The organism is Streptomyces sp. NPDC041191 (assembly GCF_055591945.1).
In genome coordinates this window covers 277,227-334,130 of record NZ_JBVIZC010000003.1, presented here as the reverse complement: position 1 = coordinate 334,130, position 56,904 = coordinate 277,227, and the positions used below count along the sequence as shown (strand labels likewise).

Annotated in this window: 48 protein-coding genes (2 of these 48 running past the window's edge); 17 read left to right on the top strand and 31 right to left on the bottom strand. The window is 73.4% G+C overall.

Going from position 1 to position 56,904, the window contains the following annotated elements:
- Positions 1-46 carry the beginning of an aconitate hydratase gene (locus tag ACZ6AQ_RS07595; RefSeq protein ID WP_468758244.1) on the bottom strand. The gene continues 2,750 nt to the left of window position 1, outside the view, so the window shows 46 of its 2,796 coding nt (coding positions 1-46); it begins with the start codon at positions 44-46; its stop codon lies off the left edge, out of view.
- A gap of 349 nt (positions 47-395) precedes the next feature.
- Here ACZ6AQ_RS07595 and ACZ6AQ_RS07590 point away from each other — a divergent pair, with 349 nt between their 5' ends.
- The gene (locus ACZ6AQ_RS07590; protein WP_388696633.1) at positions 396-752 is read left to right on the top strand and encodes a VOC family protein; all 357 of its coding nucleotides are present in this window, start codon (positions 396-398) and stop codon (positions 750-752) included.
- A 51-nt stretch (positions 753-803) separates the two neighbouring features.
- Positions 804-2,333, top strand: coding sequence for a helix-turn-helix domain-containing protein (locus tag ACZ6AQ_RS07585; RefSeq protein WP_468758242.1), 1,530 nt, complete (start codon positions 804-806; stop codon positions 2,331-2,333).
- Between the two features lie 135 nt (positions 2,334-2,468).
- Here the strand turns inward: ACZ6AQ_RS07585 and ACZ6AQ_RS07580 are convergent, their stop codons facing one another.
- The 3 genes from ACZ6AQ_RS07580 to ACZ6AQ_RS07570 form a co-directional block, all read right to left on the bottom strand.
- Positions 2,469-3,116, bottom strand: a complete 648-nt coding sequence (locus ACZ6AQ_RS07580; protein WP_468758241.1) for a DUF6518 family protein — start codon at positions 3,114-3,116, stop codon at positions 2,469-2,471.
- A 206-nt stretch (positions 3,117-3,322) separates the two neighbouring features.
- On the bottom strand, positions 3,323-4,285 hold the full coding sequence (locus ACZ6AQ_RS07575) for a trypsin-like serine protease (protein ID WP_468758240.1): 963 nt from the start codon (positions 4,283-4,285) through the stop codon (positions 3,323-3,325).
- 204 nt (positions 4,286-4,489) lie between these two features.
- A complete protein-coding gene (locus ACZ6AQ_RS07570) occupies positions 4,490-5,845 on the bottom strand; it encodes an erythromycin esterase family protein (protein WP_468758238.1) in 1,356 nt (451 codons plus the stop codon).
- 281 nt (positions 5,846-6,126) lie between these two features.
- Here ACZ6AQ_RS07570 and ACZ6AQ_RS07565 point away from each other — a divergent pair, with 281 nt between their 5' ends.
- The 4 genes from ACZ6AQ_RS07565 to ACZ6AQ_RS07550 all read left to right on the top strand — a co-directional run bounded on the left by ACZ6AQ_RS07565 (position 6,127) and on the right by ACZ6AQ_RS07550 (position 10,425).
- Positions 6,127-7,320, top strand: a complete 1,194-nt coding sequence (locus tag ACZ6AQ_RS07565) for an alpha/beta hydrolase (RefSeq protein WP_468758236.1) — start codon at positions 6,127-6,129, stop codon at positions 7,318-7,320.
- Between the two features lie 194 nt (positions 7,321-7,514).
- Positions 7,515-9,389, top strand: coding sequence for a DNA/RNA helicase domain-containing protein (locus ACZ6AQ_RS07560; protein WP_468758235.1), 1,875 nt, complete (start codon positions 7,515-7,517; stop codon positions 9,387-9,389).
- A gap of 248 nt (positions 9,390-9,637) precedes the next feature.
- Positions 9,638-9,871: a hypothetical protein gene (locus ACZ6AQ_RS07555; protein ID WP_468758233.1), complete on the top strand. Its 234-nt coding sequence runs from the start codon at positions 9,638-9,640 to the stop codon at positions 9,869-9,871.
- Positions 9,872-10,296: 425 nt separating this feature from the next.
- Entirely contained in the window at positions 10,297-10,425 is a 129-nt protein-coding gene (locus ACZ6AQ_RS07550) for a DUF6408 family protein (protein ID WP_468758232.1), read from the top strand.
- 61 nt (positions 10,426-10,486) lie between these two features.
- On the opposite strand, the gene ACZ6AQ_RS07545 is transcribed toward ACZ6AQ_RS07550, so the two are convergent.
- Entirely contained in the window at positions 10,487-12,601 is a 2,115-nt protein-coding gene (locus ACZ6AQ_RS07545) for a DUF2075 domain-containing protein (protein ID WP_468758569.1), read from the bottom strand.
- Between the two features lie 217 nt (positions 12,602-12,818).
- On the opposite strand from ACZ6AQ_RS07545, the gene ACZ6AQ_RS07540 reads away from it, so the two are divergent.
- Positions 12,819-13,802 (top strand): restriction endonuclease, encoded by a 984-nt coding sequence (locus ACZ6AQ_RS07540; protein WP_468758231.1) that lies wholly within the window; start codon positions 12,819-12,821, stop codon positions 13,800-13,802.
- A gap of 10 nt (positions 13,803-13,812) precedes the next feature.
- Here ACZ6AQ_RS07540 and ACZ6AQ_RS07535 read toward each other — a convergent pair whose 3' ends face one another.
- A complete protein-coding gene (locus tag ACZ6AQ_RS07535) occupies positions 13,813-15,369 on the bottom strand; it encodes an MFS transporter (RefSeq protein WP_468758229.1) in 1,557 nt (518 codons plus the stop codon).
- 411 nt (positions 15,370-15,780) lie between these two features.
- Here ACZ6AQ_RS07535 and ACZ6AQ_RS07530 point away from each other — a divergent pair, with 411 nt between their 5' ends.
- Positions 15,781-17,433: an AMP-binding protein gene (locus ACZ6AQ_RS07530; RefSeq protein ID WP_468758227.1), complete on the top strand. Its 1,653-nt coding sequence runs from the start codon at positions 15,781-15,783 to the stop codon at positions 17,431-17,433.
- A 52-nt stretch (positions 17,434-17,485) separates the two neighbouring features.
- Here the strand turns inward: ACZ6AQ_RS07530 and ACZ6AQ_RS07525 are convergent, their stop codons facing one another.
- The 10 genes from ACZ6AQ_RS07525 to ACZ6AQ_RS07480 form a co-directional block, all read right to left on the bottom strand.
- Positions 17,486-18,964, bottom strand: a complete 1,479-nt coding sequence (locus ACZ6AQ_RS07525) for an amino acid permease (RefSeq protein ID WP_468758226.1) — start codon at positions 18,962-18,964, stop codon at positions 17,486-17,488.
- A gap of 120 nt (positions 18,965-19,084) precedes the next feature.
- Positions 19,085-20,116, bottom strand: coding sequence for an ornithine carbamoyltransferase (gene argF, locus ACZ6AQ_RS07520; protein ID WP_468758224.1), 1,032 nt, complete (start codon positions 20,114-20,116; stop codon positions 19,085-19,087).
- 123 nt (positions 20,117-20,239) lie between these two features.
- Positions 20,240-21,472: an arginine deiminase gene (locus ACZ6AQ_RS07515; protein WP_388694030.1), complete on the bottom strand. Its 1,233-nt coding sequence runs from the start codon at positions 21,470-21,472 to the stop codon at positions 20,240-20,242.
- A gap of 366 nt (positions 21,473-21,838) precedes the next feature.
- Positions 21,839-22,753 (bottom strand): homocysteine S-methyltransferase, encoded by a 915-nt coding sequence (gene mmuM / locus ACZ6AQ_RS07510; RefSeq protein WP_468758223.1) that lies wholly within the window; start codon positions 22,751-22,753, stop codon positions 21,839-21,841.
- 14 nt (positions 22,754-22,767) lie between these two features.
- The gene (locus ACZ6AQ_RS07505) at positions 22,768-23,691 is read right to left on the bottom strand and encodes an LLM class F420-dependent oxidoreductase (RefSeq protein WP_468758222.1); all 924 of its coding nucleotides are present in this window, start codon (positions 23,689-23,691) and stop codon (positions 22,768-22,770) included.
- Positions 23,692-23,997: 306 nt separating this feature from the next.
- Complete coding sequence (locus ACZ6AQ_RS07500; RefSeq protein ID WP_468758568.1) at positions 23,998-24,489, bottom strand: DUF6099 family protein; 492 nt, start codon at positions 24,487-24,489, stop codon at positions 23,998-24,000.
- A 125-nt stretch (positions 24,490-24,614) separates the two neighbouring features.
- Complete coding sequence (locus ACZ6AQ_RS07495) at positions 24,615-24,980, bottom strand: nucleotide pyrophosphohydrolase (protein ID WP_468758567.1); 366 nt, start codon at positions 24,978-24,980, stop codon at positions 24,615-24,617.
- Between the two features lie 233 nt (positions 24,981-25,213).
- The gene (locus tag ACZ6AQ_RS07490) at positions 25,214-26,368 is read right to left on the bottom strand and encodes an AAA family ATPase (protein ID WP_468758220.1); all 1,155 of its coding nucleotides are present in this window, start codon (positions 26,366-26,368) and stop codon (positions 25,214-25,216) included.
- Positions 26,369-26,753: 385 nt separating this feature from the next.
- Positions 26,754-27,188, bottom strand: coding sequence for a cell division protein SepF (locus tag ACZ6AQ_RS07485; protein WP_468758219.1), 435 nt, complete (start codon positions 27,186-27,188; stop codon positions 26,754-26,756).
- A gap of 138 nt (positions 27,189-27,326) precedes the next feature.
- Positions 27,327-28,553, bottom strand: a complete 1,227-nt coding sequence (locus tag ACZ6AQ_RS07480) for an aminotransferase-like domain-containing protein (RefSeq protein WP_468758217.1) — start codon at positions 28,551-28,553, stop codon at positions 27,327-27,329.
- Between the two features lie 127 nt (positions 28,554-28,680).
- On the opposite strand from ACZ6AQ_RS07480, the gene ACZ6AQ_RS07475 reads away from it, so the two are divergent.
- Together ACZ6AQ_RS07475 and ACZ6AQ_RS07470 are read left to right on the top strand one after the other, a co-directional pair.
- The gene (locus tag ACZ6AQ_RS07475; RefSeq protein WP_468758215.1) at positions 28,681-29,928 is read left to right on the top strand and encodes an SLC13 family permease; all 1,248 of its coding nucleotides are present in this window, start codon (positions 28,681-28,683) and stop codon (positions 29,926-29,928) included.
- 123 nt (positions 29,929-30,051) lie between these two features.
- Positions 30,052-30,507, top strand: coding sequence for a tellurite resistance TerB family protein (locus tag ACZ6AQ_RS07470; protein WP_388694047.1), 456 nt, complete (start codon positions 30,052-30,054; stop codon positions 30,505-30,507).
- Between the two features lie 36 nt (positions 30,508-30,543).
- Here the strand turns inward: ACZ6AQ_RS07470 and ACZ6AQ_RS07465 are convergent, their stop codons facing one another.
- Both ACZ6AQ_RS07465 and ACZ6AQ_RS07460 read right to left on the bottom strand, forming a co-directional pair.
- Positions 30,544-31,476 carry a M56 family metallopeptidase gene (locus tag ACZ6AQ_RS07465; protein ID WP_468758213.1) on the bottom strand — a complete coding sequence of 311 codons (933 nt, stop codon included), beginning with the start codon at positions 31,474-31,476 and terminating at the stop codon, positions 30,544-30,546.
- A gap of 5 nt (positions 31,477-31,481) precedes the next feature.
- Positions 31,482-31,886 carry a BlaI/MecI/CopY family transcriptional regulator gene (locus tag ACZ6AQ_RS07460; protein WP_388694051.1) on the bottom strand — a complete coding sequence of 135 codons (405 nt, stop codon included), beginning with the start codon at positions 31,884-31,886 and terminating at the stop codon, positions 31,482-31,484.
- 292 nt (positions 31,887-32,178) lie between these two features.
- Between ACZ6AQ_RS07460 and ACZ6AQ_RS07455 the strand changes: the two genes are divergently transcribed.
- Both ACZ6AQ_RS07455 and ACZ6AQ_RS07450 read left to right on the top strand, forming a co-directional pair.
- The gene (locus tag ACZ6AQ_RS07455) at positions 32,179-32,673 is read left to right on the top strand and encodes a hypothetical protein (protein ID WP_388694054.1); all 495 of its coding nucleotides are present in this window, start codon (positions 32,179-32,181) and stop codon (positions 32,671-32,673) included.
- Between the two features lie 61 nt (positions 32,674-32,734).
- Positions 32,735-34,213 (top strand): flotillin family protein, encoded by a 1,479-nt coding sequence (locus ACZ6AQ_RS07450; RefSeq protein WP_468758211.1) that lies wholly within the window; start codon positions 32,735-32,737, stop codon positions 34,211-34,213.
- 167 nt (positions 34,214-34,380) lie between these two features.
- Here ACZ6AQ_RS07450 and ACZ6AQ_RS07445 read toward each other — a convergent pair whose 3' ends face one another.
- The 3 genes from ACZ6AQ_RS07445 to ACZ6AQ_RS07435 all read right to left on the bottom strand — a co-directional run bounded on the left by ACZ6AQ_RS07445 (position 34,381) and on the right by ACZ6AQ_RS07435 (position 37,905).
- The gene (locus ACZ6AQ_RS07445) at positions 34,381-35,679 is read right to left on the bottom strand and encodes a cation:proton antiporter (RefSeq protein ID WP_468758209.1); all 1,299 of its coding nucleotides are present in this window, start codon (positions 35,677-35,679) and stop codon (positions 34,381-34,383) included.
- 7 nt (positions 35,680-35,686) lie between these two features.
- Entirely contained in the window at positions 35,687-36,157 is a 471-nt protein-coding gene (locus ACZ6AQ_RS07440) for a cation:proton antiporter regulatory subunit (protein WP_388694061.1), read from the bottom strand.
- A 377-nt stretch (positions 36,158-36,534) separates the two neighbouring features.
- Positions 36,535-37,905, bottom strand: coding sequence for a preATP grasp domain-containing protein (locus ACZ6AQ_RS07435; RefSeq protein ID WP_468758207.1), 1,371 nt, complete (start codon positions 37,903-37,905; stop codon positions 36,535-36,537).
- Positions 37,906-38,291: 386 nt separating this feature from the next.
- On the opposite strand from ACZ6AQ_RS07435, the gene ACZ6AQ_RS07430 reads away from it, so the two are divergent.
- A complete protein-coding gene (locus ACZ6AQ_RS07430; RefSeq protein ID WP_468758206.1) occupies positions 38,292-38,975 on the top strand; it encodes a phosphodiesterase in 684 nt (227 codons plus the stop codon).
- Positions 38,976-39,045: 70 nt separating this feature from the next.
- Here the strand turns inward: ACZ6AQ_RS07430 and ACZ6AQ_RS07425 are convergent, their stop codons facing one another.
- The 7 genes from ACZ6AQ_RS07425 to ACZ6AQ_RS07395 form a co-directional block, all read right to left on the bottom strand.
- Positions 39,046-40,719 (bottom strand): PP2C family protein-serine/threonine phosphatase, encoded by a 1,674-nt coding sequence (locus ACZ6AQ_RS07425; RefSeq protein ID WP_468758204.1) that lies wholly within the window; start codon positions 40,717-40,719, stop codon positions 39,046-39,048.
- A gap of 184 nt (positions 40,720-40,903) precedes the next feature.
- Positions 40,904-42,955, bottom strand: coding sequence for an aKG-HExxH-type peptide beta-hydroxylase (locus ACZ6AQ_RS07420; RefSeq protein WP_468758202.1), 2,052 nt, complete (start codon positions 42,953-42,955; stop codon positions 40,904-40,906).
- Positions 42,952-44,172, bottom strand: coding sequence for a tetratricopeptide repeat protein (locus ACZ6AQ_RS07415; RefSeq protein WP_468758201.1), 1,221 nt, complete (start codon positions 44,170-44,172; stop codon positions 42,952-42,954). Before ACZ6AQ_RS07415 ends, ACZ6AQ_RS07420 begins: the two co-directional genes overlap by 4 nt.
- Complete coding sequence (locus ACZ6AQ_RS07410; protein WP_468758200.1) at positions 44,169-44,933, bottom strand: hypothetical protein; 765 nt, start codon at positions 44,931-44,933, stop codon at positions 44,169-44,171. The genes ACZ6AQ_RS07415 and ACZ6AQ_RS07410 overlap by 4 nt, the downstream gene beginning before the upstream one ends.
- Entirely contained in the window at positions 44,915-45,883 is a 969-nt protein-coding gene (locus tag ACZ6AQ_RS07405) for a multinuclear nonheme iron-dependent oxidase (protein ID WP_468758198.1), read from the bottom strand. The genes ACZ6AQ_RS07410 and ACZ6AQ_RS07405 overlap by 19 nt, the downstream gene beginning before the upstream one ends.
- Positions 45,870-47,732 carry a B12-binding domain-containing radical SAM protein gene (locus ACZ6AQ_RS07400; protein WP_468758197.1) on the bottom strand — a complete coding sequence of 621 codons (1,863 nt, stop codon included), beginning with the start codon at positions 47,730-47,732 and terminating at the stop codon, positions 45,870-45,872. Before ACZ6AQ_RS07400 ends, ACZ6AQ_RS07405 begins: the two co-directional genes overlap by 14 nt.
- A gap of 96 nt (positions 47,733-47,828) precedes the next feature.
- A complete protein-coding gene (locus ACZ6AQ_RS07395; protein WP_360737009.1) occupies positions 47,829-47,957 on the bottom strand; it encodes a hypothetical protein in 129 nt (42 codons plus the stop codon).
- Between the two features lie 650 nt (positions 47,958-48,607).
- On the opposite strand from ACZ6AQ_RS07395, the gene ACZ6AQ_RS07390 reads away from it, so the two are divergent.
- Genes ACZ6AQ_RS07390 through ACZ6AQ_RS07380 form a run of 3 tightly spaced genes read left to right on the top strand, consistent with a single transcriptional unit; the run spans position 48,608 to position 52,901 of the window.
- Positions 48,608-49,906 carry an MFS transporter gene (locus ACZ6AQ_RS07390; protein WP_468758195.1) on the top strand — a complete coding sequence of 433 codons (1,299 nt, stop codon included), beginning with the start codon at positions 48,608-48,610 and terminating at the stop codon, positions 49,904-49,906.
- Positions 49,903-50,874, top strand: a complete 972-nt coding sequence (locus tag ACZ6AQ_RS07385) for a metallopeptidase TldD-related protein (protein WP_468758194.1) — start codon at positions 49,903-49,905, stop codon at positions 50,872-50,874. The genes ACZ6AQ_RS07390 and ACZ6AQ_RS07385 overlap by 4 nt, the downstream gene beginning before the upstream one ends.
- Positions 50,871-52,901: a JmjC domain-containing protein gene (locus tag ACZ6AQ_RS07380; RefSeq protein ID WP_468758193.1), complete on the top strand. Its 2,031-nt coding sequence runs from the start codon at positions 50,871-50,873 to the stop codon at positions 52,899-52,901. The genes ACZ6AQ_RS07385 and ACZ6AQ_RS07380 overlap by 4 nt, the downstream gene beginning before the upstream one ends.
- A 107-nt stretch (positions 52,902-53,008) precedes the next feature.
- Here ACZ6AQ_RS07380 and ACZ6AQ_RS07375 read toward each other — a convergent pair whose 3' ends face one another.
- Positions 53,009-53,551, bottom strand: a complete 543-nt coding sequence (locus ACZ6AQ_RS07375; protein ID WP_468758192.1) for a hypothetical protein — start codon at positions 53,549-53,551, stop codon at positions 53,009-53,011.
- Here ACZ6AQ_RS07375 and ACZ6AQ_RS07370 point away from each other — a divergent pair.
- Positions 53,550-53,696, top strand: coding sequence for a hypothetical protein (locus ACZ6AQ_RS07370; RefSeq protein WP_468758191.1), 147 nt, complete (start codon positions 53,550-53,552; stop codon positions 53,694-53,696). The two genes, ACZ6AQ_RS07375 and ACZ6AQ_RS07370, sit on opposite strands and share 2 nt — an antisense overlap.
- On the opposite strand, the gene ACZ6AQ_RS07365 is transcribed toward ACZ6AQ_RS07370, so the two are convergent.
- Both ACZ6AQ_RS07365 and ACZ6AQ_RS07360 read right to left on the bottom strand, forming a co-directional pair.
- On the bottom strand, positions 53,639-56,506 hold the full coding sequence (locus ACZ6AQ_RS07365; RefSeq protein ID WP_468758189.1) for a DNRLRE domain-containing protein: 2,868 nt from the start codon (positions 56,504-56,506) through the stop codon (positions 53,639-53,641). The two genes, ACZ6AQ_RS07370 and ACZ6AQ_RS07365, sit on opposite strands and share 58 nt — an antisense overlap.
- A gap of 178 nt (positions 56,507-56,684) precedes the next feature.
- Positions 56,685-56,904 carry the final stretch of a DM13 domain-containing protein gene (locus tag ACZ6AQ_RS07360; RefSeq protein ID WP_468758188.1) on the bottom strand. 341 nt of this gene lie beyond the right edge of the window, so 220 of the gene's 561 nt are visible here — the last part of the coding sequence; its start codon lies beyond the right edge, outside the window; the stop codon is at positions 56,685-56,687.

Here is a 56,904-nt window from a genome sequence, read left to right as displayed (position 1 = left end):
CGCCCACGCGCAGCGTGCTGCGGGCGTCGAAGCTGTTCGCCGACACGACAGTCTCCTTCATCAATGTGCGCGTACTACCGTCATACTGCCGCCACGACTCCTCGTGAATCCGTTGAGGTAAGACTTACTTAGGTAACCCTTACCAATCGGGCGGCCACGGTGCGCCGTAAGCAGTTATCTCGATGTCGAGATAACTCTAGTGCATCCCCGCCGCCCGGTCATGCCCGGATGCCGGGGAAGTGCGGGGTGTCGCTCCCCGGGCGCGCGGGGCGTCGCCCCTCCGGCACACGGGGTGCCGCCCCTCCGGCGCGCGGCGGGGCGCGTGCGGACGCGGTCGCGACCCGTACGGACGCGGCCCGGTGGCCGTCCCCGCGCGGGGCGCCGAGGATCGGGGCATGTTCAGCGGCGTGCATGTGACCCTCTACACCCGGGACGCGGAGGCGGACCGCGACTTCCTCCGGGACGTCCTCGGCTTCGGGCACGTGGACGCCGGGCGCGGCTGGCTCGTCTTCGGACTGCCACCCGCCGAGATCGCGGTGCTCCCCACGGAGAACGGGCCGCGGCAGGAGATGTACTTCATGTGCGACGACCTCACCCGCACCCTGACGGTCCTGGAGGACCGGGGCGCGGAGATCTCACGGCCCATCAGCGACCAGGGGTGGGGGCTGCTCGCGGCCGTCCGGCTGCCGAGCGGGACCGAACTCCCCCTCTACGAACCGCATCACCCGACCGCGCACGGCCTTTCACCCTGACGGCCCACCCCCGCTTCGATCTTCATCTCATATCTGAGATAACGTGACGCCATGGCAGACGACTACCTCGTACGCATCGGCAAGCTCATCCGTGACGCCCGGCAGCACCGTGGCTGGACCCAGACGCAGCTCGCCGAGGCGCTGGCCACGAGCCAGAGCGCCGTCAACCGCATCGAACGCGGCAACCAGAACATCAGCCTTGAGATGATCGCCCGGATCGGCGAAGCCCTGGACAGCGAGATCGTGTCCCTGGGATACGCGGGCCCCATGCACCTCCGGGTCGTCGGCCGCCGCCGCCTCTCCGGTGCCATCGACGTCAAGACGAGCAAGAACGCCTGCGTCGCGCTGCTCTGCGCCTCGCTCCTCAACAAGGGCCGCACGGTCCTGCGCCGGGTCGCCCGCATCGAGGAGGTCTTCCGGCTCCTGGAGGTCCTCCACTCCATCGGCGTGCGCACCCGCTGGATCAACGAGGGCGTGGACCTGGAGATCGTGCCGCCGGCCGAGCTGGACATGGAGTCGATCGACTCCGAGGCCGCCATCCGCACCCGCTCGATCATCATGTTCCTCGGCCCGCTGCTGCACCGCATGGACCGCTTCCGGCTGCCGTACGCCGGCGGCTGCGACCTCGGCACCCGCACGATCGAGCCGCACATGATCGCGCTGCGCCGCTTCGGCCTGGAGGTCACGGCCACCGAGGGGATCTACCACGCCCAGGTCGAGCGCTCGGTCTCTCCCGGCCGCCCGATCGTCCTGACCGAACGCGGCGACACGGTCACCGAGAACGCGCTGCTCGCCGCCGCCCGGCACAACGGCGTGACCGTCATCCGCAACGCCTCGTCCAACTACATGGTCCAGGACCTCTGCTTCTTCCTGGAGGCCCTCGGCGTCCGGGTGGACGGCATCGGCACCACCACCCTGACCGTCCACGGCGTGCCGCAGATCGACGTGGACGTCGACTACTCCCCCTCCGAGGACCCGGTCGAGGCGATGAGCCTGCTGGCCGCCGCCGTCGTCACCGAGTCGGAGCTGACGATCCGCCGGGTCCCGATCGAGTTCATGGAGATCGAGCTCGCCGTCCTGGAGGAGATGGGCCTCGACCACGACCGCTCGGCCGAGTACTCCGCCGACAACGGCCGTACGCGCCTGGTCGACCTGACGGTCCGCCCCTCCAAGCTGGAGGCGCCGATCGACAAGATCCACCCCATGCCGTTCCCCGGCCTGAACATCGACAACGTCCCCTTCTTCGCGGCCATCGCGGCCACGGCGCAGGGCAAGACCCTGATCCACGACTGGGTCTACGACAACCGCGCGATCTACCTCACCGACCTCAACCGCCTCGGCGGCCGCCTCCAGCTCCTCGACCCCCACCGCGTCCTGGTGGAGGGCCCGACCCGCTGGCGCGCCGCCGAGATGATGTGCCCGCCGGCCCTCCGCCCGGCCGTGGTCGTCCTCCTGGCGATGATGGCGGCCGAGGGCACGTCGGTCCTCCGGAACGTGTACGTCATCAACCGGGGATACGAGGACCTGGCGGAGCGGCTGAACTCGGTGGGGGCGCAGATCGAGATCTTTCGGGACATCTGAGGGTCCTCGGAGAAGACACCGCCGCACCCCTCTTGCCCCGGTCGACGCGAGGCAGGACGGGCGCGGCGGCGCCCGGGGCCGCCTCTCGCGGCTTCGGGCGCCCGCCCTGCCGCCGCCCCGCGTCGTCCCGCGCCCTCAGCCGAGGAGGGTCGTCAGGATCATTTTGTCGAAGACGAGGTAGGCGAGCAGCGAGAAGGGAACGGCGGTCAGGAGGGTCAGCGCGCGTTCCCTGTGGGTGCGGCCCATGAGCAGCGGCACGAGGACCATGACGGCGAGGCACGCCCATGCCTGGGGGGCGTAGTGCAGGATCCAGGCGTAGTGGACGGCCTCCATGCCGAAGACGCCCGAGAGCGCGGCGAGGCCGATGACGCGGCGGCGCGGGTCGGTGTCCCGCCACCAGGAGCCCGCCACCCCGAAGAGGGGGCCGGCGACGAACGCCATGCCGAGCCAGACGAGGGGGGCGAACAGGGAGCCCATGCCGTCGCGCGCGACCTCCGCGTAGCCGTAGTAGCCGACGACGAGGCCGGACTCGGCGAGCAGGCCCGCGACGGCGGCCACGGGCAGGCCGGCCCGCCGGGCCGGCAGCGCGCCCGCGGCGAACGCGGCGACAGACCAGACCGCACCGGAGTTGGGGATCTGGTTCCAGGCCCCCGGGAGCCAGCCCTGGAGCAGGTTGGTCAGGACACCGAGGAGGAGTCCTCCGACGCATGCCGACGCCGTCGCGTGGACCCAGGCTGTTCTGTTCGTTTCGGGCACCGGGGCGGTGACGGGGGACGCGTTCATGGCGGCGCTCACGGTCTCTTTCGAAGGCTGCGGGGCCTCACGCCCCCTGTTGTGGCCGTAAAGATGCACGGAGCGGGCGAGGGGTTGCCTCGGCCTGCCGGGTCCCGGGGCTCCGCCGACGCCCGACCGACTGCCCGTGCGCCCGTGCGACCGTGCGCCCGCCCGACCGCCCGACCGCCCAACCGCCCGTGCGACCGTGCGGGACGTCAGGCGGCGCGGCGGGCCTTCCGGCGGTGCAGCGCGACGGCGGTGCCGCCCGCGAGGACCAGCGCCGACGCCGTGCCGGTGAGCGCCGCGGTGCTGTCGTTCGTACCGGTCTCGGCGAGGGCGGTGCCGTCCTGCGCCGTCGTACGGGCGGCGTTGTCCTTCATGGTCGTGTGGATCCACCGCGCGTAGGCGGGCGCGCTGGTGTAGAGACCGGGGCCCTTCGAGCACGGCACGTCCGGGGCGCCGGGGCCCGAGGTGACGCCGACGAGTTCCCACCGTCCGTTCCGGCCCTTCCGGACCTGGGGGCCGCCGGAGTCCCCGGAGCACGCCATGGCCCCGGGCGCGGGGCTGATCGTGCACAGCCGGATCGGGTCCGCGAATCCGGGCGCGCACTCGGACACGGCGCCCAGGCGGGTGTTCAGCTCCTGGAGGCGGTCCGCGAACGCGAACGTGCCGTCGACGGTGGTGCCGAAGCCGATGAGCCGGGTCGGGGTGCCCGGCCGGCCCGCCTCCTTCGCGATCCCGATGGGCTGCTGGGCGACCGGGCGGTCGAGACGGACCAGCGCGATGTCGTCCTTGTTGGCGCCCTTCCCGTCACCGTTCACGTAGCCGGGGTGGACGAAGGCGCGGTCGATCTTCCGGACGGTGCCGCCGGACTTCCGGTGGTCGCTGCCGACCCGGACGACGCCCTCCAGTTCGAGCCCGTCGCCCGTCACGCAGTGCGCCGCCGTCAGCACCCACTGCCGGTCGATCAGCGACGCCCCGCAGACGCCGTCGAGCAGACCGTACTTCGGGGCCGACTCCGGGATCGTCGCCATGAAGGGGTACGCCTCGGTGGAGTCGCCGCCGTTGACGATCGCCCCGGCGCTGCCCGCCGTGAGGACGACGCAGGCGGCAGCGGCGAGGGTGCCGACGACGGCGGTGCGGACCGTACGGCGGCGGGGCGGCTTCGGGCTGGTCACAGGAGTTCCTTTGGTTCGAGAAGGTGTACGCGTTCAGCCTCGCCGCCGGAGGTCCGCCGGACCATGGCGCCGGCAGGTGGACACGCGGTGCGGGCAGCGGGGGCGAGGACGGTGGGGACATCCCCCGCCCCGCTCGCCCCGGGAGCGGACGGCCGCCCCGGAACGAGCGGGCGGGGCGGGTCCGGCGGTCGCCGCCGGGGTCGTTCAGAGCTTGTCGGCGGCCCGGACCCGGTGGAGGTGGACGAGGACGTCGTAGGCGCGCCCGAGGGCGAGGGTGGGCGGGGGGTCGGGGGTGAAGGTCGAGCCGGCGTCGTAGACCGGCCGGGCGCGGTCGAGCCAGGCGCGGGCGGCGCCGGACGCGGTCCGCAGGTCCAGGTAGAAGTCGCGGTACCCGACCCGGTCCAGGGTGTGTTCGTTCGTGCCGGGACGTGCCGCCGGGACGGTGACCGGCTTCCAGTCGCCGTCGAGGGAGGTGTCCTTGGTGAGGAAGGAGCCGCCGGCGAAGCCGAAGCCGATCGCGGCGTAGTCGCGTCCCAGGCGGTCGCGCAGGACGGCGCCCTGGGTCTTCGGGTACATGTCCGGGTGGGTGGAGAGGTACCCGACGTGGCCGTTGTGGGCGGACAGCAGCATCTTGTGGCCGGTGTGGCGCCGCCACCACAGCACGTTGTCGGCCATGGCCCGGTCGCGCAGGTGCTCGGCGGCCGTGACCGAGGCCGGGTCGGCGAGGTCGACGGCGGCGAAGGCGAAGGTCTGCGCGATGTTCCGGGCGTGCTGCACGGTCCACGCGTACGCGTCGTCGTCGGTCCCCCGGCCTCCGGCGACCAGGTCGAACGCCTCCTGGGCGCGTGCGGCGTTCTCCTTCCGCTCCGTGGCCGGCCTGCGCAGGTAGGCGAAGACGTCGTCGAAGGGGCGCAGCCCGGCGTACAGCCCGGTGAGCCGGGGCAGCGCCTCCGGCCGGGTCGCGCGCACGGACGCCAGCACGCGGTCGAAGACGTGGTCGCCGAGCTTGGGCGCCCCGAGGTCGTCGCCCATGAAGTGGACCCGGTGGCCGGGGTGGCGGCGGTTGTGCTCGCGCATCCAGCCGATCAGGCTGACGAACTCCTCGCGCTCCCACGGGGATCCGGCCAGCGTCTCCTCCGCGACCGTCCGCGGGTCACCGGGCCCGCCCTGGAGGTACTCGTCGATCCTGAGCCCCGCCGACCAGCTCATCTCCAGGGCGAAGGTGGTGAAGCCGCGCTCCTCGACGAGGTACCGGAAGACGCGTTCCTTCATGGCGAAGAACTCGTGCGAACCGTGCGTGGCCTCTCCGAGACCCACCACCTTCGCGTCCCCGGTCATGGCGCCCAGCGCCCGGAGGTCCGCGGTCCCGCCACCGGGCTCCGTGGAACGCAGCGGGTGCGCGTCCCGTTCCAGGAAGCGCACGACGGCCGCTTCCCGGCCCGCCGTGACGGAGTCCGCCGATGCCGCGGAAGCCACCGGGGCGGTCAGCGCCGTGGCGGCGAGCACGCCCGCGAGTGCGAGCGCCCCCCGTCGGCCGGTCGTCTTCCTGTGGTCACGCATGGTCGATCACTCCTCGTGTGCGGCGACTCTCCGAGCCGATGAAACGATCTTCGTCCGGCGCGGGGCGGATCGCGCTGGAGCACCCCGCCGTCTTCGCCCGGGGGACGCCCCGGCACCGGGACGGGGGTCATCCCCCCCTTGCGCCGGGGAGGGTCCGGTCGTACGGGTTTCACGGGACCCGCAACCCCGGCCCCCGTCGGACGTCTGTCGGAATGAAGCCGCCGTCCGGCCCCCCGCGGTCACCGGCCGGCGCCCGCCCTCACGATCGTGGAGACCGTCCTGTGACGTACGACGACACACACCCCGCCATCCGCCGCCGCCTGCCCCGGGCCCGCGCCCTCGCCCTCGCCGTGTCCACGGCCCTCGTCCTGCCCCAGGTCCTGGTCGGGAGCCCCGCGTCCGCCGCGCCCCTCGACGCTCCGGCCCGGGAGTCGCGGGGCGTCGCCACCGTCACGTACGACCTGGGGGACCGGGCCCACCGGGTGCCGGGGACCGGGGAGCCGGTCGAGATCGCCGCGTCCGTGCACTACCCGAAGGACCTCGGCACCACGCCGAGGCCGCTCGTGGTCCTGCTGCACGGCTGGCACGAGACCTGCGCGGACCGTTCGGCGGAGGCGGCCCGCGCCGCCGCCGAGAAGGCCGGGGACTGGGACGCGTACGCGGCCGCCGGCCAGAAGCTGTTCAGCTGGCCGTGCGCCCCGGGCACCCCTCTCCTCCCCAACGAGCGCGGTTACGACTACCTCGGCGAGGAACTGGCCGGCGACGGCTTCATCGTGGTGTCCGTCCGGGCCAACGGCATCAACGCCTCGTCGGTGTCGGGCGACGAGAACGCCTCCGCGCGGGCCGACCTGATCAACCGCCACCTCGCCCTGTGGCAGCAACTCGCCACCTCGGGCCGCGGCGGTCTCGCCGGCGCGTTCCGCGACGCGGTCACGGGCGAGCCGCGACGCGTCGACTTCCGGCACCACGTCGACCTGGACAACGTCGGCACCATGGGCCACTCGCGCGGCGGCGCGGGCGTGACGTGGCAGGCGTCGGACCGCCACCGGGCCCAGTGGCCCGCCGGGGTCAGGGTCAGGGCGGTCATGGCCCTGGCGCCCGCCTACAACGTCATGACCGAGGACATGAGCGCGTACGGGATCACGAAGGTGCCCGTGGCCGTGGTCCGCGGGACCTGCGACGGCCAGGTCGGCCGCGAGGCCCTCTCCTTCGCCGCCGACGCGACCGCCGGAAGCTCCGCCGGGTTCCACCGGTTCGAGATCCCCGGCGCGAACCACAACTACTTCAACACCCAGTGGTCGCCGTCCGGCGGACAGGTCGCGGCCCGCGACGACGCCGGCCACGACGACGCCCGCCCCGGCCAGTGCGCGGAACCCGGCGGCTCCGCCTACGAACCCCAGCTGACCGAGACCGCCCAGCGCCGGATCGGCGCGTCCCTCGCCGGCGCCTTCTTCCGGCGATACCTCACCCGGTGAGGAGCGGCCCGGGGGTCACCTCGTGGCCCGAACTTGACGGAGTCCGGACGAGCTCCCTCCACATGATGCACACACAGTCTTAAAATGGCCGGAATCATCCGAGCGGCCCGCCGGGCTTCCGTTCCGCCCCCGCGGACTTCGAGGACATGCCCCCACCCGCACGAGCGTCGTTTCGTGCTGCCTGGGGGCATTTCTTGCTGTTCCGTGAGTCCGCCGCGTCCGTGGCCGCCCGTACGCTCGAAGGATCGTTGGCGCTGCTCCTGGTCGAGAACTTCCGGCACAAGCACAGCCACCAGCCGGGCGGCTCGGAAGTCCGGTCCTGGAAGCGCAGCCTTCCCGCCCTGGCCAACACCCTCGTCGAAGCCGGGCTCGGGGAGGTCGAGGTGCTGATCGAGTACGGGCTGCCGCTCACCAGCAAACGGGCGGACGCGATACTGGCCGGTGTCCACCCCACCACCGGTGAGCCGTCGTACGTCGTCGTGGAGCTCAAGCAGTGGAGCGAGGCGCACCCCGAGGAGGACGACCCGGTCCTCTGCCGGATCGACGCCTACTCGCACCCGGTGCTGAACCCGATCGAGCAGGTGCGGGGCTACTGCGAGTACCTGCTGTCCTTCAACGGGGCCGTGGAGCGGACGCCCGAGGCCGTCGCGGGCGTGGCCTACCTTCACAACGCCACCGAGTTCGGGGTGGGGTCGCTGCGGTCCGTGCCCGAAACGCTCCATGGCCGCATGTACACCGGTGAGGAGCGCGGCGCGTTCATCGACTTCCTGCGCTCACGTCTCGCTCCCAAGTCCGGCGCCGAGGCGGCCGACGTGCTCCTCCAGGGCAAGGTGCGGCCGTCCAAGCAGCTCATGAGCGTCGCGGCGGCCGAGGTGCGGGACCGCGAGCAGTTCGTGCTGCTCGGTGAGCAGCGGATCGCCTACGAGCTGGTGATGTCGGCCGTGCGCAAGGCGCAGCGGTCGAACCACAAGGAGGTGATCGTGGTCACCGGCGGGCCCGGGTCCGGCAAGAGCGTGATCGCGATGCAGTTGCTCGGCGAGCTGTACCGGCGTGGGGTCGCCGCCCTGCACGCGACCGGGTCGCAGTCGTTCACCAAGACGATGCGCAAGGTCGCGGGGGCGCGGAAGCCCGAGGTACAGAAGCTGTTCAAGTACTTCAACAGCTTCATGGAGGCCGAGCCGAACGACCTCGACGTGCTGATCTGCGACGAGGCACACCGGCTGCGGGTGACCTCCGCCAACCGCTACACGAAGGCCGCCCTGCGGACCGGCCGGCCCCAGGTGTCCGAGCTGATCGACGCGGCCAGGGTGCCCGTCTTCCTGCTCGACCAGCACCAGGTGGTGCGTCCGGGCGAGATGGGGACGAAGGAGCAGATCCGGCAGGCCGCCGCCGAACACGGGCTCGCGTGCACGGTGGTGGAGCTGGACAGCCAGTTCCGTTGCGGTGGCAGCGACGCCTACGTGCGGTGGGTCGCCGACCTGCTCGGCCTGGAGGGTGGAGAGCCGGCGGTCTGGGAGCCGGACGGCAAGGTGCAGCTCCGGGTCGCCGACACTCCTCAGGAACTCGAGGACTTCCTCGTCGCGCGCCGCGACGAGGGCTACGGGGCCCGGATGTCGGCCGGCTACTGCTGGAAGTGGACGACGAAGATCACTCCGGGCATGCGGGAACTGCCCGCCGACGTCGTCATCGGCGACTGGGCCCGGCCATGGAACCTGTACGGCGACCGGTCGGCGCTCGGGGCTCCGCCCGCGCCCCTGTGGGCGACCGACGAGGCCGGTTTCGGACAGGTGGGCTGCGTGTACACGGCGCAGGGTTTCGAGTACGACTGGTCCGGCGTGATCATCGGGCCGGACCTGGTGTGGCGTACGGACCACTGGGAGGTGGACCGTACGGCCTCCAAGGACCCGTCGTTCACCAAGGCCACCCCGGACGACCACATCGACCGTCTCGTCCGGAACACCTACAAGGTGCTGCTGACCCGGGGCATGGTCGGCACGATCGTCTACTCGACGGATCCGGAGACCCGGGAGAAGCTGCGGTCGCTGATCCCGTCGACGTTCGATGCCTAGACCGGACCCGTTCCGGCTTGACCGCCGGTGCCCGAGAACGGTCATTCGTCGCCAGAGCGGCACCATACGATCGGGCGGACGTCAGCCATCCGTACCACCAGTGGCACGCGCCCGCCGGAGAGTGAGATCGTCAATGGGCCGGCAGCCGTTCCTGCTCCGTGACGTCATCGACGTCACGGGAAGGAGTTCCCGCTCGTCCCGTACCGCACGCCCGGGGCGAAGGCGCTGGAGCAGCGGGTCCTCGGCGGGTGCGTGAGCCACGACGCCGCAGGGCCGATGCCCGCCTTCAGGAACGGCGGGACGACGGCGCTCCCCGCACGGTCCACCCGGGCGGCAGTCTCGTGGCGCGTCAGGGCAACGACGTCCGCCGGTGGGCGCGGGCCGGCTACCGCGCCGACGCGACGCCCGGCGCGACGCTGGGGGTGATCGGCGCCCCGCGCAACGCCCCTCGGACTGCTTCGTCCGGCTGCGGGAAGACCTGACACCGGGCATGCGGAAAAGCGCTCTGGGGGATATCGGGACCGGTCCCGCTCTCGTGCTTCCGGACCTCGGCTGGCGCGCGGTGGCAGGATCGAAGTTCTCCGCCGCACTGCCCCTGCGGCCGGCCTCGGCGCCGCCGGCCGCGCGACTGGCCGACTTCGAGGGGACGAATGCAGCGCTGGCGGAGCCGACCGGTTCCGGGCCGCGCAGTCCTGCCCGACGACAGAAATACTGCTCTTCCCTCAAGTCGGCCGTGCATTAGAGTTGTTCTCGCTGCGCACCTTCCCGGAGGGTACGACGCGGTGTTCAGGTACCGGTTCTCGACAGTGGTTCACGAGTGGTTTCCCTCATGTCCTGGACGTGAGGTGAGTGCGGATGCCCGGTAGGGCTGTCCCTGCCATTCCGATCACGTCGAGGAGTGGTATCCATGAACCCTGTCGAGTACAAGCCTGCGCGTCGTCACCGGCTTCGCACGATCCTGGTCGACGTCGCCGTCGGTGTCGTCGCCAATCTTGTGGTGACGGCCTTGGCGGAGGCAGCACGCCTGCTCGTGTGAGCCGGCTGGGTGGCGGGTCCGGAGAGCCCGCCACCCCACCTCTCTGTGCACCGCACGTGCGTCAGAAGAGCCTGAGCTCACCCTTGGCGGCCCCTCCTGAACCTCGGTTCTTGCGCGTACGCCGTCCTCGCCGAGGCCGGGGCAGATGCGCTCGGCGGGCCTCTTGCGGCAGGTTCTCCCACGTGGGCCGAAGACCGTGGATCTCGACGGGTCCCACCAGTTCCTTCAGGTAGGCGCGGGTCTCCTCGTCCGTGGAGTAGAGCACCGTCGCACGGCTCCCCCGCGTCATCAGCACGTGGTAGGCGTGGCGCACCAGTCGGGCGAATTCTTCGTCGCCAACGCTGCCGGCCTTCACTTTCGGATCGAAGGAGCCTGGAACGGCCACACGTTTCACATCGCGCTCCGGATCTCTGGCTTCTTTACCCCGCCGGAACACCCACTTCCCCTCCCGGCGCACCATGTCGTCTCCCATGATCACACCGCACCAGTCCCATTCGAGGCCCTGAGCCGTGTATACGCAACCGATCTGTCCCAGTCCGTTTTCGTGCACGGCCCAGACCCTGGAGGGTGGCGCATCGTTCTCGCAGGAGCTGTCACTGTCCGCGTTCCACGGACGATGCCAATCGCCGATACGCACGTCGAGTTCCAGCCTCTTCTCGTCGCCCTGGGGCTTCGTCCACGGCCAGCAATATCCCGCGACGAGTCGGGCGGAAGCACCGGCAAGCGCTTCGGTACGAATGATCCGTTCGAGTTCCTCGGGAGTGTCGGCGACCTCGACGTGCATGAGCCCGTCGGGCGTCCACCGGTCGGCGGGCTCGGACGTGATTCCCAGAACGGCTCGCACCCATCGGACGTAGGCGTCACTGCCGCCACACCGAAACTGTTCCACCAGTCTGTACCGGACGAGCTCGGCACCGTTCCGAGCGGCCGCCTCCTCGATCAGCCGAACGGTGCCGACGTCGTTCGGCCGGACGGACTGGGCCTCGTCCAGGAAGAACACGGTCAGGCGGGACGCCGCGAGCAGCTCATCCACCTGCGGGCCGGTGCCCTGCTCCTCCGGCTTCCAGAACCGGTTCGTCGACCGGTCGCGGAGGCGATGCGCTTCATCGCAGATCAACACATCCAACGGCGGCTCCGGCGGAGTGACGAAGTTGCTGAAGTATGTGAACGTCTCCCGGAACTCGCGGTCCCCGTATCCGACATGTTCCTGCATGGCGCCGTTGAAGGCCCGGCTGCCACTGGCGTACATGACCGAGCGACCCTGCGCCTCCAGCTCGGTCTTCATCTCCAGGCCGATGGCGCTCTTCCCGGTGCCGGCGCCTCCGGTCACCAAGAACACCACGCGACGCTCATCGGGAACCAATGTCGGATTGCGAGGGTCCGGCAGAACTTTGGCGGCGGTCTCGAGGATGTGGTCGGCCACCTTCTTCTGCCTCCCGCGCAGCGTGAATACCGTATCGGCGCCTTGCGACCAGATCATGGCGTCCAGCAGGGGGGTGTTGCGCACCCCCATTCCCTGGAGCAGAATCTCGGCGGTTGATGAAGCGCCCTCCGCCGCAAAGCTCTTCCGAAGGTCCGCGAGGAGCCGCTCGCGGCGGTCGCCCGTGTAGATACGCGCATACGCGCCTGTCGGTGCGACGACGTCGAGGAGCGGCCGCACGGATTCATCCGTGGCATTGTGGAGATAGGCGAAACCGTCGCATTCGAATTCAAGATTGCGAAACGGCCCCCGGTCGCCGGTGAACGCCGTGAAGTACTCCTGCAGCTGTAGCGCCGGATGCGGCTTCGTCCCCATCCCCGGCACATGCACCAGGTCGGCAGTGGCTTGCTCCACTCTGGTCACACTCGACCAGCGCTTCAGTTCCACCAGTTGCACCGACGGCCGGTTCTCCTCCGGATGGCGCCCCACCAGGACGACGTCGATGAGCCGCGGGCCGCCGGGCCGCTCCGCCTCGTCGATGGTGGCGGCGCACTCGACGACCATCTCCACATTTCCCCGGCCCGCGGCCACGAGGTCGCCCGCCAGACTCACCAGGCTTTCCGCCCATGCCGCGCGCTCGGTGACGGATGCCTCGGCACCGCGGAAGTGCCGCCAGCGCTCGGCGAGGTGCGGAACCATGAGACGACGCTTGTTCAACGACAGCAGATCCTGTGCAGCCATTTTCAACAGGAGCATGGACACGGAGCAGTTCCCCCAGGGCACGAGTGACTCGTGCGGGTGGGGGCATGTCCTTGGCGGGAAGCCCGTCGGGCCGCAGCTTCAGGAGATCTTACGGAGTCGCACCGCATCGTTCGACCCCGAGGTTCCCCGGCACTCGACTTCGGGCCGAGCCGGGCTGAAAGATCCCCTACCCTCCTCCTGGAGTGACACGAGCAGAACAGGTGGGGGAACCGTGCATGTGCCGCAGGACATGTTTCCGGAACTGGAGCCCGGTGAGGAAGGTCTTCGGAGCCGTCTCCAGGGCCTGAAGGATCGGGTCCAAGCAGTCTCCGATCAACTCGGGAAGCACCGCCGCCCGGCCGCATCGCTCAACGAAGCACCCACCCCTGACCGAGTCGCTGCGGAGGCTGCGCTTCTGCGGAGCGTCGAGCGTCATGGGGCAGAGCTCCGTCACCTGAGGACCGATGTCACGGACTGCCTGGACGAGCTCGCAGAGATCGCCGACCTGTCGGCCCACAAACGCGGGGAGGCGCTCGGACTCGCCGAAAGGGTGCGCCGTACCCCAGTCCACTCGCCCGACTGGGAAGACGTGCCCCTGTTGAGGCAGACGCTGGAGTACGCCGCGTCCCCGTTGCTCACTGCCGAAGGCGGGCAGCTCTTTGTGCCGACCCGTGTCTTCCTCGCGCGGTACTCGGAACACACCCAGATCCTGCGGGGACTGTGGAGCGAGTTGCAGAGTCTGTGCGTCATGCTGCTCGGAACGGTGGAAGACGCGTTGTCGGGGCCGGCGCAAAAGTCCCTCACCATGCGCCTCAGCGACATCGACGCACTCTCACCGGGTGCGTTCGAAAAATTCGTGGGCGCACTCCTCGAACGGGATGGCTATCGGATCCGGAGATCAACGGGAGGCGCTGGGGACAAAGGAGTCGACGTCCTCGCCTTCGACGAGTTCGCTCGCCCCATCATTGTCCAGTGCAAGCATTTCAGGGACGGAAAGGGAAGCGTCGGGCAGCCAGTTCCACAGCACCTGTACGGGGGTTCTGTGGTGTCGTGGCCATCCTCTCTGGCCATCGTGGTCACCAACGGCCGCTTCAGTACGAAAGCAGTCGACTGGGCCGGCCCCGTCGAGCGAATGCACCTGATAGGACGCGCTGGACTCGAACGCTGGAGCGAGCGCGGTGAACCGCTGGCCGACATCCTCAAGAGCGGTAAGTAAATAGATTCGCTCAGCCACCCGGAGGCATCATCGCGCCGCCCTTGAGGCGTTCGAGGTCCGAGGGGCGGACCTGGATGACGAAGAGGGCGATCAGGACGCCGACGGCGGCGAACACGGCCGCCGTCACGAAGCCCGCCGAGACGCCGGCGGTCAGGACCTGGTCGCTCCAGGGCTTCGGGAGCACGCCGGTCTCGGCGAACCGGGCCTTCTCCAGGGGGCTCGCCTGCGCGAGGAAGGCGGGCACCTGCTTCTCCGCCTCGTTGCGGCCCGCCGTGCCGAAGACCGTGACCAGGATCGACAGGCCGAGCGAGCCGCCCACCTGCTGCATGGCGTTGAGCAGGCCGGACGCCGCGCCCGAGTCCCGCTGTTCGACGTTCGAGAGCGCCATGACGGTCAGTGAGACGAACATCAGGCCCATGCCGAGGCCGAAGACGAGGATCGGGCCGAGGACGCTCCCCAGGTAGGTCGAGCGCACGTCCGTCAGGGTCAGCCAGGAGAGGCCCGCGGCCGCGAGCACCGAGCCCGTCACCATGAAGGGCTTGGGGCCGTACCGGGGCAGCAGGTTGGAGGTGAGTCCCGCGCCGACCGCGATGATCGCGCTGACCGGCAGGAACGCGAGGCCCGCCTTCAACGGGCTGAAGCCGAGCACCTGCTGCACGAACAGGGTGAGGAAGAAGAACATCCCGAAGATCGCCGCCGCCAGGCACAACATGATGCCGTAGGTGCCCGAGCGGTTGCGGTCGGCGAACATGCGGAGCGGGGTGATGGGCTGCCGGGAGCGCCGTTCGACCAGGAGGAACAGGGCCAGGAACAGCACCGCCGCGACGAACGAACCGATCGTGTACGGATCGCGCCAGCCCTCCTGGGCGGCGCGGATGAACCCGTACACCAGCGCCACCATGCCGAGCGTCGAGGTCAGCGCGCCGGCGAGGTCGAAGTGGCCGGGCCGCGGCTCCGACTCCTTGACGTGGCGGGGCGTCAGGAAGGCGATGAGCAGGGCGATGGGCACGTTGACGAAGAAGATCCAGCGCCAGTCGAGCCACTGGACGAGCATGCCGCCGGCCACCAGGCCGATCGCCCCGCCGCCGGCCGAGACGCCGGCGAACACGCCGAAGGCGCGGTTGCGTTCGGGGCCTTCGTCGAAGGTCGTGGTGATCAGCGAGAGCGAGGTCGGCGAGGCGATGGCGCCGCCGACGCCCTGGAGGGCGCGGGCGGCCAGGAGTTGCCACTCGTTCTGGGCCAGTCCGCAGAACAGCGAGGCGAGCCCGAAGAGCAGGACGCCCACCATGAAGACCCGGCGGCGGCCGAGGATGTCCCCGAAGCGCCCGCCGAGGAGGAGCAGTCCGCCGAAGGTGAGCGTGTAGGCGTTGACGACCCAGGCCAGGCTGGTGGTGGAGAAGCCGAGCGCGCTCTGGATGTGCGGGAGCGCGATGTTCACGATCGTGATGTCGAGGACGACCATCAGCTGGCAGGAGGCGATCACGAACAGGGCGATGCCCTTGCCGTCCTCGCCGCCTCCGTGGGAGGTCGTCGCCGCGGGAGCCGTCGGCTTCGGAGTGCTAGACATGAGCGTTCATGGCGTTGAGCCCTCACCGGAGGGAGCCGCCGTGGCCGGTCGGTCCACGGCCGTCAGTCCACCCTCACGACCCTAAGGCCGACCCGAACGGGTGACCAGTCGATCAAGCGGGTGCGGGACCGGCCGGAACGCCGGAGGACACGGGAGGGAGCCGTCCTCCCGGGCCGGGCCCGGACCCGTACGCCGGGTGGTCCGCCCGGAACCGGGTGAGAATGCGGACATGCGGGCCCTTCCCGGCGCCCTCCGGCGCCTTCGCCGTCCCGACGCCCCGCGGCGTCCCCGCGCCGCCGCCGTTCCGGGGCGGCCCCGCCGCGCCGCCCCGGGCCGCGCCCGCCGCGTCCCACCGGCCGCCGCCCGGGCCCCGGCGCGCCGGCGGCCCCGTCACGGCAGGGGGACGGACCCGTGGAGCTGACGCCCTCCGCCCACCTCGACACCTTCGCCCGCGACCGGCTGCCGCCGCCGGACCGCCTGCCCCGTCTCCTCCTCGGTCGCCCCGGACCGGTCTATCCGGACCGGCTCAACTGCGGCGTGGAGCTGCTCGACCGCACGGTGGAGCGGTTCGGCGCCGACCGGCCCGCCTTCCTCGACGACGACGGCGGGGTCTGGAGCTACGGGGAACTGCTCGACCGGGTCGACCGCGTCGCCCGCGTCCTCACCGCCGATCTGCGGCTCGTGCCCGGCAACCGGGTCCTGCTGCGCGGCCCGACCTCCCCCTGGCTGGCCGCCTGCTGGCTCGCCGTGATGAAGGCGGGCGGCATCGCCGTCACCGTTCTGGCCCAGCAACGCGCCCCCGAACTGGCCTTCATGGCGGAGACGGCCCGCTGCACCCACGCGCTCTGCGACGTCCGCTCCCTCGACGGGCTGCTCGCCGCCCGGATTCCCGGCCTCCGCGTCACCCCTTTCGGCGGGGACGGCCCGGACGACCTGCTGACCCTCGCCGCCCGGCGTTCCGGCCCGTACGAGGCGGTGGCGACCGCCGCCGACGACGCGGCCCTCATCGCCTTCACCTCCGGCACGACCGGGCGTCCCAAGGGCTGCGTGCACTTCCACCGGGACGTCCTGGCCGTCGCCGACACGTTCTCCGCGCACGTGCTGCGTCCGCTGCCCGACGACGTCTTCACCGGTTCGCCGCCGCTCGCCTTCACCTTCGGCCTCGGCGGGCTCGTCGTCTTCCCCCTGCGGGCCGGGGCGAGCGCGGTCCTCCTCGAACAGGCCGGGCCCCAGCAGCTCCTCGCGGCGATCGCGCGGCACCGGGTCTCGGTGCTCCTCACCGCCCCGACCGCCTACCGGGCCATGCTCGCCGAACCGGTCCGGAGCGCCGCCCCGGACCTCGGCTCGCTGCGCCGCTGCGTCTCCGCCGGGGAGAACCTGCCGGAGGCGACCTGGCGGGCCTGGTACCGGTACACGGGCCTGCGCCTGATCAACGGCATCGGCTCGACCGAGCTGCTGCACATCTTCCTCGCCGCCGCCGACGGCGACGCCCGCCCCGGTTCGGCCGGCCGCCCGGTCCCCGGCTGGCGGGCCAGGGTGGTCGGCCCGGACGGCCGGGAGGCCCCGGACGGCGAGGAGGGGCTGCTCGCCGTGCGCGGCCCGGTCGGCTGCCGCTATCTGACCGGTCCCGACGGGGACGGGGCCGCCCAGGAGCGGTACGTGCGGGAGGGCTGGAACGTCACGGGCGACACGTACGTCCGCGAGCCCGACGGCCTGTTCCGGTACGTCTCCCGGGCCGACGACCTGATCATCTCGGCCGGGTACAACATCGCGGGCCCCCAGGTCGAGGAGGTGCTCCTCGGCCATCCCGACGTGATCGACGCGGTGGTGGTCGGCCGTCCGGACGAGCTGCGGGGCCAGGTCGTGGTGGCGTACGCGGTGGTGCGGGAGGGGGTGCCGCGCGACGCGGGCACGGCCGCCGCGCTGCGGGCCTTCGTCCGCGCCCGTCTCGCCCCGTACAAGTCACCCCGCGAGGTCGTCTTCCTCGACGCGCTGCCGCGCACGGCGACGGGCAAGCTCCAGCGCTTCCGGCTGCGGGAACCGGTACGGGCGGAGAGCGCCTGAGCGGGTGGTGCCGGACGGACCGGGCGGGGGATGCGGGGGTGCCCGGTCGGGTTCACGCCCCCGGCGGCGCCGTCCCGGCGGTCTCCTCCGGCGCCGCGGCGAGCCGCGAGTTGCGGCGTCCGTAGACCGCGTAGAGCAGGGCGCCCGCCCCGAGGAACACCGCGAACTGCAGCCAGGTGCGCCAGCCCGTGCCCCAGATGAGGTACAGGCAGAAGCCGATGCCGAGGAGCGGGCTGACCGGGAAGAACGGCACCCGGAAGGAGCGCGGCAGGTCGCGGGCGCGGCGGCGCAGCACCAACACCGCGAGGTTGACGACCGCCATGACGGCGAGGGTGCCGATGGTGGTCAGGTTGACGACCACGTCGAGCGGGGCGAAGGCGGCCGGCACGGCGAAGACGGCGGCCACGATCCACGTGTTGGCGACCGGGGTCGCGGTCTTCGGCGAGACCCGTTCGAAGACCTGGGGCACGAGCCCGTCGCGGGACATCGACATCAGGATGCGGGTCTGCCCGTACATCACCGCGAGGACGACGGAGGCGATGGCGACGACCGCGCCGAAGGCGATGACCCCGCCGCCCGCCGACGAGCCGGTGACCCGGTCGACGACGAGCGAGAGCGCGGCCGGACGGCCGGCGACCTCGTCGGCGCCGAGCGCCCCGATCGCGGAGAGCGCGACCGCGCAGTAGAGCAGGGTGACGATCCCGATGCAGACGAGGATGGCGATCGGGACGTTCCGGCGCGGGTCCTTCACCTCCTCGCCGGCCGTGGTGATCGCGTCGAAGCCGATGTACGAGAAGAACGCCACGGAGGCACCCGCCGTGATGCCTCCGAGGCCGCTGCCCGCGAACGGGGAGAGGTGTCCGTCCTGGAAGGCGGAGAAGCCGACGGCGCAGAAGACGAGCAGGATGCCGATCTTGAGGACGGCCATGGCGGCGGTCGCCCGCGCGCTCTCCCGGACCCCGCGCACGAGGAGGGTGGCGGCGAGCAGGATCACGATCACGGCGGGCAGGTTGACCGCTCCGCCCTCGCCCGGTCCGGCGGAGAGCGCGGCGGGCAGCTGCCATCCGGTCAGGCTGTCGAGGAGTTCGTTGAGGTACTGGCTCCAGCCGACCGCGACCGCCGAGACGGACACGCCGTACTCCAGGAGCAGGCACCAGCCGACGAGGAAGGCGGACCGCTCGCCGAGGCTCGCGTAGGCGAACGAGTACGAGGAGCCCGAGACCGGGATCGCGCCGCCCAGCTCCGCGAAGGAGAAGGCGGTGAACACGCAGGTGACCGCGGCGAGGACGAAGGAGACGACGACCGCGGGGCCCGCCTTGGCGACGCTGTCGGAGAGGCCGACGAAGATGCCGGTGCCCACGATCGCGCCGACGCCGAAGCAGACGAGCTGGAAGAGGCCCATGGTGCGCTTGAGGCCGTGGCCCTCGAGGTCGGTGCCGGACTCGGCGATGAGCCGCTGCGGCGACTTGATCCGCCGGGAGGGGGCGGTCCGCGCGGGGGCGGAGTGGGGTCGCGGAGTGGACGGGGGCATGCGGGGTTCTCGTTTCTGGTGCGTGCGCGCGCGAGGGGGGTCCGGGCCTGCTCGCCCGAACCCCCCTGAACCGTGCGATCGTAAACCGCACCACGCATATTCACCCAATCAGGAGCAAAGCTATGCCCCGGGGGCCGCCGGGGCGTTCCCGGTCCCCGCCAGGGTGGCGACGAGGACGGCCTTGATGGTGTGCATCCGGTTCTCCGCCTGGTCGAAGACGATCGAGTGGGGCGACTCGAAGACCTCGTCGGAGACCTCCAGCTCGGTCAGGCCGTGCCGGGCGTGGATGTCGCGGCCGACGGCGGTGCCCAGGTCGTGGAAGGCGGGCAGGCAGTGCAGGAACCGGACGTCCGGGTTCCCGGTGGCGCGCAGCACGTCCGTGGTCACGGCGTACGGGGCGAGGGCGGCGATCCGCTCGTCCCAGACCTCCTTGGGCTCGCCCATGGAGACCCAGACGTCGGTGGCCACGAAGTCGGCGCCCCGGACCCCCTCCGCCACGTCCTCGGTGAGGGTGAGGGCGGCGCCGCTGACCTCGGCGAGCCTGCGGGCGTCCGCGACGACGTCCTCGGTGGGCCAGTACGCCTTCGGGGCGACGATCCGGACGTCCATGCCGAGCAGGGCGCCGGTGATCAGGTAGGAGTTGCCCATGTTGAAGCGGGCGTCGCCGAGGTAGGCGAGGGCGACGGCGTCCAGCGGCTTGTCCGTGTGCTCGGTCACGGTGAGGACGTCGGCGAGCATCTGGGTGGGGTGCCAGTCGTCGGTGAGGCCGTTGTAGACGGGGACGCCCGCGAAGGCGGCGAGCTCCTCGACCGTGGCCTGGCTGTCCCCCCGGTACTCGATCCCGTCGAACATCCGGCCGAGGACGCGGGCCGTGTCCTTGACGGACTCCTTGTGGCCCATCTGGGAGCCCGAGGGGTCCAGGTAGGTGGTGGAGGCGCCCTGGTCGGCGGCGGCGACCTCGAAGGCGCAGCGCGTGCGGGTCGAGGTCTTCTCGAAGATCAGGGCGATGTTCCGGCCGCACAGCCGCCGCACCTCGGTGCCCGCCTTCTTGGCGGCCTTGAGCTCGGCGGCGAGCGCGACCAGGGCGCGGAACTCCTCGGCGGTGAAGTCCAGCTCCTTGAGGAAGTGGCGGCCGGTGAGGTCTGTGGCCATGGGTCGCGCTCCTGTGGGTACGGTCGGGGGACTGCGGTCGGGGACGCTGGAAGTGTATACGCAGTTCAACATTTATATACAGCCCCCCTTTCCGGGTCCCGTCCCTCCGCGCGCGCCTCCCCCTCAGCCGGCGTCCCGCTCCACCGGACAGCTCATGCAGCGCGGGCCGCCCCTCCCCCGGCCCAGTTCGCTGCCGGGGATCTCGATCACCTCGATCCCCTGCTTGCGCAGGTGCGTGTTGGTGGTGACGTTCCGCTCGTACGCGACCACCACCCCCGGCTCCACGGCCAGCACGTTGCACCCGTCGTCCCACTGCTCGCGCTCGGCCGCGTGCACGTCCTGGGTCGCGGTGAGGACCCGGATCTCCGGGAGCCCCAGGGCCGCCGCGATGGCGGCGTGCATCCGCTCCGGCGGATGGTCGGTCACCCGCAGGGGGCGTCCCTCGTCCCCCGGTTCGATCGTGTACGAGCGGAGCATGCCGAGCCCCGCGTACTGGGTGAAGGTGTCCCGGTCCACCATCGTCATCACCGTGTCCAGGTGCATGAACGCGCGCCGCTTCGGCATGTCGAGCGCGACGATCGTGTGTGCCGAGCCCGCCGCGAACATGCCCCGGGCCAGCATCTCCACCGCCTGCGGGGTGGTGCGCTCGCTCATCCCGATGAGCACGGCGCCGTTGCCGATGACCAGGACGTCCCCGCCCTCGATCGTGGACGGATAGTCCGCCTGCCCCTCCGACCAGTGGTGGAAGGGACCCGCCCCGGGGCCGGTGAAGAGCGGATGGTGCTTGTAGATCGCCTCGAAGTGCACCGTCTCGCGCTGCCGGGCCGGCCAGCGCATGGCGTTGATGGAGACGCCGTCGTAGATCCAGGCCGAGGTGTCCCGGGTGAAGAGGTGGTTGGGGAGCGGGCCGAGGAGGAAGTCGTCCAGGTCGAGGGCGTGGAAGCGGACCGAGGTCGGTTCCCGGTGCGCCGCCAGGAACTCCCGCTTCGTCATCCCGCCGACGAGCACCTCGCCGAGCGCGACGGCGTCGAGGGAGTCGAACGCGGCCCGCAGGTGGTCGGTGGCCAGCGGGCCGTACTCCTTCTCGTCGAAGACCCGGTCCAGGACGAGCGCGCGGGCGGCCGGCACCTCCAGCGACTCGCTCAGGAGGTCCGCGAAGAGGTGCACCTCCACCCCCCGGTCGCGCAGCACGTCGGCGAAGCCGTCGTGCTCCTGCCGGGCACGTCTCACCCAGAGCACGTCGTCGAAGAGGAGGGCGTCCTTGTTGGTCGGGGTGAGCCGCTTCAGCTCCAGATCGGGCCGGTGGAGGATGACGCGGCGCAGCCGCCCGGTCTCGGAATCGACATGGAATCCCATGCGTCCATCCTGACGGAGCGGGACGTCGGTGGCGCGTGTTTCGCGGCAGGGGGGCCGGGGCGCGGCGGGAGCGCCCCGGGGCCGGGAGCCCGGGACTCCGGTGCGCGGCCGCGACGGCGCGCCTCCCTCCGCCCCGGAGCGCGGCCCCGGAGCGCGGCCCCGGGACGGAGGACGCGCGAGGTGGGGACGGAGGACGTACGAGGCCCGGACACAGGACGTACGAGGCCGGAAACGGCCGCGTCCGCCCAGGACCTGCGCGGCGGGAAGCCGGACCGGCCGTCCGCCCAGGACGCCTGCACGGCGGGAAGCCGGACCGGCCGTCCGCCCAGGACGCCTGCACGGCGAGAAGCCGGACCGGCCGCCGGCTCAGCCGGGGCCGTCGGCGGCCAGGGCCCCGGCGAGGGCGGTGATCGTGGACGGGCCGACCCGGCAGCAGCCGCCGACGAGCCGGGCTCCGGAGCGGACCCAGTCGGCGGCCCGTTCCGGGTCGAAGGCGCTCCCGCCGTGCCAGTCCCGCGTCCGGGCGTCCCAGCGCTCCCCGCTGTTGGGGTAGACCACGGCCGGTCTCCCGGTCACGGCGACGGCCGTCTCCACGGCGGGCCCCGCGTCGGCGGGGTCGCAGCAGTTGACCCCGACCGCCACCACCTGGTCGTTCCCCGCGGCGACCGCGAAGGCGTCCGCCAGGTCCTGTCCGGCCCGGGTCCGCCCGCCCTCGACCGTGTACGACAGCCACACGGGCACCCCGCACCCCTCGGCAGCCCGCAGCAGGGCCTCCGCCTCGTCCGCGTCCGGCACCGTCTCCAGGGCCAGGACGTCGGGTCCGGCCCCGGCGAACGCCTCGATCCGGGGCCGGTGGAAGGCGGCGAGCCGCTCCACCGGCAGTCCGTACCGCCCCCGGTACTCGCTGCCGTCCGCCAGCATCGCGCCGTAGGGCCCGACCGACGCGGCGACCCAGACCTCCTCCTCCGCGCCCTCCGCCGCCGACCGCGCGAGCTCCACGCTCCGGGCCAGCAGCCGTGCCGCCTCTTCCCGCTCCAGCCCCCGCCGGGCGAAGCCCTCGAAGGTGGCCTGGTAGCCGGAGGTGATGAGCACCCGGGCCCCGGCCCGTACGTACGCCGTGTGGGCCGCCTCGATCTGCTCGGGTCCGTCGGCCAGGAGCCGCGCGGACCAGAGCGCGTCCGAGAGGTCGCAGCCCTGTGCCTCCAGCTGGTGGGAGAGCCCTCCGTCGAGGACGAGCGCTCCCTCCCCGAGGGCGTCGGCGAGCGTGCGGGCCGGTCTCACCGGATCGCTCCCGCTCAGCCCAGCTGGGACTGGACCTGGGCGGAGATCAGCTCCAGGTGGTCCAGGTCGTCCAGGTCCAGGACCTGGAGGTAGACCCGGGAGGAGCCGATGGCCGCGTACCGTCCGAGCTTGTCGACGACCTCGGCGGGCGAGCCCGCGAGTCCGTTCGCCTTCAGCTCGTCCACCTCCCGGCCGATGGCGGCGGCCCGGCGGGCCACCTCGGCGTCGTCCTTGCCGACACAGACGACCAGCGCGTTGGAGTACACCAGGTCGTCGGCCGGCCGTCCGGCCTCCTCGGCGGCGGCCCGCACCCTGCCGAACTGCTTCTCGCTGTCCTCCAGGGAGGCGAACGGGATGTTGAACTCGTCCGCGTACCGCGCGGCGAGCCGAGGGGTGCGGGTCGCCCCGTGCCCGCCGATCAGCACCGGGATCCTGGACTGGAGGGGCTTGGGCAGCGCCGGGGAGTCGGTGAGCCGGTAGTACTCCCCCTCGTAGGTGAACCTCTTGCCGACCTCGGTCTCCCACAGGCCGGTGACGATCGCCAGCTGCTCTTCGAGGCGGCCGAACTTCTCCTTCGGGAAGGGGATGCCGTACGCCTTGTGCTCCTCCTCGAACCAGCCCGCTCCCAGGCCCAGCTCGATCCGGCCGCCGGACATCCGGTCGACCTGGGCGACCTGGATGGCGAGCACGCCGGGGAGACGGAAGGTGCCCGCCGTCATCAGCGTGCCGAGGCGGATCCGCTTCGTCTCCCGGGCCAGGCCGGCCAGGGTGATCCAGGCGTCCGTCGGACCGGGCAGTCCGTCGCCGGACCCCATGGTGAGGTAGTGGTCGGAACGGAAGAAGGCGTCGAACCCGAGTTCCTCGGTGGCACGGGCCACCGTGAGGAGGGTGTCGTAGTCCGCCCCCTGCTGGGGCTCGGTGAAAATGCGAAGATCCATGCCTCCATCCTGCACCGTCACATGGACGCCGACCTCTCCGCCACCACCCGGACCACCCCGTTCCGGTCAGACGGACGTCCGGCCTGCCGGCGGTCCGCGTCTTCCTCCTCCCGGCACGGGCAGCCCTGTCGGCGGAGGCGGAGGCGGAGGCACAGGGGCCGACGCCGGACAACGGTGTCCCGGCCGGTGACGGTCCGGGCGCCGCGCCACCGGCCGGCACCGTCATCGACACGGCCACCGCCAGAACGGGCCCGAGCCACGGGGCCCACCGCCACCACTCCGCCCACCACCACGGCTGTGCCGTCGTCAGCACGGCGCCTCCCGAGCCGATTCGGCGCGCTCCGGGACGGGGTCGGGCGGGCGGGCCCGCTCTCCGTCGCGTACGGCGAGGCGCCGCAGCATGCCGCGCACCCGGTCGCCCGACTCGTCGGCGGCGTCGATGGCCTCGATGCACTGCCAGTAGAGCGCCTCCTCGTCGGTGGCGCAGGCCACGCCCACCAGGGCGATCCCCACGTCGTCGAGCAGCTCCCCCAGAGCCGTCAACGCCCGCTCGGGACGGAGGACTTCGGTCAGCCGGGCCGCGCGCGGCCCTCCGGAGCCCCACACCGCCGGGTACTCCCCGATCTCGCTCAGCCCCCGCGCCTCGCCCCGCAGTTCCTGCGGACCGCAGAGCGCGAGACGGCTCCCTATCGCCTGGGCGAGGGCCTGGGCCTGCCACGCCTCCCCCACGATGTCCTGCGCCGTCCCGCTCTCCGCCAGTGCGTGCCGGCCGAGCGCGACGAGTCGCTCCGCTTCCATCACCACCGCCCCCGTTCCCACCGTGCGCCACCCACTCGGTCATTACCCAGAGTGAATCGAACTGAGTCCAAACACCAGGGGAATTCGGAAATCTGTGGACAGGGAACCTGAAGGGGAGAAGTCGATCACTCCGAAGAGTGACGATCTTCGGGTGCGGCCCCCCTCTCGCCCCCTCCGTCCCGCCGCCGGGCGGGGAAACGGACCTCGTTGCGGTCGATCTTGGCCGCGAGCGCCGCCAGCGGATCGACCCCGAGCACGGCGCAGAACTGGAGGAGGTAGGCGAGCACGTCCGCCACCTCGTCGGCGACCCGGTGGGCCGATTCCGGGTTCTCCATCACCCGTTCCGCCTGCTCCGGCGTCAGCCACTGGAAGATCTCCAGGAGTTCGGCCGCCTCCACGCTCAGGGCCGCCGCCAGGTTCTTGGGCGTGTGGTAGGGCTGCCAGTCGCGGGCGGCCGCGAACTCGACCAGTCTGCGCTGCAGCTCCGCCACGCCACTGGCCGTCGCGCCGTCCGACGCGCCGCCGTCCGACGCCCGGCCCCTCGTCGTCCGGCCCCTCGTCGTCCGGCGCCCCGTCACCTCACTGTTCGTCATCTCGTCGTTCGTCACCTCGCCGCTCACTTCCCCCGCAGCCGCCTCCGCACCCGTATCCGCGTCCGCCTCCGTATCCGCGTCCGCCTCCGTACCCGCGTCCGTCATCTCGTCGTTCGTCATCTCGCCGTCCGTCACGCGCTCAGGTCTACCACCGTCACCCCGGGCGTCCGGCGCGCCTCCTCCACCGCCCGGTCGCCGACCGCGCCCGCCACCCGGACGTGTCCGTCGCCGGCGATGTCCACGGCGAGGCGGAGCAGTTCGCCCACCTGCCTCCTGTCGAGTCCCCGGTCGAGGCCGTCGGTGAGCAGGGTCAGGCTCTGCATGGCGTCGGGCACCTCCGCGATCCGGTCCGTCTCCAGGACGCCGGGGCCCGTGACCAGGGCGAGGGCCAGTCCCAGGTACCGCAGTTCGCCGTCGCCGAGGCGTCCGAGCGGGGTCGCGGGCCGCCCGCCCCGTTCGAGGACCGCCCGGACGGTGCCCTCCCGGAGCTCCCGCACGCCGAGTCCGGTGACGGTTCCCGTGCAGCCCGCTCCCGCCACGGCGGCGAGCCGGTGGCGGCGCCGGGGGCAGTCCGCGCGGGTGCGGTGCAGGACCTCGGCGAGGTTGCCGCAGTCGCGCCGCAACCGTCCCTCCCCGGGCGGCACGGGCGCCCGCATCCGCTCGGGCCTGGGGTCGCAGGGGAAGGCGGACCGCAGGCCGACGACCACCTGTTCGGCGGCGGCCAGGACCTCCAGCTGTCCGGCGGTCTTGCCCGCGACCCGCAACGGCAGCAGGGCCGTGCCGAGGAGGTCGTCGGGGAACGGGGCCCGGGTCACGGGGGTGGTGCCCGCCGTGTGCCACTCGGCCTGGACGGCGTTGCGGCCGGGGTCGCGGAGCGCGGTGGAGAGCAGGGTGCGGCCCCCGGCCGTGAGCCGTTCGCCGACGACGCGGAGCCGGGGTTCGGCCTGGACGGCGAGGTCCAGGCGGACGGGGCCCCGCGGCCCGTCGACGGTGCATCCGATGCGGAAGCCTCGCCTGCCCTGGGCGTCGGGCCGGGCGCGTTCGGGAACGTGGTCGGCGGCGTCGGGGAACACCTCGTCGAGCGGGTCGCCCGCACCGAGCCGGGCCAGCGCCTCGTACGCCCTCAGGGTGGTGGACTTGCCGCTGCCGCTGGGTCCGGCGAAGAGGGTCACGGGACCGAGCGCGTGCGTGACGGAGCGGTGGCCGGCGAACGCCGAGAGCCGGAGTTCGGTGACGGCGGGCCGGGCGGGCCGGGCCTCCGGCACGTCCCGGTCCCGCGGCGCCACCGGGCCCCGCGCCCGGGGGACGGGAACGCGGGGCCCCGGCGGGGCCGCGGCGGGGGTACGGGCCTCCGGGACGCGCGGGCCGGCGGAGACGGGGCCCGGGAGGGGAACGGTCCCGGAAGGGGTGGCGACGGAAGGAGCGACGGCGTCCGTGGAGGGAGCGGCGTCGAGGGAGGGAAGACCCCCGGAGGGGAGGGCCGTGTCCGGGGACCGGAGGTCCCCCGTGCGGGCGTCCGGCGTACGGGCACCCGGGGTGCGGGCATCCGGCGTACGAGCGTCCGACGTGCGGGTTTCTGGCGTGCGGGCGGGCGCGGGGCCGCCGGTGAGATCCATGCCCGGACCGTATGCGGCCCGTTCTCCGACGAACCGTTACACCGGCGCGATCTTCCTACGAACGGGGGACGCCCGCGGTCCGGCCGCCCAGGACGTCCTCCTCGTCCTCGCCCTCCTCCGCGCCCTCGACCTCCGTACCGGCCGGGGCGAGCAGGAAGACGTTCCGGTCGACGCGGTGCATCCCGCTGCCGAGCCCGAAGACGACGCCGCTGCTGAAGTCGAGGACGCGCTTGGCGACCTCGGTGTCGGCGCCGGTCAGATCGAGGAGCACCGGGATCTGGGCGATGAGGTACTCGGCGACCTCACGGGCGTCGGCGAAGACCTGCACGCGGAGCACGACCATGCGGCGCTGCTCGGCGGAATCGTACTGCTCGGGGACCGTGCGGTGGTCGACCCTGGACGGCCATTCGTCACGGCCGCGCAGGGGCACGACCTGGGCGAGGCCCTCCCACTGCTCGTCGGTGACGTCGTACCTCTCGTACCTACTCATGGACCCATCCTCCCGCTCCTCACCCGTTCGGCCCAACAACGACACGGCGGGATGACGAGGCGGCGGGTCAGAGGTGCCCGAGGTCACCCGGACGGACCATTCCGCCCCGGTGCTCCCGGTCCCGGCCCGGGGTCCGCGTCAGGCGAGGCTCTTGGCGAGTCTGCGGAGGCCCTCGCCGATCTCGTCGGCCGAGTGCGTCGTGAACGACAGCCGCATCGCGCCCGGGTCCGGCTCCCCGCAGAAGAACGGCGCTCCCGGCACGTACGCCACCCCGTGACCCACGGCGGTCCTCAGGAGCGCCGTGGCGTCGTACCCGGCGGGCAGGGTCGCCCAGACGAACATGCCGCCCTCCGGCCTGTTCCACCGGCTGCCCGCGGGCAGCGCGGCCGGCAGGCCGTCGAGCAGCGCGTCCCGGCGTTCGCGGTAGGCCGCCCGCACCACCGCGACGTGCGCGTCGAGGTCGCTGTCGCGCAGGTAACGGGCGGCGGCGGCCTGGTCGACGGTCGACGTGTGCAGGTCGGCGGCCTGTTTGGCGATGACGCAGGCACGGCGCAGCCCGGCGGGGGCGCGGAGGTGGCCGAGGCGGAGACCCGGGGCCATCACCTTGGAGAAGGAGCCGAGCAGGACGGTGCGGTCGGCCGCGGCGGGGTCGGCGGCGATCCAGGGGACGCGTTCGCCGTCGTACCGCAGTTCGCCGTACGGGTCGTCCTCGACGATCCAGAAACCGTGGCGGGCCGCGGCCTCGGCGACGGCGGCGCGGCGGCCGGCGGGCAGGGTGCGGCCCGTGGGGTTCTGGAAGGTGGGGACGAGGTAGAGGAGGGCCGGCTTCTCGCGGGCCGCGATCTCTTCGAGGGCGGCCGGGACGACGCCCCGGTCGTCGGTGGGGACGGGGACGACCCGGGCGCCGGCGAAGCCGAAGGTCTGGAGGGCGGCGAGGTAGCAGGGGTCCTCGACCAGGACCACGGAACCCGGTTCCACGAGGGCGGTGGTGAGGAGGGTGAGGGCCTGCTGCGAACCGGTGGTGACGAGCAGGTCGTCGGCGTCCGTGGGCAGGCCGCGCGCGGTGAGCCGGGCGGCGACGGCGGCGCGCAGCTCCGGGTCGCCCTCGGTGGTCGAGTACTGGAGCGCGTGCCGGGGTTTCTCCGTCAGGACCCGGTCGTACGCGGCCCGGATCCCCTCGGCGTCGAACAGTTCGGGGGCGGGCAGACCGCCGGCGAAGGAGATCACCTCGGGCCGCGCCGTGAGCGCCAGGATCTCCCGTACCGGCGACGGGCCGACGCCGGCCAGCCGGGAGGCGGTGGCCGGCGGGGGCACGGACGGGACGGGGGAGGCGGCGTTCGCGGGCCTGGGCGCGGCAGAGGGCATGGCGCCAGCATAGGGAGATCCGAAGTGCTGTCCAGATCGGCCGTCCCGCCTTCGCGCGGGGCCGGGACGGCGCGTACCGGGCACCCCCGGCCGGGCCCCGTCCCCGGCGACCCGGATGATCGGAACCATGCTCGTCCCCTCCGTGTCCGTGCTCGCCCTGGCCGTGGTGCTCGTCTGCGCCGTCGTCCGTCCCTTCCGGCTGCCCGAGGCGGTCTTCGCGCTGCCCGCCGCCGGGGTCGTCCTCGCCGTGGGGGCGGTCACGCCGGAGGCCGCCCGCGAGGAGGCCGAACGCCTCGGTCCGGTGATCGGCTTCCTCGCGGCCGTCCTCGTCCTCGCCCGGCTCTGCGACGACGAGGGCCTCTTCCACGCCTGCGGGGCGTGGATGGCCCGCAGGGCCCGTCACCGTCCCCGGCGGCTGCTCGGCGCCGTCTTCGCCCTCGCCTCGCTGATCACCGCCGTGCTGAGCCTGGACGCGACGGTCGTCCTGCTGACTCCGGTGGTCTTCGCGACGGCGACCCGGATGGGGGCCCGGCCCGCGCCGCACTCCTACGCGAGCGCCCACCTGTCCAACACGGCCTCGCTGCTGCTGCCCGTCTCGAACCTGACCAACCTGCTGGCCCTGGCCGCCACCGGCCTGGGCTTCACCCGGTTCGCGCTCCTGATGCTGCTCCCCTGGCTCGCCGCCATCGCGGTCGAGTACGCGGTCTTCCGCCGCTTCTTCGCCCGCGACCTCGACGCCCCGGCCACCCCCGCCGGGCCGCCGGAGCCCGCCGGGACGCCGCTCTTCGCCCTGGTCACCGTGGCCGCCACTCTCGCCGGGTTCGCCGTCGCCTCGGCCACCGGCACGGACCCGGCGTGGGCCGCGGCGGCGGGCGCCGCCGTCCTGGCCGTACGGGCCCTGGCCCGCCGCCGCACCACCCCGCGCGCGCTCGTCCGTGCGGCCTCGCTGCCCTTCCTCGCGTTCGTCCTCGCCCTCGGCGTCGTCGTCCGCGCGGTGGTCGACAACGGCCTCGGTGCCGTCCTCGCCCACCTCCTCCCCGGGGGCACCTCCCTCCCGGCCCTGCTCGGCACCGCCGCGCTCGCCGCCGTCCTCGCCAACCTGATCAACAACCTGCCCGCGACCCTCGCGCTCGTCCCGCCCGCCGCCGCCTCCGGGCCGGGCGCGGTGCTCGCCGTCCTGATCGGCGTGAACATCGGGCCCAACCTCACGTACGCGGGTTCGCTCGCCACCCTCCTCTGGCGCCGCATCGCCCACGACCACGGACGCCCGGCGGTCCTCGGGGAGTTCACGCGGCTCGGGCTGCTCACCGTGCCGGCCGCCCTCGCCGCCGCGACGACGGCCCTGTGGGTCTCGCTCCGGCTCCTGGGCGGGTGACCGCCGGACGGTTTCCCCCCGGCCCCGGAGGACGGCGGGGCCGGTCGGCGGGGCCCGGGAACCTCCGGTGACGCTGCTACGTTCTACATATCCGTAGAAGTCAGTTCGACGTCTGGAGTGCTCATGGCCCTGTGGGACCGCATCAAGGAATCCGCATCGACGATGCAGACCCAGCTGGTGGCGAAGAAGAACGACCTGAAGAGCGGCGCGTTCCGGGACGCGAGCATGGCCATGTGCGCGCTGGTCGCCGCCGCCGACGGCACGATCGACCCCGCCGAGCGCCGCCGGGTCGCCCAGCTCATCGCCACCAACGAGGTGCTGCAGAACTTCGACGCGCTCGACCTCCAGCGCCGCTTCGACGACAACCTGAACAAGCTCACCGCCGACTTCGACTTCGGCAAGGTCAGCGTCCTCCAGGAGATCGCCAAGGCGAAGAAGAAGCCGGCGGAGGCCCGCGCCGTCGTCCAGATCGGCATCGTCATCGGCGGCGCCGACGGCGACTTCGACAAGACGGAGCAGGCCGTGGTGCGCGAGGCGTGCTTCACCCTCGACCTGCCGCCGCACGAGTTCGACCTGTAGTCCCCGTGAGCGGGGCCGCCGGTGCCCGGGGCCCCGCTACACCGACGTGGTGGCCGCGCGCAGCACCAGGTACAGCGTGACGGCCGAGTTGGCCGAGGAGAGCGCCGAGACCGTCGTGCCGAAGGCGGCGCCCCAGGCGGCCAGACCCGCGGCCGAGCGGACCGGCGGCCAGGCCCGCCCCGCCGGGGCCGGGCGCATCAGGGCCGCGACCCGCCGGGGCACCGGCCCCACCGCCGCCAGGGCGGGCAGGGTGGCCGCGGGGGCGCGCGGGGCGAGGAGCGCGGCCCGGCCGATCGCCCGCGCCACGGTCCGGCGGCTGCCGACCTCGGCCGCCGCCTCCTCGTCCGCCCAGCGCTCGGCGGTGTAGGCGACGGCGGTGCGCAGCGGGCGCAGGAACGGATTGGCCCGCGCCGCCAGGTGGACCGTCAGCAGATGGCGGTGGTGACGCCCGTTCAGGTGGGCCCGCTCGTGGGCGAAGAGCGCCCGCCGCTCGGCGGACCCGAGCCCGGCGAGCATGCCGGTGCTGACCACGATCCGCCCGCGCCCGCCGGGCAGCGCGTACGCGTACGGGGTGGGGTCCGGCAGCACCGCGACGGACGTCGACGGCAGCCCCACGAGCGCGCCCGCCGCCCGGCGGCGCACCCGCAGCTGCCGCCGGGCGGCGACGGTGCAGGAGACCAGCACGGCGAGCAGCGCGGGGATGGCCGCCCGGCCCGCGATCTCGTCGTACGGGACGGCCGCGCGCACGTCCGGGTCCGACCAGCCGTCGGGGAGCGGGTTGCCGGGCAACTGCGCGGTGCCCACGATCATCAGGAGGCCGAGGCAGAGCGTGCTGCACACGGCGAAGACCCCGGCGACGGCGGCGAGCAGGCGCGTCGCGGTGCGCGGGTGGAGCCGCTGTTCGGCGAGGCGGGCGACCGGCCACGCGGTCAGCGGGAGGACCAGGGGGAGGAAGACGAAGACGCCCATGGCGGTCAGCCTTCCTCCTCCCCGGCCTCCGGGGAGAGGAGTTCACGGAGAAGTCGTTCGTCGTTCGGCGAGAGCGCGGTGACGAAGCTGGCCAGGACCGCCTGCCGGTCCGTCTCGGCGTCGAGCACCCTGCGCATCCGCAGGGCGGCGAGCCCCGCCTCGTCCGCGACCGCCGTCCACCGGAAGGAGCGGCCCGCGCGCTCGCGTTCGACGGCGCCCTTCGCGCACAGGCGGGTCAGGATGGTGATCACGGTGGTGTAGGCGAGGCCACCGCCGAGCCGCTCCCGCACCCATGCCACGGGCACCGGTTCGGACGCCTCGCGGAGCGCGGCGAGCACCTGGGCCTCCAGCTCGCCCTGCCCGCGCCTGCGGGCCGGGGGCTCCGCCCCGTCCTCGCTCCGGTCCACCATGCCGCCGTCCTCCTTCTCCGCCGTGCCCCACCGGTCCCGACCGCCGGGGGCTGACCATCGTACTGAGGGCGGGAGGCCGGGCACCGCGAAGAACGTCCTCGGGGGGGCGGCCCCCATGTCCTCCGGGCGTCCGCCGTGAGACAATCGAATCCTTTCACGACGCGGGGGAACGGTTTCCACGGTCCGGCACGAGGACGCGGGCGCACGGGCGCCGGGGTCGCGCGGGCGCCACGGCCGCGCGGGGCGCGAACCGGTTCGCGAGCCGGTTCGCGGGCCGAGGGGGGTACGGCACATGACGTGGTTTCTCGGATTCGGGATCGCCGGACTGGTCGTCCTGGCCTTCTCGCTGGTCTTCGACGGCGTCCTGGAGGGCGTCGGCATCGGCGTGGACGGGTTCCTCTCCCTCCCGGTGATCGCCGGGTTCGTCTCGGCCCTCGGGTTCACGGGGGCGATCGCCACGGGCGCCGCCGGCGCGGGCCCCCTCGCCGCGACCCTCGCCGGTGTCGTCGCGGGCACCCTGACGGGCTGGCTGACCTGGAGGTTCAGCCGGGCCCTGCTCCGGGACGGCGGCGCGCCCGCGCCCCGGGGCGAGGACCTGGCGGGCACGTCGGGCACGGTCGTCACGGCGATCCCCGTCACGGGGTACGGCGAGGTCATGCTGTACCTGGGCGGACAGCCGGTGAAGTACGCGGCGAAGGCCGCCGTGCCGGTGACGCGGGGCACCGAGGTGTGGGTGGAGTCCGTCCTCTCGCCGACGTCGGTCTCGGTCCGCCCCGTCGAGCGCTGACCCGCCGCCCGCCCTTTCCCTCCGACCCACTTCATCCGGCAACAAGCAAGGGGGATTCCGCATGAGTCCTGTACTGACAGCGGTCCTGGGGATCGTCGTCCTGATCGTCCTGCTCGGTCTCGTCGTCGTCACGCGGTACAAGGTGGCCGGTCCCAGCGAGGCGTTCATCATCACGGGCCGGCGCGGCAAGCAGGCCACCGACCCCGCCACCGGGCGCGTCTTCACCGACAACAGCGGCCAGAAGGTCGTGGTCGGCGGCGGCGTGTTCGTCGTCCCGTTCGTGCAGCAGAAGTTCACCCTCGACCTCTCCAGCCGCCACATCCCGGTCGCCGTGCGCGGCGCGGTCACCCTGCGCGGGGTGAAGGCCAACCTGGAGGGCGTGGCGATCGTCAAGGTCGGCGGCACCGAGGACTCCATCCGGGCCGCCGCACAGCGGTTCCTGATGCAGCAGAACGGCATCGTCGGCTTCACGCAGGAGGTGCTGTCCGGCGCGCTGCGCTCCATCGTGGGCCGCATGTCGGTGGAGGACATCATCCGCGACCGTGCCGCGTTCGCCGGCCAGGTCGCCGAGGAGGCCGAGGCCAGCCTGTCCGGGCAGGGCCTGGTCCTGGACGCCTTCCAGATCCAGGACATCACCACCGAGGGCTCCTACCTGGAGGACCTGGGCCGCCCGGAGGCCGCCCGCGCCAAGCAGGAGGCGGACATCGCGGAGGCCGTCGCCCGCCGCGCCGCCGAACAGGCCCGGCTCAAGGCGGAGGAGGAGATCGCGATCGCGCAGCGGACCCTCTACCTGAAGCAGGCCGAGATCAAGGCCCAGACCGACGAGGCCGCCGCCCAGGCCAACGCCGCCGGTCCGCTCGCCGAGGCCGCCCGCCAGCAGGACATCCTCGGCGAGCAGGAGAAGGTCGCCGAACGGCAGGCGGCGCTGACCGACCGTCAGCTCGACACCCAGGTCCGCAAGCCCGCCGACGCCGCCCGCTACCAGGCCGAGCAGGAGGCCGAGGCCCGCCGGATCGCCCTGGTCAAGCAGGCCGAGGCCGACGCCCAGCGCTCCCGCCTCACCGGTGAGGGCGAGAAGGCGCACCGCGCGGCGCTCGCCGACGCCGTGCGCATCGAGGGCGAGGCCGAGGCCGCCGCCATCGCCGCCCGGGGCGCCGCCGAGGCCGAGGCGATGCGCAAGAAGGCCGACGCCTTCGCCCAGTACGGCGACGCGGCCGTCCTGCAGATGCTCGTGGAGGTCCTGCCGCAGGTCGTCGCCAAGGCGTCCGAACCGCTGTCGGCCATCGACAGGATGACCGTCATCTCCACCGACGGGGCGAGCCAGTTGTCCCGCACCGTCACCGACAACGTCGCCCAGGGCATGGAACTCCTCTCCGCCACCACCGGGGTCGACCTCGCCTCCCTCCTGCAGGGCGTCACCCGCAAGCAGGACGCGGCGCGCAAGACCCCGGAGGCGCGGGAGTCCCGGGACGCCCAGGACGCGCACGGCTCTCCCGCCGCGCACGGTCCGCAGGGCGAAAGCGTCGAGATAACCGGCTGAACCGGCCGGGTCGGCGAGCGGGCCGCATCGCTCGGACCGACCGGACCGGACCGGACCGGCCGGACCGGACCGGCCGGGGAACGGAACGCCGGAAGGGGGCGCGTCCGTCGGACGCGCCCCCTTCCGGCGTCTCCTCCCCCGCCCGCGGAGGGAGGCGCGGGCCCGGGTCAGACGCGGCCGGCCGCGTCGCGCCCCTCCACCACGTCCGCGCCGTCGCCGTCCGCCCCCACGGGTCCGGCGGTGTTCCCGGTCGCGGGCTCCGCGCCCGGAAGCACGGTCCCGTCCCCCGCCGCCGGGGGTGTCGGCGCACCCCGGCGGCGGGTGGCGTACGCGGCGACCGGTTCGGTGAAGCGGGCGGTGAGCGGCCCGATCACGACGAGGACCAGGACGTAGGCGGTGGCGAAGGGCCCCAGCTCCGGCTGCACCCCGGCGCTGACGGCCAGTCCGGCGATGACGATGGAGAACTCGCCGCGCGCGACCAGCGTGCCGCCCGCCCGCCAGCGGCCCTTGACCCCGATCCCGGCCCGGCGCGCGGCCCAGTACCCGGTGGCGATCTTGGTCAATGCGGTGACGACCGCCAGGGCGAGCGCCGGGAGGATCACCGGCGGGATGCTGGAGGGGTCGGTGTGCAGGCCGAAGAAGACGAAGAAGACCGCGGCGAACAGGTCCCGCAGCGGGCTCAGCAGGATGTGGGCGCCCTCCGCGACCTCGCCGGAGAGGGCGATGCCGACGAGGAACGCGCCCACGGCGGCGGAGACCTGGAGCTGCTGGGCGACACCGGCGACCAGCAGGGTCAGGCCGAGGACGACGAGGAGCAGCTTCTCCGGGTCGTCGCTGGAGACGAAACGGGAGATCAGCCGCCCGTACCGGAGGGCGACGAAGAGCACGAGCCCGGCCACGCCCAGCGCGATCGCGAGCGTCGCGCTGCCGGCGGCGAAGCCGACGCCGGCGAGCAGGGCCGTGATGATCGGCAGGTAGACGGCCATCGCCAGGTCTTCGAGGACCAGGATGCTGAGGATCACCGGCGTCTCGCGGTTGCCCAGGCGTCCGAGGTCGCCGAGGACCTTGGCGATGACTCCGGACGAGGAGACCCAGGTGACGCCCGCCAGGACGACGGCGGCCACGGGCCCCCAGCCGAGCAGCAGCGCGGCGGCCGCGCCGGGCAGGGCGTTGAGGGCGAAGTCGACGAGTCCGGCCGGGTACTGGGTCTTGAGGTTGGAGACGAGGTCGCTCGCGGTGTACTCGAGGCCGAGCATCAGGAGCAGGAGGATGACCCCGATCTCGGCGCCGATGGCGACGAACTCCTCGCTCGCGCCGAACGGCAGGAGGCCGCCCTTGCCGAAGGCGAGCCCCGCGAGGAGGTAGAGCGGGATCGGGGAGAAGCTGAACCGGCCCGCGAGCCGGCCGAGCAGACCGAGGCCGAGGATGATGGCGCCGAACTCGATCAGGAAAACAGCGGAGTGCACGCGTCCCTCACTCCCGGCCGAGAATCGCGGCGGCGGCGTCGACGCCCTCACGGGTGCCGATCACGATGAGCGTGTCGCCGCCCGCGAGCCGGAAGTCCGGCGTCGGGGACGGGATCGCTCCGGAGCGGCGCAGTACGGCGACGACGGAGGCGCCCGCCTCGGTGCGCATCCGCGTGTCGCCGAGGACCCGGCCGTTCCAGTACGAGTGGCCCGACAGTTCGATCCGCTCGGCGACGAGCCCCAGATCGGTGGTGTGCAGGACGTTGGGGCTGTGGTGCGCCGGCATCAGCGCGTCGATCAGGGAGGCCGTCTCCCCCTCGGTGAGGTGGAGGGACTGGGCGCACGCGTCGGGGTCGTCGGCCCGGTAGACGTTCACCGTCCGGGTCCCGTCGCGGTGCGCGATGACCGAGAGCTGGCGGTGCTCGCGCGTGGTGAAGTCGTACTGGACTCCGATGCCGGGCAGGGGTGTCGTTCTCATTCGCGGAGCAGGCACAGGCCCGTCGCCTCCTGTCGTCGTGGCCGTTCACGGCCGGTCGGGGCCGGTTCGGGCCCGTGCGTGGGAAGGAATGGCCACAGGGGGAACGGCGCCACCCCGCACCCCGTGGCCCCGTCATGGTGCCATCCGCGCGGAGACCCGGGACAGGGGCGTCGATACAAAAGGTTGGAAACCCGGCAAAACGATCCCTCCGCAGGTCAGAGGGCGTCCGCGCAGGAATGGCGAGGGGCCGGGCGGGCCGCCGGGGCGGGGTCCGCGGCGGATCGCGGACCTCCTCGCCGCCGGTCCCGGGGCCGCCGTGCCCCACCGTGCCCGCCGCCCGGAAAGCCGGGTGCGCGCGGCCGTCCCGGCCCCGCCCGCTACGCGGTCCGCGCGGGACTCGTCGCGCCACGGGATCCGCGGCTCCAGGAGGACCGCAGCAGCCCCTCGTACCGCGCCACGGCGGCGGGGTCCTCGGCGATCACGGCATAACGCCAGGTCAGGCCGTCCGGTGGGGGTCCGGCATACAGGACGACCCCCTCGCCGCGCGCGGGGTCGTAGGCGAGCCGTCCGGCGCGCAGCCGTTCCACCGCCTCGCCGAAGGAGTACGGGGCCGGGGCGCGCAGCTTGCCGGTCCCCCAGGCCGGGTCGCCGGAACCGGCCCTCGCGGCGAGGCGGGCCACCATGGCCCGGGGGGTGGTCGTGGCGGTGCGCCGGACGTTGCTCTCCCCCGCGAGGACCTCGCCGTCCGCCGAGACCATCGCGTCGAGGCCGAATGGACCCGCGTACCCGCGTTCCGCCAGGAAGCCGCCCAGTGCGCGGCCCCACGCCTCCAGCACCGGGCCCGTGTGCGCCACCGGGGCGGGCAGGGGGGAGAGGTAGCCCGTGAAGGAGCCGTCCACGGTCCGCATCTCGCCGCTGAACAGCGCTCTCGTCCCACCGGGCCCCGTCTCCAACTGGATGCTCACCGACCGCGCCACGTCGATCCGTTCCTCCACGACCCACAGCCCCTCCGCCCCGCCCACCGGGGGCAGGTCGTCCGCGCTCCACGGGTCCGGCGCCGGGAGGAAGAACAGGCCGTGGCCCCCGGCCGACCGGTCGGGCTTGACCACGACCCGTCCGTGCGAGGCGAGCAGGTCCCGGACGGCGTCCGCCACTCCCGCGCGGCGGCGGACGCGGCCGTCCGGCAGCCGCATGCCCAGCGCGCGGGCCGCGTCCCGGAAGCCGGCCTTCGTGTTGAGCAGCCGGGTCACCCCCAGCGCGGCCCCGGCCGCTTCCACGGAGGGGTACGGGGCCACGGAGGTTTCCAGGGCGTCCGCCAGGGCGATCGCCGCCGGGTCCAGCGCGGTGGGGAGGACGGCGGCCGCGGGACGGCCGGCACGGGTCGCGCGCACCGCCTCGACGGCCGCGCGGTCCGGGGCAGTCCCGTCCGCGGACAGGAACCCCCCGGGCAGGACGAGCACCGTCACCGATGCCCGGGGAACACCGGTCAGGCCGCAGACGTACTCCAGGAACGGCTCCCCGACCGGCACCGGGGAGACCAGGACGTCACCCGGACGCAGCAGCCACGCCTCCCGGGGCGCCTGCTCCGCCCAGCTCCGGAGGGCGTCCCGCTCGTCCAGGTCCACGGCGAGGTCGGAGACGAGGTTGGCGTAGTGGACCAGGGGGCCGGCGGGCGCGGGACCGCCGTCCGGTCCGGCGGCGCTCCCCGGCGGCGTCTCCCCCGGGGGTGTCGGCCGGTCGGTCGTCATGCGGCACCTGGCCTTCGGTGGGGGCGGTCGGTTTCCTCCTCCCCTCTGCCCACGCGGAGGCTCCCCCACGCGTACGGCCGCGGGGCGGGGCGCGCTCCGGTCTGCCGCCGCCCGGCCCTCGGTCCCCCACGCGTACGGCCGCGGGGCGGGGGCGGGGGGCGAATCGATCCGCGCGGTCCGGGGTAGGCGGCGGGCATGAGCACGGAGCACCGCACAGCGACCCACGGCCCGGCGGCCCGGGACACAGCGGTCCACGGCACCCCGGCGCGCACCGCACCCGTCCACGGCGCCCCGGGCCCGGCGCTCCCGACCGCCGCCGGGCGCCGGAGCGCCGTACCGCGCGTCCCCGGCCGCCGCGCGCGCCCCCGACGGCACGGGGCTTCCCGGTGAACGCCCCCGGCCGCCTCGACCGCGCCGCCTTCCGCGCGGCGCGGGCCGTCGCCCGCCGCCGGGGCGCGCGGCCGGCCCTCCACCCCCGGGGGGTGATGCTCGCCGGGAGCCTCGTCGTGCCCGACCACCGGTTCCACTGGGGCGTGCCGTGGCTGGACGAGCCGGGGTCCTACCGGGTGACGGCGCGGTGGTCCCGGGGCGCCGGGCTGCCGAGTCCGCTGCCCGACGGGCTCGGGCTCGCGCTGCGGGTGGAGGACGCGGGCGGGCCGGGCCGCCCCCTGGAGCTGCTCCTCACCAGCAGCGGCAGCGGCCGGCTGGCCCGGCACCTGCCGGTCCCGCGCACGTCGGTGACCTCGGGCCCGTACAGCACGCTCCTGTCCTACGTCGTCGGCGGGGGGCTGGGCGTGGTGGCCGCGTTCCCGCTGCCGGGGCCCGCCGGGAAGCCCGGACGCCGCGCCGCCGTGGGTTCGCGTCCCCTCGCGTTCCGGCTCGGGTTCGGTACGGACGCCGGGTGGTGGCCCCTGGCCCGGCTCTTCCTCCTCCACGAGGAGACCGCCCCGGGCCCGTACGCGTTCGACCCGTACGAGAACTTCCTGCCCGGTTTCCGCCCCGTCGACCGGCTCCGCTCCCTGCGCGTCGCCGCGTACGCGGGATCGAGGGCCGGGCGGTGCGCCGGCTGAGGGGCGGGGTTCCCGGAGCGGCCGCCACGCTCCCGGGAGCGGCCCGTAGCGCTCCCGGGAGGGCCGGATCTCAGACGCAGATGTGCAGGACGCAGATGTCGTCGCGGCGGGTGGCCGGGACGAGGGCGTCCAGGACCCCCTCCAGGGGGCGCTCGCCGTCGCAGCGCTCGGCCACCGCGCGGGCCAGCTGGTCGAGCCCCTCGTCGAGGAGTTCCCCGGGGGTCTCGACCAGGCCGTCGGTGAAGAACAGCAGGTGGTCGCCGGGCAGCAGCCGGATGGTGGACGCCTCGTAGCGCGGGGCGGTCGTGGCGCCCAGGAGGATGCCCCGGGGCGAGGGGAGGTACCGGGTCTGCCCCCGGCGCAGGAGCAGGGGCGGCAGGTGCCCGGCCCGCACCCAGGTGAGGATTCCCTCTTCGGGCTCGTAGCGGGCCATGATCATCGTGGCCGTGCTGAAGGCGCGGTCCGCGCTGTGCCACAGGAGGGTGTTGAGCCGGGCGAGGATGGTGGAGAGCGGGGTCCCCGTGATGGCCATGCCCTTGGCCGTGAAGCGCAGCTGGGCCATCGTCGCCACGGCGTCGAGTCCGTGGCCCGCGACGTCGCCGACGACGAGCAGGGCGCTGCCGTCGGGCAGTTCGATGGCGCTGTACCAGTCGCCCCCGACGTTGAGTCCCTGCTGGAGGGGCCGGTAGGCGACGTCGACGGTGAGTCCGGCCAGGCGCAGCGACTGCTGGGGAAGGGGCAGCAGGGCGTGCTGGAGCCGGGCGGCCAGGGCGCGTTCGGCCGCCAGCATCTCCTGCTGGGCCAGGGCGGTCCGCTCGCGTTCCACCAGCTCTTCCTTGGCCCGCTCCACGGCGGTGAGGTCCTGGAAGAAGCCGTGGACCTCGACCGGCGAACCGTGGGCGTCCGCCTCGGCCTCCGCGACGATCCGGAGGTGCCGCATCTCCCCGTCGGGCGTGGTGACGCGGAAGGTGTGGTCGACGGGCAGTCCCGCGCCGAGGAGGCGCCGCACCGTGGCGCCCAGGGCGGGCAGGTCCTCGTCCGGGACGTGCCGGGGCAGCTCCTCCAGGGGCATCGGGCCGAGGGAGGGGTCGCGGGCGAAGATGTCGTAGACCTGTTCCGACCAGACGATGGTGTTCCGGACGAGGTCCCAGTGCGCCCAGCCCATGTTCCCCAGGCGCTGCATGACCTCCAGGCGGCGCCGTTCGCGCTCCCCGCCGTCGAGGCGCACCCAGGAGACGAGCAGTCCTCCCTGGCAGGGCGCCGCGCGGACGGCGAACCGGGAGAGGCGGGGGATGCCGGCGAGGACCTCCTGGTACTCGAACGGCTCCCCCTCGTAGCGGACGCCGTCCTCCAGCGCTTCGAGGTACCCGTCCCACAGGGAGGTGCCGCACACCGTCGGGTAGGTCTCCAGGACGCTGAGGCCCACCAGCTCCGCCCCGGTGCGGCCCCCGACGTCCAGCGCCTCGGGCGAGGCCGCGGCGATCCGGAAGTCCTCGACCCCGCCGTCCTCGCCGTACAGCGGCAGGAGGTAGATCGCCGAGCCCGGAAGGCCGTCGAGCAGTTCCTGGACCGCGGGCGCCGACAGGGCGGGGACGGGGGCCGGGCCGGACGTCCGCCGACGGGCCACGTAGCGGTCCGAGGAGAAGACGGAGCCGTCGCCGGCCGTGGTGGAGAGCGCGGTCAGTCCCCCGGAGCCGCGGTCTCCCGGCTCAGGCATGTCCGGCTCGACGCGGCTACCCTTCATGGGACGAGCATGCCACGAATGGCCCTCCCGGCCCACGGACGGTCTCGGCGCGGGAACGGCCGGAGGCCGGTGCCGCGGTGCGCGGGCGCGGCGGCGCGGGCCCTCACCGAGCACCCCGGCACCCGGTGACGGCCGGGGCGGGCCGCCGGGGGCCGGGTCGTACCGCCCGGCCCCGCCCCGCGCGTCAGGACAGCCGGTCCAGGATCCCCTCCACCTCCGCGAGGATCGCCGCGCCCACCGGCTCCGGCCGCGCCCGTTCGCGCAGCAGGGCCCAGGCGGCGCGCACGATCCCGGTGCGCCGTGCGAGGTAGCCGCGGATGTCGGTGGTGGGCACCTCGGGGACGCCCTTGTCGATCAGCAGGGCGGTCAGGTGGATCTCCCGGGCGAAGGAGTAGCAGCCGTGGAAGACGGCGGTCAGCGGCCGGTCGGCGTCGACGACGGGGCTGATGGCGCGGTCGTCGGGGTTGACGCACAGCGGCATCAGGTCGATGAGGGTGCTCATCCGGTTGTGCCCCGTCTCGTGGACCAGGGTCTGTGCCGCCATCAGGGCCGGACGGGGGCTGCTGACGATCTGGCCGCGGAAGGCGTGGATGCTGTAGTTGTGCGGCCTCAGCCCGGCCCACGGCATCGGCAGCAGGCGCTCGACGCACGCCCGGGTCTCGTCCCACGCCTCGGGCCACACCGCGCGCAGCAGCTCCGCGGCCTCGGTGAACTCGTCCCGGAAGCGCGCCACGTCGGCCGGTTCCGCCGAGGGCAGCACCTCGGTCGGCGGCAGGTGCCGGTCCAGCCACCGCGAGGGACCGGGCACGATCCACGGGCCGTCGAGGACGCGGTCCAGCACCCTCGTGTCCGGCCCGTCCTCGAAGAGGGGGACGGTGGTGGCGCCGTCACGGGCGAGGACGGTGCCGTCCGCCGCGACGCTCAGCCACCAGGTGCCGGCCGCCGACCGCGCGCCGACCGCACGGCCGAGGCGGGGCACGGCCAGGCCCCCGTCGCGGTCGGCGGGGAGGCGGATCTCCGGGACGGGCACCGTGCCCCCGGACGCCGCCAGTTCGGGCAGCAGGAAGAAGGCGAGCCAGTGGGCGAGCGGGTCCTCCTGCCGGGCGACGGGCAGGTCACCCGGCTCCTGCTTGGCCACGGCGATCCACGACGTGACGTCGGGACCGGTGAGCAGGCGCTCCAGGGCGGTGGCGGGGGTGGCGGTGAGGGTCGTCACCACCGCCCGGTACAGCTCGCGTTCCGCCTCCCCGGTGGTCCGGGCGAACCGGTGGAGCACCAGTTTCAGCAGGTCGCGCAGGTTCTTCCGGGCGAGCAGCGCGTTGAGCGGGGCGACCGCGTCCGGGGTTCCGCCCGGCAGGACGAAGCCGTCCGCCGGAGGGGCGGGTGCCGCGGCGACGAACGCCTTCACCGCCGCCATGTCGATGTCGAGCCTGTCGACCGGTCCTCGCGTCGTCCGCGTCGCCACTTCGCCTTCCGCCTTTCTCCTGGTCCGTTCCAGCGCGCCGCCGCGGGCGAGGCCCGTGACGGCCTCGGCGAGCCGGGCCCTTCTCTCCCCGCCGGTTCCGGGTCCGACCGGCAGGGGCCGCTGCCAGGTCTCCTCGTGCCGCAGTTCGGCGCCGAGGGTGCGGTGGAGGGCCTGCCAGACGGTCCTGGCGTTCACCACCAGGCTGACGCTGAGGCTGTCGCCGTCCGAGACGCCCCAGTGCCGCCACAGCAGCGGGATGTACAGCACGTCCCCCGGGTGGAGGGTGAACTCCCGCGCGTCCCCGGTCATCGGGGCACCGCCGACGCCGGGTTCGCCGAGCATGCGCAGCCGCCGCTGCTCGGCGTCCAGCGTGGTGGGCGGGGCCAGCCGCCAGCGCTTGCCGCCTTCGAGCTGGACGGTGAAGTTGTCGCTGTTGTCGATGTGCGAGCCGATCGAGGAGCCGCCCTCGGTGAGGAACACGTCGCACCACAGGTCGTCCCAGTCGAACTTCTCCCGGGCCGCCCCGCACAGTCCGGCCACGCCGGGCAGTCCCCCGCGCAGCGCTTCGAGGAACCAGATGGAGCGGCCGTCCGTCCGCACCCCGGTGGTGGCGTCGGCCAGGGCCCTGACCTCCTCGCGTCCCGGTGCCCGGGGGAGGAAGTCGCCCGCCGCGCCCCGCAGGACGACGGGTGCGCGCCGCCAGTGGGTGCCGAAGAACTCCTCGTCGAGGACGGCCAGCGGTTCCGGCCGTCGCGGTGGGGTGGGGTTCATGCTGCCGCTCCGTTCCCGATCAGCTGTTCGTGCGCGTCGATCCGCCGCGTCAGCCACGGCTGCCGCCCGATCCCCAGGCGGTCGCCGAGCCCGGCCGCGAGCCGGGCCGCGTCGGCGTGCAGCGGATAGTGCCGGGCGAAGTCGAGGAGGGCCCGGTGCGCCTCCTCGTACGCGCCGGTCCGCAGGGTGCACAGCGCCGCGAGGAACGCGGACTTCACCTCGATGGTGTCCGTGCGCTCCCCGGTGGCGCGGCGGAACCATTCCCCCGCCTCCGTGAAGGCCCGCTTCCCGTAGTGGGACAGGCCGATGCCGTACGCCAGCCAGGAGGAGCGGCAGCCCGCGCGGGCCGCCTCGTGCCAGCACCGGGCGGCCCGGTCGGCGTCGCCCGCGGTGTGCAGGTGCAGCAGGCCCAGCAGGGCGGTGCCGACCGGACCGAGCGGGGCCAGCTCGGACTCGTACCGCTCCGGCGGTACGGGGTCCGCCGCCCCGCGCAGGGCGGTGAAGGTGGCCTGCGGCAGGGGGAGGGCGTCGCGCTCGCGCTGCCGCAGTCCGCGCGCCAGTTCGCCGGCGAGCAGCGGGGCGAGGTCGCGCCGGGACTCGGGCAGGAAGCCGCTGCGCACCGAGTACGTCATGGAGTCGACGTTGCCGCGGAGGCCGTGCCGGTCCAGGAGGCCGAGGAGTTCGTCCGGCCGGTGGTCCTGTCCGGTGCGCACGTCGGCGAACCAGTCCAGGTCGAGGTCGACCCGGGCGGTCGGGTCCTGGGGCGTGGCGCCGAAGGTGTCCGGGGTGTGGATCGCCAGGTCGAGGCCGCAGACGCGGGTGTACAGCGCGCCGCGGCCGTCGAATCGGGTGGTGTCGAGCACGTCGGGCTCCGCGGCGATCACGCTGATCGCGGCGAGCAGTCTGCGCCGGGCGGCCGGCGAGTCCGCCTCCCGCGTGGCCCGGACCCAGGTCAGTCCGGACACCAGGCCGAGGGTGGCTCCGGCGGCGTAGAAGTCGTCCAGCCCGTAGCTGCCCTCCACCTCCCTGATGGGCAGCTTGCGGTTCTCGTCCTCGACGGTCCGGTCGCCGCCGGGGCGGGTCAGCCGGGCGGCCGCCGCGCGGGTGAGCGGCTTGAGGTCGAGGTGCCGGTCGAAGCAGACGACCGACTCGGCGCGGTAGCCCAGCCGCGTCCAGCTCGCGACGACTTCGCCGTGTTCCTCGTGCAGCGCGATCACGGGATCAGTCCCTTCCTCCGGAGCGCCTCGCGGGCACGGTCGACGGCCGCGGCGCGTTCACCGGCGGTCCAGGCGCGCAGCCAGCCCGGCCGGGGCTCGGCGCTCCACAGCAGGGCGGCGACCAGGGGGGCGCTCAGTCCGCCCGCGAAGTACCGGCCGCCCCGGGCGACGAAGACGGCCGGGGTCCCGGGCTCGCGGCCGGCGTCGCGCAGTGGCCGGGTGCCGTCGGTCCAGGCGACCCAGGCGTCCTCTCCGGTGCGGCGCAGGTGCGGGTGGCGGATCAGGTAGCCCGGTTCGGGGTGCCGGGCCAGCGTCTTGACCAGGGCGGCCAGCAGTTCCCGTTCGACCAGGAGCGCGGTGGGCACGTCGTCCCCGGCCCGGTCGAGCAGGAACTCCCCGAACGCCTCGGTCACCGAACGGCCCCGGCACAGCCCGAGCATGTCGACGTCGTGGCAGTGGGGTCCGCGCAGGAACTCCGCCACCGCGCGCTGTCCCGCGTTGTGCCGGTCGGGGTACAGCGCGCGCAGGCTGCCCGCGAAGTGCTCGCGCAGGGGCACTCCGCCGATGGCGCCCTGGGAGATGCCCTGGGTGAGTTCGTGCGCGACCCTGGCGAGCTGTTCGGTGTCCACCGCGCGCAGGGCGGCCGGGGCGTCCGGGTCCACGGCGGCGACACCGTCCGTCCCGCCGGTGCGGCGGGGGCCCGGATAGGTGAGGCGGTGCTTGAACGCGCGGTTGAGTTCGGTCAGTTCGCCGCCTGCCACCGGCCCACCGCCTTCCGGAGGCGTTCGAGGTTGGGCAGGCTCCTGGGCACCAGCCGGCCGTCCCTGTCGTAGTTGGGGTCCTCGTAGGTGACCGCCTCCAGCCGGGGGCACAGCTCCATGAGCCGTTCCGCGAGGACCAGCTGTTCGTCCAGCAGGACTCCGTGGTGGAGGTCGAGGAAGCGGTCGCGGCTGAACGCCGAGCCGGACAGGTGGAGTTCGGTGCACTGGTCCAGCGGCAGCCGGTCCAGGTCGGCGTAGAGTCCGGCGCCCCGTTCGCCCCGCCACCACCGCCAGCTGATCAGGTGTCCGACGTCCAGGGTGACGTCGACGCCGCTGCGTTCGGCGACCCGGCGGAAGAAGTCGTAGGCGTCCATGTCGCCCACCACCACGGTGACGCCGTCGGTGAAGCCCGGGAACTCCACCCGCAGCACCGGGTCGAGTTCCCGCATCGCCTCGCGGATGGCGCCGGCCACGGGGGCGACGTTCTCCTCCACCAGGTAGGGCGGCAGCGGGTAGGGCATGGGGATGCCGCCCAGGGACCACATGCCGAGGTCCTCGACGACCCACTGCCAGTCGAAGTGCCGGTGCGTCTCGTTGGTGAACTCGTAGACGCGGGCGCGGTCGTAGGGTTCCGCGGCGCCCAGGTTGAGCATGGTCTGGTGCAGGGCGACCGGGGTGCCGGCGGGGAGCGCGGCCATCAGGCGCCGGTAGGGCTCCAGGTAGTGCGCGGCGAGCAGCGGCACCGGTCCGCGGGGCTGGAAGGCGAAGGCGTAGTAGGCGTAGTCGGTGCCGTGGCGGGCGAGGAAGTTGCGGACGCGTTCGTTGGGGCCCGGGTCGTCGGGGTCGAAGCCGATCGGGGCGCCCCAGGGCAGGTCCATCCCGGCGCCCAGGCCCCGGCGCGCGGGGCGGCCCGCGCGGGCGGGGCGGGGCAGGGGTTCAGCTGTGGTCACCGACATCCGCCTCCTTCAGCAGGCCGAGCAGTGTGCGGCCGAGTTCGGTACGGGCCGTCAGGCGGCTCACGGCGCCGGACGCGCGGAGGGTGACGTGTCCGGGTCCGATGCCGTACCGCATGCGCCAGCGCAGGTCGATCAGGCGTCCCTCCAGCGGCACGATCCAGGGGTGCAGGACCAGTTCGTCCGTGGGCACGGCGCCGCCGGCCTTCTTCCACCGCGGGTGCTTCTCGTCGTTCTTGCCGGGGAGCACCGTGCGGACGGTCTCGCGGAGCCAGTCGGCCCGTTCCTCGCGGGTGGCGCCCTCGTAGGTGAGGGTCCTGCCGTGCCGTCCGGCCAGGTAGCTGAAGCCGTCGTTGGACTGGAGCGCGTCGTCGTCGGCCAGGGTGAGGCCGGTGCGGTGGCGGGGCTCGGAGACGAGCAGGGAGGTCGGTTCGGCGATCATCATCTGGGCGGCGTCGATGCCGAGCCGGGACGCGTTGCGCACGAGGAACTCCCGGCTCTCCCCGGCCTCCTCCGCCGTCTCGCCGGGCAGCCCGCCCATGACGCTGAGCCGCAGCACGATGCCCACCTCGTCGAGCACCTCGACGATCCGCTGGTACAGGTCGGCCCGCACGCCCTTGTCGACGAGGTCGAGCAGCCGCTGGGAGTTGGTCTCGTAGCCGACGCTCATCAGCCGGCAGCCCGCGTCGTACATGCGCCGGACGAAGGCCCGGTCGGCGAGCAGGGGCTCCAGCCGGTTGCGGGTCGACCAGGTGAAGGCGTGGCCGCGGGCACGCACCAGTTCGGCGGCGCCGAGGACGAGCCGCAGGTTGCAGTTCTCGTCGACGAACGCCACGAAGCGCGCGTCCGTGCCGCGCAGGCCGTGCTCCACGTGGTCGGCGAGCTGTTCCTGGGTGAGCTGCTGGTAGCGGCCGCGGGTGCGGTTGCCGTAGGAGCAGAACGTGCACCGGCCCCAGTAACAGCCCACGCAGGAGATGAGGGGGAGCTGGGGTGCGGGGCTGAGGTACGAGGAGAAGGGCAGGCCGTCGAAGTCGGGCGGCGGGTTGTCCGCGAGGTGGTGCTCCGGCGCGGGCGCGGTCACGCCCCGCGCGGTGATCAGGCCCGGCACGTCGTCGAGGGGCCGGCCCGCGTCGACGGCCCCGGCGAGCCCGCGCAGCACCGCTTCGCCCTGGGTGGTGACGAGGGCGTCGACGTGCCGGAACGTCTCGGGGCGGGCGGCCAGTTCCGCGCCGCGCATCATCAACTGCTGGCCGCCGAGGACGACGAGGGTCCCGGGGGCGTGCCGTTTCACCAGCCGCGCCACGCGGAAGGCGGGCGCGAGTTGGCTGAAGTACGCCACGGAGAGGCCGACGACGCGGGCCGGACGGTCGGTGAGCGCGGCGAGGGCCAGGGCGTCGTGGTGGTGGGCGGCGAGGTCCTCGGGCGGTGCCTCCCGCTCGGCGAGGCGGAGGACCTCGGGCAGGCTGGTCGCGGTCCGGGTCAGCGCGCTGTCCCGCAGCATGATGTCGAGGACGTTGTTGACCAGCCGGAATCCCACGTCCCAGGGCAGCGACGTGCTCTCCTTGCGGACGACGGTCCGGTGCAGCAGGTCGTGCCGCTGTTCCGCGAAGGACAGGAGGGTCCGGTCGAACTCGTCCAGTCCGTCCAGCCGCAGCCGTTCCCTCAGCGTTCCGGGTTCCAGCAGCCGGTGCGTCAGCGCGATGTTGAGGTCGCTCTGGGCCGCCGCGACCCCGTGCCGGCGCAGGTAGGAGACGAGCATGGGGAGGCTGAGATAGGGGAACAGGCGCGCCTCGGTCACCCCGGGGAAGACCAGGTGCACCGCTGCCTGAGGTGTCCGGTGGAGCACCGTTCCTCCTCGTCGGGCCGGCGGGGTTCGGTTCGGGCGCCGGGGCCGGCGGGACGGTCCCCCGTCGGGGAGCCGCCCGCCGGCCACGGCCGTGCGTCAGACCGCGAAGCGGAAGGCGTGGAACGCCGCGCCGTCCTGGAGTTCGGCGGCCTCGACGACCTCCAGACCGTCCAGTTCGGTCAGCAGGTCCTCGTTCACGTCCTTCTGGATCTGCTCTTCGTTCATGGCGATTCCTTTCTCGACAGGCGAGGGACGGCGTACGGACACGCCTGGCCCCACAACGGATTTTCCTTACTCCTCGACGGAACTCCGGCGGAAAGAAAAACCGGGAAAACCCGAGGAGGCACAGGGCGCCACAGGACTGCCGCCGCCGCGGGGCTTTTCGCTCCCGGGCATGCCGCGGTCTGGCGGATCTCGCTGAGAAGTGGAATGGGAACGGCTCCGGCCGTATGCGTACGGCGCCGCCGGAAAAAGCGGAAAGAGACAGAAAGAAGCGAGGAGAAGCGCGGAGAATCAGGAAAGAGTGCCGTGCTCAGTGTCCGGCGCGAACGGCAGGAATCACAAGAAAGCCCCCGTGGTCCGGCATCGCGGTGTCCGCGATGTCCCCGTGGAGCCCGACGCCGGGCTCCTGACACGAAGACGTTAGAGAGGATTACCGGGGGCTGTCAATGATGACTCTCCGCAACTCGATCAGGATTCAACAATTCCCGTTGTGCCCTTGCGCCGCGACACTCCCGAATGCGGCCGGACGGCGGCGCCGAAAAGGCGGGACGTCGTGACAGACACGCGCACCGGCCCGTAAGCTCGGCCGGCACGATCGCGTGGGCGAATGCCCTGAGCACATCGGCCGAAAATGTTCTTCACAAGGGGGAAACGTGGGGCGTGGGCCCTTCTCGCACGCTGGTTACCGCTGGCTGTGGTCCGGCCAGCTGATCAGCATCATCGGCGACCAGCTGTTCCCCATGGCCGTCGTCGCCCTGGCGCTGGGCAGGGACGGGTCCGCCTTCTCGCTCGGTGTCGTCTTCGGCTCCCGCTTCGGCGCGCTCGCGCTGCTCATCCTGGTGGGCGGCGTGCTCGCCGACCGGATGGACAAGCTCCGCCTGATGATGTCCAGCGACGTGGTCCGGCTCGCCGCCGTCCTGCTGCTCATCACGCTGGGGAACGGCGCCCCGCTGTGGGCCCTGGCCCTCATCACCTTCCTGATGGGCGCCGGCGAGTCGATCTTCCAGCCGGCCCACGACTCCCTCGTGCCGTCCCTCGTGCCGGAACAGACGCTGGAACAGGCCAACGCCGCCACGAACATGCTGAAGAACATCGGCCAGGTCGCGGGCCCGGCCGGAGCCGGCCTGCTGGTGGCGGCGGTCGGCCCGCGCAGCGCCCTGTGGGTCGACGCGGCGACCTTCGCCGTCTCCTCGCTCACCCTGCTGATGGTCGGACGGCAGCTCGGCGAACGGCGCCGGCCCGCCGCCCGCGAGAAGGAGTCGATGCTCGCCGAGGCCGTCGCCGGCATCCGCGTGGTGGTGCGGATGCGGTGGCTGATGGCGCTGGAGGTGATGGCCGTCGTCCACGTGCTGCTCGCCGTCGGCCCCTGGTTCGTCCTGGTCCCGCTGATCGCCGACGACCGTCTCGGCGGCCCGGCCGGGTACGGGTTCGTCCTGTCCGCGTTCGCCCTCGGCGGCATCGGTGGCGCGGCCCTCGCGGGTCTGACGCAGAAGCTCTTCCGGCGGCCGGGACTGTGGGCGCTGGCCGCGATCAGCCTGTTCGGCGTGGCCTGCCTCGCCTTCGCGGTGACCTCCTCCCTGCCCGTGCTGGTCACGCTGTTCGTGCTCGGCGGCGCGGGCGTGCAGTTCTTCGACGTGCTCAAGACGACCGCCATCCAGCGGCACGTCCCCCGCGCGCTCCTGGGTCGCGTCTTCGCCCTCGACTTCTTCGCCTCCTTCGTCGGGATGCCGGCCGGACAGATGCTGGCCGGTCTGCTGGTGGTGGGCGCCGACCAGGCCGCCACCGCGATGGCGGCGGCCGGTGCCGTCGTCTTCGTCACCACCCTGCTGCCGCTGGCCGTACGGGACGTGGCGACCCTCGGCGGTGCCGGCGCCGGTACCGGTGCCGGGCCGCTTCCGCCCGACGCCGCCGAAGGGGCCCCCCTCCCCGCCGGAGGGGGCAAGGCCGAATGAGCGCGGCGGCGACGGCCCGCTCGCTGACCGCCGAACTGACCGCGCTGTGCCACCGGTTGCCCGGGATGCGGGTCGTCGTGGAGACGGACGCCACGGGGTGGGCCGTCCTGGTGACGCACGACGGCGGGGGCCTCGTCCGGTGGGGCGTCCGCTCGCCGGACGCGGCCGGCCTGCGGACGGCGCTGCTGTCGGAGGGGCTGGACTCGCTCCGCACCGACCTGGACGCCCACCGGACCGCCCGCCCCCTGCCCGCCCGGACGGCCGCGCCCGTGGTGATGACGCCGCTGATGGCCGCCATCGCCGTGCACGAATGCGTCGGGCACACCAGCGAGGCCGACAACCACGCCGCCTACGGGCACCGGTTGGGCATCGGCCTCGGGGACCGCTGGACCCGGGTCCCGCTGACGGTGACCGACGACCCGACCCGGTCCGGGCACTGCGGGTCCTACGACCGCGACGACGAGGGCGTGGCGGCGGCCCCCGTCCGGCTCGTCGAGGACGGCCGCTGGAGCGGGCTGCTGACCAGCCGCTCCCACCCCGGCCCGGCCGGCAGCAACGGTCACGGCCGCCGCGCCCCCGCCGCCGCCGGGGCGCTCCCCCGGATGGGCGTGCTGAGCGTGGGACCGGGCGAGCACCGCGCCGGGGACCTCGTCGCGTCGGTCGCGGACGGCTTCCTGCTCGGCGCCCCGCGCGAGGGCGGCTCCGTACGGGAGTACGCCCTGCTCAAACCGGCCTGGGCCCGGCGGATCCGCGACGGCCGGATCACCGACGAGGTGTACCGCGACCTGGTGCTGCGCGCCCACAAGGTGCAGCTCATGAGGAGGCTGCGCGGTGTCGGCGACCGGGTGGTGATGCACGACCCGTACCACCGCTGCGAGAAGAAGGGCCAGGAGGTCTCCGTCTCCCTGGAAGCCCCGTACCTGCTCTTCGACGACCTGCTGCTGTATCCGGACGGAGGGACACCATGACGGAGTTCGTGAGGGGCCTGACCTACGAACGGTTCCTGAGCGAGTACTGGCGCCGGAAGCCGCTGTTCGTCAAGGGCGGCGCGCACGACCTCCTGAAGCGGACGCTGTCCTACGAGGAGGCGGACGCGATCGTCGCGCGGGTCCGCGAGCGGACGCCCGACCGGCTCGCCCGCGACCCGGGACGCATCGAGTTCGTCAAGGGCGCCGACGCGGTGAGCCCCGAACTGGCCCGGCGCGCCGGGGAACTCCAGCGGGCGCTGGGATGGCCGCGGGTCACCTTCGACGTGTCGCGCACCCACGCCCCCGGCAGCATCGGCTGCCACTTCGACTACGACGACAACTTCACCCTCCAGCAGGACGGCAGCAAGGTCTGGCGCGTCGGCTCCCCCACCGCCGTACCGGAGGCGGACCGGCGGCGGCGCGTCCTGGAGGACCCGGCGGTCTCGGGCCGGTTCTACCTCACCGACGACTACGAGGAGTTCGTGGTCGAGGCGGGCGACCTCCTGTACATCCCGCTCTTCCACCCGCACTGGGGCACCTCCACCGGCCGTTCCCTCTCCCTCACCATGACCTGCAACCTGGTCACCCCGCTCACCGAGCTCTGGCCGGTGCTCCACGAGGAGCTGTCCGGGCTCCGCCCGTGGTGGCACCCCTCCCCCCTGCCGGACGCTCCCGACGAGCGGTCCCTCGACGAACTCCTCGACCTGCTCGCGGACCCCGGGGTACGAGGGCGCGTCCTGGCCCGGTGGCGGGAGGCCCGCCGCTCCACCGTCGCCCGGCACCGCCCCGAATCGCACCCGGTCCGGCCGGAACCCGTCCGGGTCGACCCGGTGACGGTCGACATCACCCCGGTCAGACCGCTGTTCACCGGCGCCGCGCCCGCGATCGACCTCGGGGAGGCGGTGCTGCCGGGCGGGACGGCCGCCCTGCTGGACGGCCCGGTCGCCCTGCGCCACCTCAAGCGGCTGCTGATCCTGGCCCGGGACCGGGCGGGAGCCTGCGGGGACGCCCGGCTCGCCGGCTCGGTGCAGGCCGTGGTGAACGGACTCACGCGGCTGCCGCACCCCGTTCTGCTCGCCTGGTGCCGGGGCCCCGAGGTGACGTCCTGGGTGCGGCAGGCGGAGCGCGAGCGCGAGGCCGGCTACCGGCGCGCGCCGGACCTCCTGCTCGCCCACCTCACGTCGTTCTGCCTGCCCGAACTGGTCCGGCACGGGGTGCTCGAACCGGGCACCGTCCTGGTGGCCGCCCCCGGCGCCCCGGCGGAACTGGTCCTTCCCTCGGCGGGCCGGGTGATCGCGCTGCCGGACGCGGCGGACGGGACGGTGACGGTCGGGGTGCACGCGTCGCACGCCGACGTGGCGGGCGTACGCATACCCTCCACGGACCTGTCGGGAGAGACGGCGGGTCCGTCCGTGACCGTGCTTCCCGCCCTTCCCGGGGGCGGCCCCTGCGTCCTGCCGGCGCATTCCTGGTACACCGCCTTCCACCCGGCGGGGCGCCTCTCGCCGCCTCCGCCGAGGGGGGAGCGCGCGGAGGAGTTCCTGGAGACGGTGGCGCGGGCGCTGGCCCTGATCGAGAAGGTGTGGCCACCGGCCGCGGACGACGTCCGCGCCTCCCTGCGCCGGCTCGCCCCGGCGTGGTCGCCCTCCGCGCCGGAGACGGTGCCCGCGTTCCGCGGCGCGGCCGTCGTCGCCGGGACCGGCCCCCTGGAGACGGCCCGGCACCTGTGCCGCGCGGCCGCCCAGACGCGCTACGACGCGATCGGTGACCTGTACGCGCTGAGCGAGGAGCCGGGGGCCGTCGTACGCCCGTCGCCGGCCGCGGCCGGTCTGCCGGTCTCCGCGCTGCTGCGGGACACGTACGCGGCGGTGAACGAACGGGAGTTCCTGTGCCGCCACGACGGCGCCCCGGACCCCGATCCGGGCCTGTCCGCGCGCGTCCGCGGCTCCCTGGACGCCCTGCGGCACGACGGGCGCCTCACCTCCCGGGGCCGTGCCCTGTGGGCCGGGCTGTCGGCGCACGGGTGAGGGACCCGCGGTGCCCGCCGCCGCCCGGGGCCCGCGCGGCGGCGCGGACGTGGTGGTGCCCCGGAACGCGGAGGGCGTTCCGGGGCACCGGCCGTTCGGCGGTTCGCTCAGCCGTGCTCGACGGTGAAGGAGCACCAGGCGGTCCAGGCGGAGGACGTGCCCCCGTCCTTCACGCGGACGCGCCAGCGGTAGGCGCCGTCGGCGAGGGTGCCCTCGGGCAGCTGGAGGGCGGCGGCGTTGCTGGTGTCGCTGGTGAGCTGCCGGTGGAGCACGGGCCCGCCGGCGGCCGTGTCGACCTCGAAGGCCACCGTGCGGCGCGGGCCGGGCCGGGCCGGCTCGACGGTGCCGGGCGGGGCGACCGACTCCAGGGTGGCCGCGAGGGTCGGGGTGCCGGTCGTGACGACCGGGTCCCCGGCCGGACCGCCGCAGAGCTGGAAGCCCGCGTACGAGCCGTCCGAGATCCTCGGCGCCTCGGGCGTCGGCAGCAGCCGGCCGTCCCCGGCGGCCGCCGCCGGGGCACGGTCCGCGGAGGCCGCGGCGAGGGCGATCGGGGCCGCGACGGCGCCGACGGCACAGGTCGCGACCAGGGCGACGACCGCCCTTCGCACCCCCTTCCGGGGCTGCTGGGGCTGGTGGGTGCGCATACGCATGTCCTCGTCTCCTCTCCTCGTCCTCATCGTCCTCGTCGGTCTCGTCGGTCTCGTCGGTCTCGTCGGTCTCGTCGGTCTCATCGGCCGCTACTTCACGTACAGCGTGTGGTCGGGCTCGGGCGCCTGCACCTGCGTGCACTGGTAGGAGGTCCAGCGGTGTTCGGCGACGAGCCGCTTGCCGACCTCCTGGCACCCGGCGAGGTTGCGCAGCGTCTCGTACGCGGTCCAGCTCGCGGCCGTGTTCGGCTTGAGCCGGTTCGCCACCCCGTACGCGGCGGCGTTGCCTCCGGCGGTGACGCCGTCGGTCCCGTCCCACCGGTAGTGCACGCCGAGCCAGACCCGCCCGACGGCGTTCTCGGTCGCCGCGGCGGAGATCGAGGTGAAGGTGCGGGTGGCACCGAGGGCGTTGGGGTCCTCGGTGGTGGCGGTCCAGGTGACCTGGTCGGTGCCGAACCACGTCTGCGTCGCCTTCGACCACGCGCCCGCGAAGGTGGCGTGCCCGGAGATGTACGCCGGGAAGGGCGGCGAGAAGTGCTGGCCGTTGCGGTCCTGGGACAGCGGCTGCCAGTTGGCGTCGGCGGTGGTCTTCGCGTTGCCGTCGCCGTCGAGGCGGATCGCGCTCTCCGGCCGCCACAGGTCGACGTCCGTCCGGTACTTCTGGTCCCAGGAGACGATCGACGCGTCGGCCATGGCGAAGGCGGTCAGGGCGAAGAGCTTGGCGTTGCCGGCGACGGTGGTGCCGTACTGGCGGGACAGGATCTGGGTGTGCTCGAAGAGCTGGCCCGGCGGCTTGTAGGTGCCGTCGAGGTCGTTGGCCCAGAACAGGGCCGCCTTGGTCTGGTCGGCCGTACGGGCCGTGGACTCCGCCGCGCCCAGGCTCTTCACGTCGTTGACCTGGTCGGCGTACGCCTGGCTCGGCAGCAGCGTGCTCATCTGCGTGTGCCCGGCCGGGCCGGCGGAACGGAACTGGGAGCTGCTCGCCATGCCGAAGGGCTTGACCAGGCCCCACTGCGGGGTGGCGCCGTCGCCCGTGCCGGTCGGCCGCCAGTAGCCGGGCTGGGTGGAGCCGGTGTACGGGGCGACGGGGGCCGAGCCGTCGTTCTGGCGGGCGGCGATCATCGCGGCGGCGGCCTTCTGGCCGACCTCGGTGCCGGCGGCGCGCTGGGCGGACGTGACGGCGACGGGGATGGTGGAGCGGGCGGCGGCGATCTCGTCGTCGAAGTTCAGCGACGGGTAGAGCGACCGCAGGACGTCGAAGGCGGCGTGGTCGATGGCGCTGTTCACGTCGGGCCTCGCCCCGTTGGAGGCGGTGGCCTTCACCAGGTAGGCGTCACCGAGGCACTTGAGCGGGCCTTCCGCGCACCGGGCGGAGTTGGCCGCGTCGTAGATCGCGCCGTGCACCATGGCACCGGCCCGGGCGAGCGGGCCGGGGGCGCCGCCGACCTGGCGGTAGGTCTCCTGCAGGACATCATTCCAGTAGACGACGTGGTCCTTGACCGGGTCGGCGGGGGTCTCGTAGGTGACGAGGATCGAGGGCGCGGTGGTGGTCTGGGCGGAGGCGAAGACCTTGAACGCCGTGACGTCGTTCTCGTCGGTCGCCCGCAGGCCGACGGTGTCGACCGCGTTGGCCGTCCTGGACCACTGCTTCAACAGCGGGGTGATGTCCTCGGATATCCAGCGCGGGCCGCAGTCCGTGTGCCCGTGCGTCTGGGTGGAGGAGGTCACCTTGGAGCGCCAGGCGGGCTGGCTGCTCCAGCGGGTGGCGGACGACGCGTTGCCGGTGTCCCATATCTCCCAGGAGCGCGGTGCGCAGCCGTCGGACCAGGTGGCGTAGAGGTTCAGCTCCGCGTTGAGGACGTCCTGGCCGGTGACGGCGGGGTTCCTCGGGAAGTTGACGAAGGAGCGGGCCTCGCCCTTCTGCCACTCGCGGCCGACCCGCAGGTCGGGCGTGGCGGAGAAGTCGGCGGTGTCGCCGTTGCGGACGTAGGTGTCGAAGTCGGTGCCGAAGTAGACGGCCGGGTCGATGGTGACCGGGTAGCGGGTGGCCTTGTCGGCCAGGAAGGAGCGGTCCGCCCTGACCGTGAGGTCGAAGCCCTGTCCCCGCTCGGTGACGTCCAGGTCGACGCGGGCGGTGCGGGCGCCGGGAGCGTTCTCGCCGCCCGCCGAGGCGTCCCACATGTACGGGGTGGAGCCCCGTCCGACCGTGGCACCGGTGCGGGTGTCGGTCAGGGTGAGCGTCTCGTCCTCGCCCTGACGGGCCTCCAGCCCCTTGGAGCGAACGGGCAGCGTCAGGGCCGCCGCGCGCTCGGCGGCCTGTCGGTCGGCGACCACCAGGAACTGCTCGAAACCGGTGCGGGTGGCCTCGACGACGAGGTCGGTGCCCGGCAGGACGTCCTCGTACGTCGCCTTCGGGCCGCTCAGCCGCGGTTCGGGCAGCGCGCCCTTCCAGCCGAGGGCCAGCTCCCGCTCCCCGCTCCCCAGGGTGGCGAGGTCGCCTCCGGCGGCCCCGGTGCGCCCGGCGAGACGCAGGCCGCGCGGGTGGGCCTTGGGGCGGACGGTGCCGTCGGCGTCCTTGACGAGCGTGAGGTCGACTCCGACCCAGCGGCCGTTCTCCCGGTAGCGCACGGGACCGGCGAAGGACTCGACGGACATGGTGCCGTCGGGGTTCGCCCACAGGGTCGTGTTCTCGGTGCGGGCGCCGACGACCTCGATCCGCCGGCCCTGGGCCTGGGCGGTGAGCCGCGCGTTCACCTCCTCGCGGGAGGTCGCGGAGGGTGTGGCCGCGGAGGCGTTCGTGCTCTCCGCGGCCTCCGCGGCCGGGGAGGCCGCCGCCGGGGACAGGGGGCTGCCCGCCAGCACGCCCACGGGGGCGAGCAGAGCCAGAGCGAGGGGCAGGGCCGGGGTCCGGGTCCTGCCCCGGGCCGGTCCACGGGACCGGCCGGTGGTTCTGCGCACGCTGTACTCCTTCTGATCAAGAGGGAACAGACGCGCGGCAGCCTGCCAGTCGTGATCTCGCTGTGTCCACGCCGTTTCTCACCGTGACGGTGTGATCATTCCGGAGGCGGAATCAGGAACTCCGCCCCTGTGGAAGGACGTTGGCCGGGGACATACCGAACACCCCCCTCGTACGGTGTCAGGTGCGGACGATCTCCGCGGCACCGAACGAGACGTCGAAACGGTCGCACCAGATGCTGACGCTCGTGTACGCCGAGAGGTCCAGATCCGCCGGCAGCGGATAGTTCTGGTCGCCCTTGTTCCCCTTGAGCTCGGCGAGGTTGACGTACTTCCCGTCGTCGAAGACGCCCCAGCCGGCCTTCCCCTCCTTCACCGGCGCGTCGCTCAACCACACGCGC

Bases quoted from the DNA above. Each gene is read 5' to 3' on its own strand.
- ACZ6AQ_RS07590 (WP_388696633.1), top strand. From the start codon at position 396: ATGTTCAGCGGCGTGCATGTGACCCTCTACACCCGGGACGCGGAGGCG.
- ACZ6AQ_RS07585 (WP_468758242.1), top strand. From the start codon at position 804: ATGGCAGACGACTACCTCGTACGCATCGGCAAGCTCATCCGTGACGCC.
- ACZ6AQ_RS07580 (WP_468758241.1), bottom strand. From the start codon at position 3,116: ATGAACGCGTCCCCCGTCACCGCCCCGGTGCCCGAAACGAACAGAACA.
- ACZ6AQ_RS07570 (WP_468758238.1), bottom strand. From the start codon at position 5,845: ATGCGTGACCACAGGAAGACGACCGGCCGACGGGGGGCGCTCGCACTC.
- ACZ6AQ_RS07550 (WP_468758232.1), top strand. From the start codon at position 10,297: ATGAACCCTGTCGAGTACAAGCCTGCGCGTCGTCACCGGCTTCGCACG.
- ACZ6AQ_RS07545 (WP_468758569.1), bottom strand. From the start codon at position 12,601: ATGCTCCTGTTGAAAATGGCTGCACAGGATCTGCTGTCGTTGAACAAG.
- ACZ6AQ_RS07535 (WP_468758229.1), bottom strand. From the start codon at position 15,369: ATGTCTAGCACTCCGAAGCCGACGGCTCCCGCGGCGACGACCTCCCAC.
- ACZ6AQ_RS07525 (WP_468758226.1), bottom strand. From the start codon at position 18,964: ATGCCCCCGTCCACTCCGCGACCCCACTCCGCCCCCGCGCGGACCGCC.
- argF (WP_468758224.1), bottom strand. From the start codon at position 20,116: ATGGCCACAGACCTCACCGGCCGCCACTTCCTCAAGGAGCTGGACTTC.
- ACZ6AQ_RS07515 (WP_388694030.1), bottom strand. From the start codon at position 21,472: ATGGGATTCCATGTCGATTCCGAGACCGGGCGGCTGCGCCGCGTCATC.
- ACZ6AQ_RS07505 (WP_468758222.1), bottom strand. From the start codon at position 23,691: ATGGATCTTCGCATTTTCACCGAGCCCCAGCAGGGGGCGGACTACGAC.
- ACZ6AQ_RS07500 (WP_468758568.1), bottom strand. From the start codon at position 24,489: ATGGAAGCGGAGCGACTCGTCGCGCTCGGCCGGCACGCACTGGCGGAG.
- ACZ6AQ_RS07485 (WP_468758219.1), bottom strand. From the start codon at position 27,188: ATGAGTAGGTACGAGAGGTACGACGTCACCGACGAGCAGTGGGAGGGC.
- ACZ6AQ_RS07480 (WP_468758217.1), bottom strand. From the start codon at position 28,553: ATGCCCTCTGCCGCGCCCAGGCCCGCGAACGCCGCCTCCCCCGTCCCG.
- ACZ6AQ_RS07475 (WP_468758215.1), top strand. From the start codon at position 28,681: ATGCTCGTCCCCTCCGTGTCCGTGCTCGCCCTGGCCGTGGTGCTCGTC.
- ACZ6AQ_RS07470 (WP_388694047.1), top strand. From the start codon at position 30,052: ATGGCCCTGTGGGACCGCATCAAGGAATCCGCATCGACGATGCAGACC.
- ACZ6AQ_RS07465 (WP_468758213.1), bottom strand. From the start codon at position 31,476: ATGGGCGTCTTCGTCTTCCTCCCCCTGGTCCTCCCGCTGACCGCGTGG.
- ACZ6AQ_RS07460 (WP_388694051.1), bottom strand. From the start codon at position 31,886: ATGGTGGACCGGAGCGAGGACGGGGCGGAGCCCCCGGCCCGCAGGCGC.
- ACZ6AQ_RS07455 (WP_388694054.1), top strand. From the start codon at position 32,179: ATGACGTGGTTTCTCGGATTCGGGATCGCCGGACTGGTCGTCCTGGCC.
- ACZ6AQ_RS07450 (WP_468758211.1), top strand. From the start codon at position 32,735: ATGAGTCCTGTACTGACAGCGGTCCTGGGGATCGTCGTCCTGATCGTC.
- ACZ6AQ_RS07440 (WP_388694061.1), bottom strand. From the start codon at position 36,157: ATGAGAACGACACCCCTGCCCGGCATCGGAGTCCAGTACGACTTCACC.
- ACZ6AQ_RS07435 (WP_468758207.1), bottom strand. From the start codon at position 37,905: ATGACGACCGACCGGCCGACACCCCCGGGGGAGACGCCGCCGGGGAGC.
- ACZ6AQ_RS07425 (WP_468758204.1), bottom strand. From the start codon at position 40,719: ATGAAGGGTAGCCGCGTCGAGCCGGACATGCCTGAGCCGGGAGACCGC.
- ACZ6AQ_RS07420 (WP_468758202.1), bottom strand. From the start codon at position 42,955: ATGAACCCCACCCCACCGCGACGGCCGGAACCGCTGGCCGTCCTCGAC.
- ACZ6AQ_RS07395 (WP_360737009.1), bottom strand. From the start codon at position 47,957: ATGAACGAAGAGCAGATCCAGAAGGACGTGAACGAGGACCTGCTGACC.
- ACZ6AQ_RS07385 (WP_468758194.1), top strand. From the start codon at position 49,903: ATGAGCGCGGCGGCGACGGCCCGCTCGCTGACCGCCGAACTGACCGCG.
- ACZ6AQ_RS07380 (WP_468758193.1), top strand. From the start codon at position 50,871: ATGACGGAGTTCGTGAGGGGCCTGACCTACGAACGGTTCCTGAGCGAG.
- ACZ6AQ_RS07370 (WP_468758191.1), top strand. From the start codon at position 53,550: ATGTCCTCGTCTCCTCTCCTCGTCCTCATCGTCCTCGTCGGTCTCGTC.
- ACZ6AQ_RS07375 (WP_468758192.1), bottom strand. From the start codon at position 53,551: ATGCGTATGCGCACCCACCAGCCCCAGCAGCCCCGGAAGGGGGTGCGA.